51 protein-coding genes and 5 tRNA genes (1 of these 56 running past the window's edge) are annotated in these 57,014 nt (G+C 59.2%); 19 read left to right on the forward strand and 37 right to left on the reverse strand.

Features of this window, described 5'->3' with window-relative positions; translation table 11 throughout:
• Positions 1-88 precede the first annotated feature (88 nt).
• Together murA and ramA are read right to left on the reverse strand one after the other, a co-directional pair.
• Positions 89-1,357, reverse strand: a complete 1,269-nt coding sequence (murA, locus tag HMPREF2935_RS00060; protein ID WP_070731501.1) for a UDP-N-acetylglucosamine 1-carboxyvinyltransferase — start codon at positions 1,355-1,357, stop codon at positions 89-91.
• Positions 1,358-1,433: 76 nt separating this feature from the next.
• Positions 1,434-2,273, reverse strand: coding sequence for an acetate metabolism transcriptional regulator RamA (ramA, locus tag HMPREF2935_RS00065; protein ID WP_061924468.1), 840 nt, complete (start codon positions 2,271-2,273; stop codon positions 1,434-1,436).
• Positions 2,274-2,530: 257 nt separating this feature from the next.
• On the opposite strand from ramA, the gene cysK reads away from it, so the two are divergent.
• Positions 2,531-3,466, forward strand: coding sequence for a cysteine synthase A (gene cysK, locus HMPREF2935_RS00070; protein ID WP_061924471.1), 936 nt, complete (start codon positions 2,531-2,533; stop codon positions 3,464-3,466).
• 73 nt (positions 3,467-3,539) lie between these two features.
• The gene (gene epsC, locus HMPREF2935_RS00075) at positions 3,540-4,103 is read left to right on the forward strand and encodes a serine O-acetyltransferase EpsC (protein ID WP_096337004.1); all 564 of its coding nucleotides are present in this window, start codon (positions 3,540-3,542) and stop codon (positions 4,101-4,103) included.
• A 90-nt stretch (positions 4,104-4,193) separates the two neighbouring features.
• On the opposite strand, the gene HMPREF2935_RS00080 is transcribed toward epsC, so the two are convergent.
• The 5 genes from HMPREF2935_RS00080 to HMPREF2935_RS00100 form a co-directional block, all read right to left on the reverse strand.
• A complete protein-coding gene (locus tag HMPREF2935_RS00080) occupies positions 4,194-4,493 on the reverse strand; it encodes a GNAT family N-acetyltransferase (RefSeq protein ID WP_070731502.1) in 300 nt (99 codons plus the stop codon).
• 56 nt (positions 4,494-4,549) lie between these two features.
• Positions 4,550-4,622 (reverse strand) — tRNA-Phe (locus HMPREF2935_RS00085).
• A 21-nt stretch (positions 4,623-4,643) separates the two neighbouring features.
• A tRNA-Asp gene (locus tag HMPREF2935_RS00090) sits at positions 4,644-4,717 on the reverse strand.
• 441 nt (positions 4,718-5,158) lie between these two features.
• A tRNA-Asp gene (locus HMPREF2935_RS00095) sits at positions 5,159-5,235 on the reverse strand.
• Positions 5,236-5,283: 48 nt separating this feature from the next.
• Positions 5,284-5,356, reverse strand: a tRNA-Glu gene (locus tag HMPREF2935_RS00100).
• Positions 5,357-5,450: 94 nt separating this feature from the next.
• Between HMPREF2935_RS00100 and HMPREF2935_RS00105 the strand changes: the two genes are divergently transcribed.
• Complete coding sequence (locus HMPREF2935_RS00105; RefSeq protein WP_070731503.1) at positions 5,451-5,783, forward strand: metal-sensitive transcriptional regulator; 333 nt, start codon at positions 5,451-5,453, stop codon at positions 5,781-5,783.
• A gap of 118 nt (positions 5,784-5,901) precedes the next feature.
• Here HMPREF2935_RS00105 and HMPREF2935_RS12890 read toward each other — a convergent pair whose 3' ends face one another.
• The 5 genes from HMPREF2935_RS12890 to HMPREF2935_RS00125 all read right to left on the reverse strand — a co-directional run bounded on the left by HMPREF2935_RS12890 (position 5,902) and on the right by HMPREF2935_RS00125 (position 10,387).
• Positions 5,902-6,480: a hypothetical protein gene (locus HMPREF2935_RS12890; RefSeq protein WP_141755977.1), complete on the reverse strand. Its 579-nt coding sequence runs from the start codon at positions 6,478-6,480 to the stop codon at positions 5,902-5,904.
• Positions 6,481-6,483: 3 nt separating this feature from the next.
• Positions 6,484-7,626: a hypothetical protein gene (locus tag HMPREF2935_RS00110; protein ID WP_141755978.1), complete on the reverse strand. Its 1,143-nt coding sequence runs from the start codon at positions 7,624-7,626 to the stop codon at positions 6,484-6,486.
• Positions 7,613-8,326, reverse strand: a complete 714-nt coding sequence (locus tag HMPREF2935_RS00115; protein WP_062037347.1) for an ATP-binding cassette domain-containing protein — start codon at positions 8,324-8,326, stop codon at positions 7,613-7,615. The genes HMPREF2935_RS00110 and HMPREF2935_RS00115 overlap by 14 nt, the downstream gene beginning before the upstream one ends.
• Positions 8,327-8,700: 374 nt before the next feature.
• A tRNA-Lys gene (locus tag HMPREF2935_RS00120) sits at positions 8,701-8,773 on the reverse strand.
• A 111-nt stretch (positions 8,774-8,884) separates the two neighbouring features.
• A complete protein-coding gene (locus HMPREF2935_RS00125) occupies positions 8,885-10,387 on the reverse strand; it encodes an acetyl-CoA hydrolase/transferase family protein (RefSeq protein ID WP_070731504.1) in 1,503 nt (500 codons plus the stop codon).
• Between the two features lie 179 nt (positions 10,388-10,566).
• On the opposite strand from HMPREF2935_RS00125, the gene dusB reads away from it, so the two are divergent.
• Together dusB and phoU are read left to right on the forward strand one after the other, a co-directional pair.
• Entirely contained in the window at positions 10,567-11,712 is a 1,146-nt protein-coding gene (dusB, locus tag HMPREF2935_RS00130; protein WP_070731505.1) for a tRNA dihydrouridine synthase DusB, read from the forward strand.
• A gap of 49 nt (positions 11,713-11,761) precedes the next feature.
• Positions 11,762-12,490: a phosphate signaling complex protein PhoU gene (gene phoU, locus HMPREF2935_RS00135; RefSeq protein ID WP_070731506.1), complete on the forward strand. Its 729-nt coding sequence runs from the start codon at positions 11,762-11,764 to the stop codon at positions 12,488-12,490.
• A 182-nt stretch (positions 12,491-12,672) separates the two neighbouring features.
• Here the strand turns inward: phoU and pstB are convergent, their stop codons facing one another.
• From pstB to mshD, 5 genes are all read right to left on the reverse strand, one after another.
• The gene (gene pstB, locus HMPREF2935_RS00140) at positions 12,673-13,446 is read right to left on the reverse strand and encodes a phosphate ABC transporter ATP-binding protein PstB (RefSeq protein ID WP_061924498.1); all 774 of its coding nucleotides are present in this window, start codon (positions 13,444-13,446) and stop codon (positions 12,673-12,675) included.
• 49 nt (positions 13,447-13,495) lie between these two features.
• Positions 13,496-14,407, reverse strand: coding sequence for a phosphate ABC transporter permease PstA (pstA, locus tag HMPREF2935_RS00145; RefSeq protein WP_062043418.1), 912 nt, complete (start codon positions 14,405-14,407; stop codon positions 13,496-13,498).
• 16 nt (positions 14,408-14,423) lie between these two features.
• Positions 14,424-15,467: a phosphate ABC transporter permease subunit PstC gene (gene pstC / locus HMPREF2935_RS00150; RefSeq protein ID WP_061924504.1), complete on the reverse strand. Its 1,044-nt coding sequence runs from the start codon at positions 15,465-15,467 to the stop codon at positions 14,424-14,426.
• Positions 15,468-15,594: 127 nt separating this feature from the next.
• Positions 15,595-16,689: a phosphate ABC transporter substrate-binding protein PstS gene (pstS, locus tag HMPREF2935_RS00155; protein WP_061924506.1), complete on the reverse strand. Its 1,095-nt coding sequence runs from the start codon at positions 16,687-16,689 to the stop codon at positions 15,595-15,597.
• Between the two features lie 194 nt (positions 16,690-16,883).
• The gene (gene mshD, locus HMPREF2935_RS00160) at positions 16,884-17,804 is read right to left on the reverse strand and encodes a mycothiol synthase (RefSeq protein ID WP_070731507.1); all 921 of its coding nucleotides are present in this window, start codon (positions 17,802-17,804) and stop codon (positions 16,884-16,886) included.
• Positions 17,805-17,837: 33 nt separating this feature from the next.
• Between mshD and HMPREF2935_RS00165 the strand changes: the two genes are divergently transcribed.
• Complete coding sequence (locus tag HMPREF2935_RS00165) at positions 17,838-18,647, forward strand: LmeA family phospholipid-binding protein (RefSeq protein WP_070731508.1); 810 nt, start codon at positions 17,838-17,840, stop codon at positions 18,645-18,647.
• A gap of 2 nt (positions 18,648-18,649) precedes the next feature.
• On the opposite strand, the gene HMPREF2935_RS00170 is transcribed toward HMPREF2935_RS00165, so the two are convergent.
• Entirely contained in the window at positions 18,650-19,678 is a 1,029-nt protein-coding gene (locus tag HMPREF2935_RS00170) for a diacylglycerol/lipid kinase family protein (protein WP_246817742.1), read from the reverse strand.
• Positions 19,679-19,743: 65 nt separating this feature from the next.
• Here HMPREF2935_RS00170 and HMPREF2935_RS00175 point away from each other — a divergent pair, with 65 nt between their 5' ends.
• On the forward strand, positions 19,744-20,382 hold the full coding sequence (locus HMPREF2935_RS00175) for a heme-binding beta-barrel domain-containing protein (RefSeq protein ID WP_062037318.1): 639 nt from the start codon (positions 19,744-19,746) through the stop codon (positions 20,380-20,382).
• An 8-nt stretch (positions 20,383-20,390) separates the two neighbouring features.
• Here HMPREF2935_RS00175 and HMPREF2935_RS00180 read toward each other — a convergent pair whose 3' ends face one another.
• Positions 20,391-21,257, reverse strand: a complete 867-nt coding sequence (locus HMPREF2935_RS00180) for an aminodeoxychorismate lyase (protein ID WP_070731510.1) — start codon at positions 21,255-21,257, stop codon at positions 20,391-20,393.
• Between the two features lie 30 nt (positions 21,258-21,287).
• Here HMPREF2935_RS00180 and HMPREF2935_RS00185 point away from each other — a divergent pair, with 30 nt between their 5' ends.
• Both HMPREF2935_RS00185 and HMPREF2935_RS00190 read left to right on the forward strand, forming a co-directional pair.
• Complete coding sequence (locus HMPREF2935_RS00185) at positions 21,288-22,346, forward strand: CAF17-like 4Fe-4S cluster assembly/insertion protein YgfZ (protein ID WP_070731511.1); 1,059 nt, start codon at positions 21,288-21,290, stop codon at positions 22,344-22,346.
• A 178-nt stretch (positions 22,347-22,524) separates the two neighbouring features.
• The gene (locus tag HMPREF2935_RS00190) at positions 22,525-22,725 is read left to right on the forward strand and encodes a DUF3073 domain-containing protein (RefSeq protein WP_179294342.1); all 201 of its coding nucleotides are present in this window, start codon (positions 22,525-22,527) and stop codon (positions 22,723-22,725) included.
• Positions 22,726-23,218: 493 nt separating this feature from the next.
• Here HMPREF2935_RS00190 and purM read toward each other — a convergent pair whose 3' ends face one another.
• The 3 genes from purM to HMPREF2935_RS00205 are packed head-to-tail and all read right to left on the reverse strand — an operon-like array spanning position 23,219 to position 26,207.
• Positions 23,219-24,271, reverse strand: coding sequence for a phosphoribosylformylglycinamidine cyclo-ligase (purM, locus tag HMPREF2935_RS00195; RefSeq protein WP_061924525.1), 1,053 nt, complete (start codon positions 24,269-24,271; stop codon positions 23,219-23,221).
• 21 nt (positions 24,272-24,292) lie between these two features.
• Complete coding sequence (gene purF / locus HMPREF2935_RS00200; protein ID WP_070731512.1) at positions 24,293-25,792, reverse strand: amidophosphoribosyltransferase; 1,500 nt, start codon at positions 25,790-25,792, stop codon at positions 24,293-24,295.
• Between the two features lie 10 nt (positions 25,793-25,802).
• Positions 25,803-26,207, reverse strand: coding sequence for a sterol carrier family protein (locus HMPREF2935_RS00205; protein WP_070731513.1), 405 nt, complete (start codon positions 26,205-26,207; stop codon positions 25,803-25,805).
• A gap of 34 nt (positions 26,208-26,241) precedes the next feature.
• On the opposite strand from HMPREF2935_RS00205, the gene HMPREF2935_RS00210 reads away from it, so the two are divergent.
• Positions 26,242-27,261: an acyl-CoA thioesterase gene (locus HMPREF2935_RS00210; protein WP_070731514.1), complete on the forward strand. Its 1,020-nt coding sequence runs from the start codon at positions 26,242-26,244 to the stop codon at positions 27,259-27,261.
• Here HMPREF2935_RS00210 and HMPREF2935_RS00215 read toward each other — a convergent pair.
• Entirely contained in the window at positions 27,258-28,175 is a 918-nt protein-coding gene (locus tag HMPREF2935_RS00215; RefSeq protein WP_062037299.1) for a MaoC/PaaZ C-terminal domain-containing protein, read from the reverse strand. The genes HMPREF2935_RS00210 and HMPREF2935_RS00215 overlap by 4 nt on opposite strands.
• Positions 28,176-29,504, reverse strand: coding sequence for a 3-oxoacyl-ACP reductase (locus HMPREF2935_RS00220; RefSeq protein ID WP_070731515.1), 1,329 nt, complete (start codon positions 29,502-29,504; stop codon positions 28,176-28,178).
• Between the two features lie 154 nt (positions 29,505-29,658).
• Here HMPREF2935_RS00220 and HMPREF2935_RS00225 point away from each other — a divergent pair, with 154 nt between their 5' ends.
• Together HMPREF2935_RS00225 and HMPREF2935_RS00230 are read left to right on the forward strand one after the other, a co-directional pair.
• Positions 29,659-30,957, forward strand: coding sequence for an acetyl-CoA C-acetyltransferase (locus tag HMPREF2935_RS00225; RefSeq protein ID WP_070731516.1), 1,299 nt, complete (start codon positions 29,659-29,661; stop codon positions 30,955-30,957).
• A 56-nt stretch (positions 30,958-31,013) separates the two neighbouring features.
• Positions 31,014-33,107, forward strand: a complete 2,094-nt coding sequence (locus HMPREF2935_RS00230) for an acyl-CoA dehydrogenase family protein (protein ID WP_070731517.1) — start codon at positions 31,014-31,016, stop codon at positions 33,105-33,107.
• Positions 33,108-33,130: 23 nt separating this feature from the next.
• Here HMPREF2935_RS00230 and HMPREF2935_RS00235 read toward each other — a convergent pair whose 3' ends face one another.
• Positions 33,131-33,865 (reverse strand): PAQR family membrane homeostasis protein TrhA, encoded by a 735-nt coding sequence (locus HMPREF2935_RS00235; RefSeq protein ID WP_070731518.1) that lies wholly within the window; start codon positions 33,863-33,865, stop codon positions 33,131-33,133.
• 94 nt (positions 33,866-33,959) lie between these two features.
• Between HMPREF2935_RS00235 and HMPREF2935_RS13665 the strand changes: the two genes are divergently transcribed.
• On the forward strand, positions 33,960-34,091 hold the full coding sequence (locus HMPREF2935_RS13665; RefSeq protein WP_256380761.1) for a hypothetical protein: 132 nt from the start codon (positions 33,960-33,962) through the stop codon (positions 34,089-34,091).
• Between the two features lie 96 nt (positions 34,092-34,187).
• The gene (locus tag HMPREF2935_RS00240; protein ID WP_070731519.1) at positions 34,188-35,225 is read left to right on the forward strand and encodes an alpha/beta hydrolase; all 1,038 of its coding nucleotides are present in this window, start codon (positions 34,188-34,190) and stop codon (positions 35,223-35,225) included.
• Positions 35,226-35,436: 211 nt separating this feature from the next.
• On the opposite strand, the gene HMPREF2935_RS00245 is transcribed toward HMPREF2935_RS00240, so the two are convergent.
• Both HMPREF2935_RS00245 and HMPREF2935_RS13310 read right to left on the reverse strand, forming a co-directional pair.
• Positions 35,437-37,986 carry a phosphoribosylformylglycinamidine synthase gene (locus tag HMPREF2935_RS00245; RefSeq protein WP_210400704.1) on the reverse strand — a complete coding sequence of 850 codons (2,550 nt, stop codon included), beginning with the start codon at positions 37,984-37,986 and terminating at the stop codon, positions 35,437-35,439.
• The gene (locus tag HMPREF2935_RS13310) at positions 37,914-39,116 is read right to left on the reverse strand and encodes a phosphoribosylformylglycinamidine synthase (protein ID WP_210400705.1); all 1,203 of its coding nucleotides are present in this window, start codon (positions 39,114-39,116) and stop codon (positions 37,914-37,916) included. The genes HMPREF2935_RS00245 and HMPREF2935_RS13310 overlap by 73 nt, the downstream gene beginning before the upstream one ends.
• 389 nt (positions 39,117-39,505) lie before the next feature.
• On the opposite strand from HMPREF2935_RS13310, the gene HMPREF2935_RS00250 reads away from it, so the two are divergent.
• Positions 39,506-42,187: an ExeM/NucH family extracellular endonuclease gene (locus HMPREF2935_RS00250; protein ID WP_070731520.1), complete on the forward strand. Its 2,682-nt coding sequence runs from the start codon at positions 39,506-39,508 to the stop codon at positions 42,185-42,187.
• Positions 42,188-42,377: 190 nt separating this feature from the next.
• On the opposite strand, the gene HMPREF2935_RS00255 is transcribed toward HMPREF2935_RS00250, so the two are convergent.
• The 5 genes from HMPREF2935_RS00255 to purD all read right to left on the reverse strand — a co-directional run bounded on the left by HMPREF2935_RS00255 (position 42,378) and on the right by purD (position 49,014).
• Positions 42,378-43,064, reverse strand: a complete 687-nt coding sequence (locus HMPREF2935_RS00255; RefSeq protein WP_061924562.1) for a DUF2334 domain-containing protein — start codon at positions 43,062-43,064, stop codon at positions 42,378-42,380.
• 48 nt (positions 43,065-43,112) lie between these two features.
• Positions 43,113-45,236, reverse strand: coding sequence for a S9 family peptidase (locus tag HMPREF2935_RS00260; protein WP_070731521.1), 2,124 nt, complete (start codon positions 45,234-45,236; stop codon positions 43,113-43,115).
• A gap of 77 nt (positions 45,237-45,313) precedes the next feature.
• Complete coding sequence (locus HMPREF2935_RS00265) at positions 45,314-46,183, reverse strand: phosphoribosylaminoimidazolesuccinocarboxamide synthase (protein WP_070731522.1); 870 nt, start codon at positions 46,181-46,183, stop codon at positions 45,314-45,316.
• A 21-nt stretch (positions 46,184-46,204) separates the two neighbouring features.
• The gene (purB, locus tag HMPREF2935_RS00270; protein ID WP_061924572.1) at positions 46,205-47,644 is read right to left on the reverse strand and encodes an adenylosuccinate lyase; all 1,440 of its coding nucleotides are present in this window, start codon (positions 47,642-47,644) and stop codon (positions 46,205-46,207) included.
• Between the two features lie 71 nt (positions 47,645-47,715).
• The gene (purD, locus tag HMPREF2935_RS00275) at positions 47,716-49,014 is read right to left on the reverse strand and encodes a phosphoribosylamine--glycine ligase (RefSeq protein ID WP_070731528.1); all 1,299 of its coding nucleotides are present in this window, start codon (positions 49,012-49,014) and stop codon (positions 47,716-47,718) included.
• A 34-nt stretch (positions 49,015-49,048) separates the two neighbouring features.
• Here purD and HMPREF2935_RS00280 point away from each other — a divergent pair, with 34 nt between their 5' ends.
• Complete coding sequence (locus HMPREF2935_RS00280; RefSeq protein WP_061924576.1) at positions 49,049-49,471, forward strand: HIT family protein; 423 nt, start codon at positions 49,049-49,051, stop codon at positions 49,469-49,471.
• A 43-nt stretch (positions 49,472-49,514) separates the two neighbouring features.
• Here HMPREF2935_RS00280 and HMPREF2935_RS00285 read toward each other — a convergent pair whose 3' ends face one another.
• Both HMPREF2935_RS00285 and HMPREF2935_RS00290 read right to left on the reverse strand, forming a co-directional pair.
• Positions 49,515-50,975: a sensor histidine kinase gene (locus tag HMPREF2935_RS00285; RefSeq protein WP_082778650.1), complete on the reverse strand. Its 1,461-nt coding sequence runs from the start codon at positions 50,973-50,975 to the stop codon at positions 49,515-49,517.
• 34 nt (positions 50,976-51,009) lie between these two features.
• Positions 51,010-51,714: a response regulator transcription factor gene (locus tag HMPREF2935_RS00290; protein ID WP_061924579.1), complete on the reverse strand. Its 705-nt coding sequence runs from the start codon at positions 51,712-51,714 to the stop codon at positions 51,010-51,012.
• A 210-nt stretch (positions 51,715-51,924) separates the two neighbouring features.
• Between HMPREF2935_RS00290 and HMPREF2935_RS00295 the strand changes: the two genes are divergently transcribed.
• Positions 51,925-52,281, forward strand: a complete 357-nt coding sequence (locus HMPREF2935_RS00295; RefSeq protein WP_062043352.1) for a hypothetical protein — start codon at positions 51,925-51,927, stop codon at positions 52,279-52,281.
• Positions 52,282-52,292: 11 nt separating this feature from the next.
• Here HMPREF2935_RS00295 and HMPREF2935_RS00300 read toward each other — a convergent pair whose 3' ends face one another.
• Positions 52,293-54,029 carry a pyruvate dehydrogenase gene (locus tag HMPREF2935_RS00300; RefSeq protein ID WP_070731523.1) on the reverse strand — a complete coding sequence of 579 codons (1,737 nt, stop codon included), beginning with the start codon at positions 54,027-54,029 and terminating at the stop codon, positions 52,293-52,295.
• Positions 54,030-54,203: 174 nt separating this feature from the next.
• Between HMPREF2935_RS00300 and HMPREF2935_RS00305 the strand changes: the two genes are divergently transcribed.
• Together HMPREF2935_RS00305 and HMPREF2935_RS00310 are read left to right on the forward strand one after the other, a co-directional pair.
• Complete coding sequence (locus tag HMPREF2935_RS00305; RefSeq protein WP_070731524.1) at positions 54,204-55,703, forward strand: MFS transporter; 1,500 nt, start codon at positions 54,204-54,206, stop codon at positions 55,701-55,703.
• Positions 55,687-56,244, forward strand: coding sequence for a TetR/AcrR family transcriptional regulator (locus tag HMPREF2935_RS00310; RefSeq protein ID WP_070731525.1), 558 nt, complete (start codon positions 55,687-55,689; stop codon positions 56,242-56,244). Before HMPREF2935_RS00305 ends, HMPREF2935_RS00310 begins: the two co-directional genes overlap by 17 nt.
• Before the next feature lie 6 nt (positions 56,245-56,250).
• Here the strand turns inward: HMPREF2935_RS00310 and HMPREF2935_RS00315 are convergent, their stop codons facing one another.
• Complete coding sequence (locus tag HMPREF2935_RS00315) at positions 56,251-56,862, reverse strand: response regulator transcription factor (RefSeq protein WP_061924591.1); 612 nt, start codon at positions 56,860-56,862, stop codon at positions 56,251-56,253.
• A protein-coding gene (locus HMPREF2935_RS00320) for a sensor histidine kinase (protein ID WP_082785835.1) crosses the window boundary here: on the reverse strand, positions 56,862-57,014 show its 3' portion. It continues 924 nt past the right edge of the window; the window shows 153 of its 1,077 coding nt (coding positions 925-1,077); the start codon falls outside the window, past its right edge — the gene reads right to left on this strand; it ends in the stop codon at positions 56,862-56,864. Before HMPREF2935_RS00320 ends, HMPREF2935_RS00315 begins: the two co-directional genes overlap by 1 nt.

Consider the following 57,014-nt stretch of genomic DNA (forward strand, 5'->3'; position numbering starts at 1 on the left):
TAGCCCCCACCCCACAAACAACACAAATCCCCAGTACACACCGCATTTTTAGGTGCATACTGGGGATAAACAGGGCGTCGTAAAGCGCTTAGTACGTCTCCGGCTCCTGCGTGCGCTTGATGTCAGCGCCCAAACGCGAGAGATTCTCAACGAAGTTCGGGTAGCCACGATCGATGTGGAAGACATCGTGAACGGTGGTTACTTCATCTGCGCACAATGCGGAGAGCACCAACCCAGCGCCGGCACGAATATCGGAGCTCCAAACATGGGTGGAAGAAAGTCTCTGCTGACCACGAATAACAACGTGGTGGCCATCCACCTGCGCATCGGCGCCGAGACGGAGCATCTCATCCACGAAACGGAAGCGGGATTCGAAGACGTTCTCCGTGATGACCGTGGTGCCTTCGGCAACGGCGGAAAGGCCAATCGCCATCGGCTGCAAGTCAGTTGGGAAACCCGGGAATGGAAGCGTTTGGTAATCCACCGCAGTTGGTCGGCCGTTCATGCGAACGCGAAAGCCGTTGTCATAATCTTCGATTTCGGCGCCAGCGGACTTCAGCTTCTCCAGCGGCAGGTGCAGGTGACGCGGCGCGATACCGCCGACGGGGATATCCCCCTGCGTCATCGCTGCAGCATAGGCCCAGGTGCCGGCAACAATGCGGTCACCGATTACCCTGTGTTCGGTGGGATGCAGCTTTTCTACGCCGCGGATCGTGATGGTGGAGGTGCCTTCGCCCTCGATATCTGCGCCCATCTCCTTGAGCATCATGCACAGATCAACGATCTCTGGCTCTCGGGCTGCATTACGCAAGACGGTCTCACCGTCTGCGAGGACAGCGGCGGTAAGAATGTTTTCGGTTGCACCGACGGATGGGAAGTCCAAGCGAATGTTGGCGCCGTGGAGCTCATCGGCCACAGCTACTACCGCGCCATGCTCAATATGGGTACGTGCACCCATCTTCTCCAGACCCGATTGGTGCATATCCAGCGGGCGCGAACCGATGGCATCGCCACCGGGGAGGGCAATCTTCGCATGACCGCAGCGAGAGGTCAGCGGACCCAGCACGCAAACAGAAGCGCGGAACTGACGTACAGCATCGAAGTCCGCGTTTGAGTGGAGCTTTTCGGGGACGGTAATCGTAACGACGTCGCCGTCGATAGTTACTTCGCAGCCTAGGCCTTCTAGAACCTTGCGCATCAACGGGACGTCGAGAATCTGCGGGCAGTTGGTCAACGTCGTGGTGCCTTCCGCCAAAAGCGAGGCGGCCATGAGCTTCAGGACGCTGTTTTTCGCGCCATCAACCACAACCGTGCCTTCGAGCCGTGCACCACCAGAGACAATAAATTGGTCTTTCACATCTTCCTAAACTACCGGATGCCCCTGAAAAACTTCTGCAAGTTTCAGGGGCATCCGGGTAGAAGAACCATGTATATCAGGGCAATGCGCCGATACGGCGAGCGGCATTGACCGCTTCATAACGGGTATGCGCACCGAGTTTGCGCATCACGGAGCGCAGATAGGACTTCACGGTCTCTGCACCGATGCCCATTTCCTCAGCCGCCTCGACGTTGGTGTGGCCAAGCGCCACGCAAGACAGGACATCAAGCTCACGGGCGGAAAGCTTCGTAGACTGCTTAACGCGGACCGGAGAAACCATCTGATCGCACAAAGCCTCAAGTTCCTTGCGCAGATCCTCGTCGTCTACGCGGTTAGCCAACATTCGCAGCTTGGAGTGCGTGGAGCGCACCTGCTCCCACTCCGCGCCATTCATGACGTGGCCGCGGGCAGCGCCGCCCTTACCGCCATCGGCGCGGCGCATCGCGGAATTAACCGCCAAATCCTGCTCCAGACAACGGGCGGTCATGGTTACTTCCTCAATAACCTTGTCTCCCAAACGCACTGGAGAGTGAACGCCGACGTAAAGGACACCGCGGATCTCACGCTGCACCGTGACCGGAACAGCCACGATGGAGTGCAGACCTTCGTCCTGGATGTAGCGGTCATTTTCATGCGAAATGGTGGTCGCACGAGCGTAGTCCGAAACACCTACTGCACGGCGCGTGCTGACAACACGGCCGCCCACTCCGACTCCGGCGTCACTGATCAGGTTTTGCAAAGCCGGCGTGCGCAGGCCGACCCACTGGGTGATCTGCAGACGATTATCGGGAAGCAGGGTTCCGTACATCGTGACGGGAATGCCGGTTGCGGTCTTCAGGGAAGACAGTGCGGCGCGTACGGCTTCGTCGTCATCTTTGAGGCGATGCGGCTCCATGAGAATCTCTCTCCTAGTTGGGGGTAACCAGTAGGTGCACCCATACCCACCATGCGATTCGGGGGTAAAAGAACACGTTCCCCGCAGTATAACCGGCCAATGGGGGTAAGAATAAATCGCCTTACTGCCAAAGCGCGATCCAAATCCCACAGCCAGTGCCCGAATGATCGGTTCAGAAGTTATGTACCGCTTTGTCTAGTAGCGTGGTGTACAGTAGCTAGGGTACGCACGAAGATATTTTCCAAGGAGTCCTCAAAGTGGCTGTCTACAACAACATTCTGGAAACCATCGGCAATACCCCACTGGTTCGCCTGAACCGCCTGACGGAGGGCCTCGGCGCAGAGGTGCTAGTGAAGGTCGAATCCTTCAACCCTGCTAACTCCGTTAAGGACCGCATTGGCAAGGCTATTATCGACGCCGCGGTAGAAGCCGGCGAGCTCAAGCCGGGCGGCACCATCGTCGAGGCCACCTCCGGCAACACCGGCATCGCGCTCGCCTTCGCTGGCGCCACCCTTGGCTACAAGGTCATCCTCACCATGCCGGAGACCATGTCCAACGAGCGCAAGGTGCTGCTGCGTGCTTATGGCGCAGAGATCGTCCTGACCCCAGGTGCAGCCGGCATGAAGGGCGCCGTCGACAAGGCGAATGAGATCATCGCCAACAACGACAACGCCATCCTGGCTTCCCAGTTCGCCAACGAGGCAAACCCGAAGATCCACGAGGCAACCACCGGCCCAGAGATCTGGAACGACGCCGAAGGCAAGGTTGATGCTTTCGTCGCCGGCGTCGGCACCGGCGGCACCGTCACCGGTGTTGGTCGCTACCTGAAGTCCAAGAATGCCGACCTCCACCTAGTTGCCGTCGAGCCGGCTGACTCCCCTGTTTTGTCTGAAGGCCACGCTGGCCCGCACAAGATTCAGGGCATCGGCGCAAACTTCGTCCCAGAGGTACTAGACCGCGAGCTGCTCGACGAGGTCATGACCGCCACCAACGAAGAGGCAATTGAGACCTCCCGCAAGCTAGCTACCGAGGAAGGCCTACTGGTGGGCATTTCCGCCGGCGCAAACATCTCCGCAGCACTCAAGCTGGCTGCTCGCCCAGAGTTTGAGGGCAAGACCATCGTTGCGGTTCTGCCGGACTTTGGTGAGCGTTATGTCTCCACCGTCCTGTTTGAGGACATCCGCGAGGCATAATTTTCCTGTCGTTTGAATGAAAAGCACCCATCTTGTTGGTGGGTGCTTTTTCTTTGCCAGTAGTATGTACCACATGAACGTCCTAAAGATGATTCGCGAGGATTTGGCGAATGCCCGTGACCATGATCCCGCGGCCCGAGGAGATGTGGAGAACGCCATAGTCTACTCTGGCCTGCATGCCATCTGGGTGCACCGCATCTGTCATTGGATGTGGAAGCGCGGTTGGCGCGGCCCTGCGCGCATCCTTGCGCAAATCAATCGCTTCTGGACCGGAATCGAAATCCACCCTGGAGCCACCATTGGACGTCGGTTCTTCATCGACCATGGCATGGGAATCGTCATTGGTGAGACCGCCGAAATCGGCGAGGGCGTGATGATCTATCACGGCGTCACGTTGGGCGGCCAGGTGCTCACCCAAACCAAGCGCCACCCCACTGTCCAAGACAACGTCACGATTGGCGCTGGCGCCAAGGTGTTAGGCCCCATCACCATCGGTGAAGGCTCTGCTATTGGCGCAAACGCAGTTGTCACCAAGGATGTGCCAGCAGAGCACATTGCTATTGGTATTCCAGCAAAGAACCGTCCGCGTAAGAAGGAAGAGCGCATCAAGCTCGTCGACCCTGACTACTACATCTAGGTCCACACACATCGAGGCCGGGCTGCCTGCTCCGCATTTGCGTACAAGACGCGGAGCAGGCAGCCCAGCCTTTTGTCATTTTCGGTGCGCTTAGTGCGCCAGCAACTCCTTATAAGTTTCGTTCTTCTCAATAAAGCGTGCGACGGCAGAGCAAGTAGCAAGTACGCGCTTGTTGGACGAGGCGGCGTCGTCAAGCGCGGCTTTGATGAGAGGCTTCGACAACCCTTGACCTTGGAAGCGCTCGTGCACAACGGTGTGCTGGAAATCGCGAACGTCACCCGAATCGGCGTACTCGGCGTAACCTGCTTCCTCACCCTCCACGGCGATGACGTAGCGGGCATTGTCTGGCTCGTGGTTGATTACTGGTTTCTGGACAGTCATAGACCCCATTAAACCATCACCGAAAACCAAAAAGGTCCCCTTCCAAAAGAAGGAGACCTATTTTGTGGCCAGAGCCAGGATCGAACTGGCGACCCCACACTTTTCAGGCGTGTGCTCTACCGACTGAGCTATCTGGCCAGAAGCCACAAGTGACTTCGGCGACCCTGACGGGACTTGAACCCGCGACCTCCGCCGTGACAGGGCGGCGCGCTAACCAACTGCGCCACAGGGCCATTTTCAATTTTTGTACCTCATTGGGCACGGATAGTTACTTTACACAACGTTGCCGAATTCAAACAAATCTGCAGTTTAACTACGGTTTTCGTTAATTTTGCGCGCCGATTTTTCCAAAGGCCGCATGAGGCAACGTGAAATATAAGCGGGAGCATACATGCAAAGATTTCAGGCCAAGCCATATAAGGCGCTGTAAAGGCGCGTGCGCTTGCCGACGCCGCCTCTTCGAGCCCGAGCCACACCTCACGGCTTCAGCGGCCCCATACGTCGCCATAAAGACGTTTTTGAAGAACGCGCCGCGCCTCTAAGCCCCACCCCGGTGAAACAGCTCCCCGCCCCAACTCACCCCTACACAGTGGTGGCCCCAGTGGATCTCGAGCGGGGACTTAAACGAAAGAAAGCAAAAAGCCAGCTCCATCACTGGAACCGGCTTATCAATATGGCGACCCTGACGGGACTTGAACCCGCGACCTCCGCCGTGACAGGGCGGCGCGCTAACCAACTGCGCCACAGGGCCATATTGAATTTTGACCTTTAAAAGGTCGGCATGAAGCAAGAAGCTTCGTACCCCCAACGGGATTCGAACCCGTGCCGCCGCCGTGAAAGGGCGGTGTCCTAGGCCGCTAGACGATGGGGGCCCATTGCATTGGAGCAACGTCTTAGAAATATACTGGAGTAATCGCGCGTTACAAAATCGCCCCGAAAGGAACCCTTAGATGAACGCAGAAAAACATGTCTGACCAGCAGCAAACCTGCGCCTGCCATGAGCCCCACGTGCACGGGTATAACGCGGATAGCAAAAACAAAGCGAGGTATTTGGCGCGTTTGAAGCGCATCGAGGGCCAAACGCGCGGGATCCACCGCATGATCGAAGAAGACAAATACTGCATTGACATCATCACGCAGATCTCTGCGGTAACCTCCGCGCTGGAAAATGCCTCTTTGGCCTTACTCGAAGACCATATTGAACACTGCGTAGCCGGTGCCGCCGCCGAAGACGGTGAACTGGCCAAGGAGAAGCTCGAGGAAGCCATGACGGCTATTCGCAAGCTGGTTAAGAGCTAACCCCAACCAACACATCAAGCGAATCTTCAGCGACACTTCAAAAGTCTGATTAGATTAAGCATGAGCTCCCCCTAGCCCCTAGACGGGGAAAGGAGGAGCTCTAGCCTGCCGGCACTGACTAAGCTCCAGCCCGTTTGAATTTGTGCAAAGAAGGAATACTCACAAGGAGCGAAAGGCCACTTATTAAAAGTGGGACATGGCCTGGCGGGACAGCAAGGGCAAAAAGAACAAAACGCCATTTCGTTTCGGATGTCGATAGCCAAAGAGCCGTTTGCAAGACGAGTTGCGCTATAAGCAACAATGCGAGTGTATCCACGTTCAAATATTTGCCTGCGAAAAATGTTATTCCCATAAGGACGGTGGATACATAAGCAAACCTGACGCTTCCTACGCCGGTCAGGGAAAATACCCAAGGGACGCTCCACAAGACAACGAGAAGCGTGCTGTCTACGACTAACCACTTCCTTGGAGAACGAGCTTCTAACTCCGAAATCTGATTACGGAACAAAGTTACTGGCAACGCCGCATAAGCAAATGAACATATGGTACCGACATTCACCCCTGCAGTGCCGCTAAGCCAGGGAATTCGTAGCAGCCAGCCTTCAGAGAAGGCTAGAGCTAAACCAATAAACAACATCATCAGCAAGACCACAAAAACTCTGTGACCATGGAAGTACAAGAACGCAAATGATTTCACAGGCTAACCGCTAACTCCACAGGTCGACTGCTCGATACGTTGAACAACATCGCTTACGTCAACTTGTCGGTTAGGATCCCAAGGGAGGCCACTAACCGAAATTCCCAAATCTTTCGCCGGAATTCCACAAATTTGCACATTTGCACGAATCAATTCCGCAGTTCCGACTTGATCCACAAACTCTCCAACGACTCCTTCCAGAGTTGGTTGGCCACTTAGGCTTAAGTGATCTTCTGAAAAATCTCCCCACATCACCGGTCGATTTGAGAAATCTCCCCACTCAGCTGGCACTATTTTAGAGAAGGCTTCCCGCGCCTGGATGTTCAGTAATATGTTTTCTTTTGGAACCTCCGGCCACGCGCAGACATCCGAAACACAGACAATCTGCGCAGAGTCCCTTTGTACAAGGCCAAATTCTGTAAGTTTCTGAGCCCAAAACGTAGAACCTACGATAGCCAGAAGTCCTAAAAGCAAAGCTGCCATGTACAGCTTTCTTCGGTGCCTAAGCAAAGCCGCAGCCGAAACTACAAGCAGCGTCACTCCCACAATCCCTGCAACCGCTATGCCGATTGCTTTCACATCTAGCGTTGTATCCAGAGAACAGCACGCCAAGAAATCGCCAGCTAAATGCCTCAAAACCCCCGGAGAAGTGGCTGGAACGATCGCATACCAAGTATATGCAAGCGCAACCGCAGCACAGACAGAAATAAGAGGCTTAAGTGAAAAGCCAAGTGCGCTTCCAATCAACACCCAGCAAATACCTACGACGCATGAGTACGCCAGCATCATCCAAAAGAATTTGGACGCGAACGATAACGATTCAGCACTTTGGGCTAGGTTAGCCATTACGTAGCCAACGGGAAAAACTAGCGACCATAAAAGCATTCGGTCTCTAAAGATACGAACTACAGAGCTTCGCCCCAATTGCGCAATTTCGCGAAAACGTGATGCTTCCCAAGCCATTCCGGCAGAAACCGCTGGAGCAATAACAACGAACACTAAAGTAGATTGGGCAGCGTTTGACTGGAAATAGGCTGTTTTCCCAAGCTCTGATATAGGAACTGCACTGAGAACAATTCCAGCAAGACAAATCCACAATGACGGGCGTCGAAACCAATGCCTGAATCCGAATCTAGGAACCATCATCGTTCCTCCTCCGCACAAAAGAGCGTGCGAGATTGTGCACTGGATTGTCGTCTAATTCTGATGCTAAATGTATGAATTCTGACCTTGAACCATCGAATCGCAACTTGCCTTTGTCAAGGACAAGAACGCGCTCAAATGGTTTCTGCAGTTCACCTGCATCATGGGTGGAGACAACTAAATTATGCCCCATTTCCACGATCTTTTGATAAATCTTTGTAATGAGCTCCTTGCTAAGGGGATCAAGCGCCGCACTAGGCTCATCAAGAAGTAGAGTTTTCGCCCCAGAATTCAATGCTGTAGCGATTGCCAATCTAGAGCGTTCCCCTCCGCTAAGACTTTCGCATCTCTGATCGGCAACCCTCGACAGATCAACAAAGTTTAGCCACTCCAAGCTATGTTTCTTTGCGATTTTCCTATCCTGACCAAACAACCACGCAACATAAGCGCAGTATTCTCCAGAAGTGAAACCCACAATCGGCATGAATTTCTGCTCGAGTAACGATATAGAGCCCACCCTTAAGACGACCCCGTTGTGCCGAGAAGAATCTGATGCCAGGGCGGAAAAAAGAGTCGACTTTCCCGCACCGTTTGCCCCAAGAAGAAGCGTCGGACGTTCATCTATCGTCAACTGCGGTATATCCAGAATTGTTTTGTTTGAACGTCTTATCTTTAAAGCATCAACTCGAATCGTATCTACCATACGACTTTCCTCCAACTGATGGTCAAACGGTTCCAATCAAACGTATGAATATCGGCATGATAGTTGCCTGCAGCCTGACGCCCCCCAGCCGCCTCGATCCCAACCCCCATAGCACCTGTTGAGAGAACGTGAACCCAGGTCCGGATCCGGCTGCCCTGCTACGACTATCTTCTTCACCGGATTTCACATCTCTTTCTGAGAACTAGGCAAGAGAGACTTGCCTTACCTGAACAAAAGTTTGCTTTCAGCACCGAACAGGGAGAGATGATATTAATACCTAAAGCTTGGCTATTCTTACATAAATAAATGAGATATATCAAGGCACAAGGTGGGCATAAAAAATTCCCCTTGGCTTTACCAAGGGGAATCAAATGTGGGCCCTCCGGGGCTCGAACCCGGGACCTGCGGATTAAAAGTCCGTAGCTCTACCAGCTGAGCTAAAGGCCCATCGCGAAACCATTTTAGTAGGCCCCGCTAAAGAAACGAAACTGGCCCCCACTTTATTGCGGGGAGCCAGTCATGTTTGCTCGTCAGGGGGCTAAATGCCGCTGAGTTTGCTTAGCCGCGCATATCGCCCTTTTCGGCGAAGTTGATCTGGAAGTCGAAGGCAGTCTTCAGATCGTGCGGGGTGTGGACGAACTTGTTGGCGGAAGCACGCTCGTAGTACTCCTCCAGCAGCGGACGGTAATCCGGGTGCGCCACAGCGATGACCTTTTCCACGCGCTCACGCGGTGCGAGACCACGCAGGTCAGCGACACCGTACTCGGTGATGATGACCATGGTGTCGTGCTCGGTGTGGTCAGTGTGGGAAACGAAAGGAACAATCGCGGAGATTGCGCCGCCCTTTGCCACAGACGGGGAAACGAACGTGGAGATGTAACCGTTGCGGGTGAAGTCACCGGAGCCGCCGGTGCCGTTCATAATGCGGGAGCCGCCAACGTTGGTGGAGTTGATGTTGCCGTAAATATCGGCCTCAATCATGCCGTTGGAGGAGATAAGACCCACGCGGCGGATGACCTCAGGGTGGTTGGAGACCTGCTGCGGACGCAGGATGATGTGCTTGCGGTAGCGCTCTGCCTCAGCGTTCATCTTCTCTGCGTACTCCGGGGAAAGTGCAAAGGAGGTAGCGGAAGCGACAGACATCTTGCCGGCGTCGATAAGGTCGAGCATGCCGTCCTGGATGACCTCGGTGTAGGCCTGAATGTTTTCAAACTTGGACTCCAGCAGGCCTGCCATCACGGCGTTAGGGACATTACCCACGCCGGACTGCATGATGAACTTGTCATACTCTAGGCGGCCAGCAGCAACCTCGCCTTCGAGGAACTCGATGAAGTTAGCAGCGATCTTCTCGGACACCTCATCCGGAGCCTTAAATGGCGCGTTGCGGTCCGGAGCATTGGTCTCAACGACTGCGACAACCTTTTCGGTCGGCAGCTCGATGTACGGGGTACCGATGCGGTCATCAACCTTGGTGATCGGGATTGGCTGGCGGTTAGGCAGCTTCTCGATCTTGTAAATGTCGTGCATGCCCTCGAGGTTCTCGGACTGCCAGGTGTTTACCTCGAGAATAATCTTGTCTGCAGCTTCGATGTATTCCAGGTTATTGCCCACTGCAGAAGACGGGATGATGTTGCCGTCTTCCAGGATGCGGACAACCTCGATGATTGCGACCTGGAAATCGCCGTAGAAGCCCTCCTCTACCTGCTGGCCGGAGTGGGAAAGGTGAATGTCCTGGTAAAGAATCTCGCCTGCGTTGGCCTTGTTACGCAGAGTCGGATCGGAGTTGTACGGAGAGCGGAAGCGCAGTGCGTCCGCCTCTGCCAGCACACCGTCACAATCCGGTGCGGTGGAAGCGCCGGAGAAGACATCGATCTTGAATTCCTCACCAGCAGCGTGTGCAGCCTTTGCCTTTTCAGCGATGGCGGTAGGCAGCGCCTTTGGGTAGCCCGCACCGGTAAAGCCTGAGATACCGACGCGGTCACCGTGATTGACAAACTTTGCAGCTTCTTCAGCAGAAACGACAAGTTCCTTAAACGGCACGTATCCGATCCTATCGGTCAAAGTAAATCCTCCTTTATATATAGGGCCGACCGTACGACACGATCAGCCCCTTTAAGTTACATGCACCACATTAGCGAACTTGTTGAGGTTTTACCGAAAACTTCGCAAACTTACACACCCCCGTCACAACGACGCGCCAAACTTGCCACGCCACCTGCCCAAAGAGCACAATTGGCTGCGTGAATCTTGCAATCGGAAAAATCGAGCTCAACTCCCCCGTTGTCCTAGCCCCTATGGCGGGCGTAACCAACGTGGCCTTCCGCACGCTCTGCCGGGAACAAGAAATTGCGAAGACCGGAACGGTCTCCGGACTATATGTATGCGAGATGGTCACCGCTCGCGCGTTGGTCGAGCGCAATGAAAAGACCATGCACATGACCACGTTCGGGCCAGACGAAAATCCACGCTCGCTACAGCTGTACACCGTCGATCCGGAGTACACCTACAAGGCAGCAAAGATGATCGTTGATGAAAACCTGGCCGATCACATCGACATGAATTTCGGCTGCCCCGTGCCCAAGGTAACTCGTCGCGGTGGCGGCTCAGCTCTGCCCTATAAGCGCCGTCTCTTCGGCAACATCGTCGCCGCCGCAGTTAAGGCCACAGAGGGCACCGACATTCCGGTTACCGTGAAGATGCGCGTGGGCATCGACGACGAGCACCACACGCACTTGGACGCAGGACGCATCGCAGTGGAGGAGGGTGCCACGGCCGTCGCCTTGCATGGGCGCACAGCCGCGCAGCGCTACTCCGGCCATGCCGATTGGAATGAGATCGCACGGCTCAAGGAGCATCTAGCCGATACCGGCATCCCGGTGCTGGGCAACGGAGATATCTTCAAGGCCACCGATGCCCGCGCCATGATGGAGCAGACGGGCTGCGACGGCGTCGTCGTCGGGCGCGGCTGCCTCGGCCGCCCCTGGCTCTTCGCAGAACTGTCGGCGGAGCTGCGTGGCGAGCCAATTCCTTCCGAGCCAACCTTGGGCGAAGTGACGCAGATTATGATTAGGCATGCGGAGCTGCTGGCGCAGCACGATGGCGAGCGCCAGGCCAGCCGCGATATCCGCAAGCACGTGGGTTGGTACCTGCGCGGATTCCCCGTGGGAGGCGAGGTACGCTCGGGCCTTTCGCGCGTGGATTCGGTAAATAACCTGCGCGAATTGCTGGCACCGTGGGCCGATTCGCAGGCGCTTGCCGACGACGCGGATGGCGCACGTGGGCGTCAAGGCTCACCCGCCAAGGTGGTTCTACCCGAGGGTTGGCTGGACGATCCAGAGGACGCAACAGTGCCCGAAGGTGCAGAAATTATGCATTCGGGCGGATAGACAAAGCCATAACGAGCATTAGACCAAAAAGTGGTCTATCATTTCCGACATGCGCACCGCATATCGCGAACATCTAGATAGCTTCTCGCACGACCTCATTATCATGTGCGACATCGTCCATAACACCTTAAGGCTCGCCTCTGAAGCACTGATTGACTCCGAACTCCACGCCGCTGAAGAGGCCATGTCTTTGCGCGAGGAACTGGACGAAGTCCGCAACCGCTGCGAGGAGCGCGCTGTCTTGCTGCTCGCGCTCGAAAATCCCATGGCCAAAGATCTCCGCCAGGTCGTCTCCTCCATCTACATCGTGGAAGACCTCCACCGCATGGGCCGTCTGGCCCAACACGTGGTATCGGCTGCCCGCCGACGCCACCCAGAAAAGGTGGTGCCCGCAGAGTACATCGGCTATTTTGAGGAGCTCGCACGCTTAAACGACGACATGATTAGGATGTTGCGCGAAATCTTAGTGACCCCGGACCCCGATACCGCCCTGCGGATGGCCTCTGAAGATGATGCGGTAGATGACATCAACCACTACCTTTTGTCCATCCTGACGAATCGAGAGTGGGAAGCAAGCGTGCGCGAGGCCGTGGAAACTGCCCAAATGACCCGCTACTACGAGCGTTTCGCCGATCACTGCGTCAGCGTGGCCGGCCGCATCATTTACCTGTCCACCGGGCTCGCTCCGGAGGCCTATATGGCCAAATTAAGCGAGGAAGAAAGGGACAAAGAGTTCGAGTCCCGCATGGCCGAGCTCGAACGCCAGTTCCGCCATTAATCCTCACTAGGTAGCTAGACCTTTAAGGCAACGCTGAAGCACATTCAATCCAACTACAGGCGTTTCACGAAAACTATCTATCTAGATCAATCTTCACTGTCTCTAATAACGCTAAACCCCGCTTCCCTCTTGTTTCAAAGGAAGCGGGGTTTATCCGTCTGCTACATGGAAGCTACTAAGGCTTAGCCGAAGCGGCCGGAGATGTAGTCCTCAGTGTCCTTCTTAGACGGGTTCTTGAAAATGGTGGTGGTGTCATCGAACTCCACCAGGTGGCCCGGCTTGCCGGTGGCCTCGAGGGAGAAGAAACCGGTCTTGTCGGACACACGCGCTGCCTGCTGCATGTTGTGGGTCACGATAACGATGGTGAAGTTTTCCTTCAGCTCGTGGATAAGGTCCTCAACGGCCAAGGTGGAAATTGGGTCCAGTGCAGAGCAAGGCTCGTCCATGAGGAGAACCTCTGGCTCCACGGCAATCGCGCGAGCGATGCACAGACGCTGCTGCTGACCACCGGACAGGCCGCCGCCCGGCTTGTCCAGACGGTCCTTAACCTCATCCCATAGGTTTGCGCCACGCAGGGACTTCTCGGCGACTTCCTTCAGCTTCTTCTTGTTCTTCTCACCGGACAGACGCAGGCCGGCGACAACGTTGTCCTCGATGGACATGGTTGGGAACGGGTTTGCCTTCTGGAAGACCATGCCGATGGTGTTACGGACGGAGACTGGGTCAACCTTTGGGCCGTAGATGTTCTGGCCGTCGAGCAGGATCTCACCCTTGACGGAAGCGCCAGGGATGACCTCGTGCATGCGGTTGATGGTGCGCAGAACGGTGGACTTACCGCAGCCGGAAGGGCCGATGAACGCAGTAACTGCCTGTGCTGGGATCTGCATGTTGACGTTCTGTACGGCGTGGAAATCACCGTAGTAGATGTTCACGTCATTGAGCTCAAGCTTTGACATTTTTTGAATTACTCCTGTTGAGGGGCTTTAGGTGTGGCGGGCGGGCGTGTTACTTCTTGACGGAGAACTTCGCAGAAACGAAGCGCGCCGCAATGTTGAGGATTGCAATCAGCAGGACCAGCGTCAGTGCCGCGCCCCACAGCTTGTCCAGAACGGCCGGCTGGGCGCCGGACTTGTACATATCAAGCATCATCAGCGGCAAGGAAGACATTGCGCCATCCATTGCGTCCCAGTTGATGGAAGAGGTCGAGCCGACCAAGACCAGAACCGGAGCGGACTCACCCATGACGCGGGCAACGGCCAGCATGATGCCGGTGACGATGCCGGACAGAGCGGTTGGCAGAACGATGCGGGCGATGGTCTTCCACTTCGGCACTCCCAGCGCATAGGAAGCCTCACGCAGGTCCATCGGGACGACGCGCAGCATCTCCTCCGTGTTACGAACGACGATTGGAATCATCAGCAGCACCAGAGAAAGCGCCACTGCCATGCCGGAACGGTCGAAGCCGAAGAGCGTGATCCACATTGCGAAGACGAACAACGCAGCGACGATGGAAGGAACACCAGAAAGGATGTCGACCATGAAGGTGGTCAGGCGGCTCAGCAGACCGCCGCGGGAATACTCCACCAAGTAGATAGCGGTGAAGATGCCAATCGGGACGGAAATGATGGTTGCCAGGAGGGTCTGGACGAAGGTACCGATAATCGCGTGCAATGCACCGCCGCCAGCCTCGGTATCAAGGATTCCGCGCTGCGAGGTAGTCCACCATTCAGGGGTGAAAATGGCGCCGGCACCGCGAGCAAAAAGCTCCCAGAGCACCCAGACGAGTGGAATCATCGCGATGATCATCGTGGCCCACACGACGAAGGTGGCGATGTTGTTGGCGGTCTTGCGGCCGCCGGAAATATCAAGGAACGCCGATCCGGAGTTCTGCGGAAGGGTCTTTACTGGGGTAGACATTCAGGTTTACCTCTTCCTACTTCTTCTTCACGATGGAACGGGCAATGGCATTGACCACGAAGGTCAGCAGGAACAGCATGAGGCCGGCTGCGATATAAGCACCCGCACGCATCTCGTTACCGAACTCGGAAGCTGCCAGAGCGATCGCAGTAGCGAAGGTAGTACCGCCGTCGAAAAGCGAGAAGCGGAAATCAATCAGCGGCGAGACAACCATGTACAGCGCCATGGTCTCACCCAGCGCACGGCCCAGGCCCAGCATGGAACCGGCGATGTAACCGGACATACCAAAAGGCAGGACGGTCATGCGGATAACTTCCCAGCGGGTAGCGCCCAGCGCCAACGCGGACTCAATCTGGCCCGGAGGGGTCTGCACAAAGACCTCACGCGCGGTGGCGGCGATGATGGGCAGAATCATCACTGCCAGCACGATGCCACCGGTGAAGATGTTGCGGCCGGTCTCGAAGGAAGGCGAGTTGTCGTAGGTGGTGAACAGGAAGAAGCCGCCAGCCCACGAATGAATCCACTTATAAAAGCCTGAAAGAGCCGGGCCAAGAACCTGCCAGCCCCACAGACCGTAAACGATGGACGGAACGGCAGCGAGCATGTCGACCAAGAAGCCAAGCGGCTTCACTGCGCGGGCCGGAGCATAGTTGGAAAGGAAGATAGCAATGCCAAGCGCAACCGGCATCGCAATCAGCAAGGCAACGACGGAGATAAGCACCGTGGAGCCGAACATGGTCGGGATACCGAACTGCATTGCGTCAGTGTTGTTAGTCTCCCAGCGCTGACCGTAGGTGAAAAAGCCTAGGAAGCCGCCCTCGTTGACGTTCAGTGCAGGCACTGCGCGCCAAATCAGGAAGGCTGCAATGGCAGCGATCATCACGGTGATTAAGGTTGCGGAGGCGGTGGAGAGAAACTCGAAAATTCGGTCACCTGGGCGCTTTACACCCGAACCGGACTTCACGATTGCGGCCTCGGAGCTACCAGCAGAAGAAGCAGGCCGCGAGGCGGCTTCTGTCTGCTCATTTGGTGGCGCCGTGGTGAGATTGTTGTCTGCCATGAGACTACGAAATCCTTTTCAACGGAAACTGTGGGAATTAATGTGCAACACACCGCAGCCCCCAAAGGCGCTCTAATGAACGGATTTGGGGGCGGACGGTGCTGTCTTTTATTGCGTATCCAGCAAATTACTGGATTGCGTCAACAGCAGACTTCAGACGCTCGAGGTGGTCACCGGTAACAGGGATGAATCCAGCAGACTCGAGGTCGGAGCTCTGGTTATCCAGAACGGTCTTGAAGAAAGCCTTGACCAGTGCGGAGGTCTCCTCATCGTAACCAGCGGAGCAAACGATGTTGTAGGTGGTCAGGATGAGCGGGTAGGAACCCTTGGTGTCGGAACCGAAGAGCGCCTCGGAGTCAACAACCATGTTGTGCTCGGAGCCGGTCTCCTTGAACTTCAGGTTGTCGAGTGCAACGCCGACGGTCTCGTTGGACAGCTCAACCGGGCCGTTGCCGAAGTCGATCTTGGCAATCTTGACGCCGTCAGACTCCTTCTGGTGTGCGTAGCCAGCCTCAACGTAGGTGATTGCACCGTCGATGGAAGCAACCTGGTCAGCAACGCCGGAGGAACCGTTTGCGCCCTCGCCGACAGCGTCCGGGAACTGCTTGCCCTCGTTGTCCCAGTTGCCGGTGGCGGTCTTCAGGAACTTCTGGAAGTTGTCGGAGGTACCGGACTCGTCAGAACGGAAGATGACGGTGATGTCGGTGTCTGGGAGGTCAACGCCCTCGTTGGAAGCCTTGATCTCTTCGTCGTTCCACTTGGTGATCTCGCCCTTGAAGATCTTTGCCAGGGTCTCGGTCTTCAGGTTTACTTCCTTGTCACCCAGGTTGTATGCGATTGCAACCGGGCCGATGGTGGTTGGCAGGTGCCATGCGTCGTTACCCTCGCAACGCTCCTTGGCAGCCTCAACCTCACCCTTGTCCTCCTTCAGAGCGGAGTCGGAACCAGCGAAGTCAACGGTGCCGTTGGTGAAAGCCTCAACGCCAGCGCCGGAGCCGGAGGAGGTGTAGGAGAAGTTAGCGTCTGGGTGCTCGTCCAGGAAGGCCTTCTCAAAGACGGACATTGCGCTCTTCTGGGAGGATGCGCCCTCACCGGTGAGGTCACCGGAGACCTCAGAGCCACCCTCAGAGCCCGAACCGGATTCAGAGCAGGCAACAAGGCCGGTGGAGGTTGCGGCAACAATGCCGAAGATTGCAGCGGTGCGCTTGAAGTTGCGGATCACAGGAAACCTTTCCAAAGCAGAACAGAGATTGTTATCCGAGCAAACCGCACATCGCATTGGTAAAAGCGAAAGAGTTGAAAGAGAACTACCAACACCGCGGTTAACTCACAAAACGTAAAGCTATCCGCGGCGGGTTAACCACAGAGGTGATTTCAGGTGAACAACAAGTGAACATGTCGCCAAAGCCGGTGAGACTAATCACGCCCTGAGTAGACAGAGTGGTCTTCAATGACGCTAAATCCGAGGCGTTCATAAAGCTTTACAGCCGGTTCATTGTCCGCCTCGACATAGAGAATTACCCGGTCAGCCCCCTTTTCCATCATTCGATTCAGACCATAGCGCAGCAAAGGATTTCCCAAACCTTGACCGCGATAAGCCTTCGAAATGCCGATCACATAAACCTCACCAAACTCATCAGTTTCCTCCTTGTGCCATTTGGTCCAGTGGAATCCGGCCAGCACGGGGGCTGCCCCATCATCGTCTTTCTTGGTGTCCCAATAGAAAAGGACATCTGCCGGATCGAACCATTCCGCTTCCATCCCGCGGTGCAAACGCTCTATATCCCATCCACCTTGCTCCGGGTGCCAGGAAAAGGCTTCGTTGTTGGCACGCACCCATTCCTGCTCGACCAAATCCGTGCCCCACCGCTCTACCGAATCGGTGAAGTTGGCGGGAGTATACGGGGCGTCGCCAAGCGTGGAGTGCTCCACCAAATCCTTACCGGCAACCTTCATGACCAGAAGCTGACGCACCTTTTCCATGTGGTTATTCTGTGCCACAGCCTGGGCTGCCGGCAGATTGCCGTGGGCCCAGACATTTGCTGCAGGCTTTATCGCCCGCACGGCGTTAAGAAGCTCGTTGCCCCAGCCACGGCCACGATAATCGGGGTGGATAAACATCTCGGCGTCGTCTCCGGCGACAGCTGCAAGGCCTACCGGCTCCGCGGCGTCGCTGAGCACCAAGTGCGTGTGTTCCAAGCGCGCGTCATCCAGGCCCAAGATGAATTGCTCCGACAGGGGCGCAATACCGTCGACGCCCCGTGCTAAATCAGCGATTTTCTTGAGCTTGCCTGCGAGTTCTGGGCACTCTGGAAGTTGATAGGTTTCGATATTCATACCCACCAGCGTACGTGCGGTAAGAATAGAAGAGTGACTGTTCTGCAAATCAACCGCAACGTTGTCCGCCTCGGCATCGTCGCCGTCGTGGGCACCCTCGCCTGGCTTTCGGATTCTGCCGTGGCCATGCACGCAGAGCACACCGTGGCCCAAGAATCGAAGGCGGTCTCGCGCCTCGAAAATACTCCCGACGTCTACATCGGCGGCTTTCCTTATACGCTCGCCACGCTGACCAAAGAGATTCCTTATCTCGAGGTGCAATCTCTCGACGTCGAGGTGCCAAAGCTAGGCATGGTCAATGCTTCGACCACCATGCGCGATATCACCATTACCCCGCAACAGGTCTTTAGCGGAAAATTCGAAGGCGCCCCCGTCTCGACCTATACCCGCAGCATCAGCCTGGATGGCGTGGCGCTGGGCAGGCTGATGGGCATTACTGATCTTTCGATTGCAAACCCCGACAACATCTCCCCTATCGGCGGCACCGCAGCCGAAGCAGAGCTGACGGGTACGCTGCCAGGAGATAAAAAGAAGTCAACGGCAAAGGTCGCGTTGCGCCTGGTTGGCGAGCAATTCCACATGAATGTCTACGACACCGAGGATCCGCGCCTGAAGAAGGCCTTCTCGATGCAATTCGACACCCGCGACCTACCGCTGCCTGCACAGGCGACGTCCGTGAAACTGCATGGTGGCTCCATCACCTTTGAGGTGCAGCGCCGCAACATCAAGTTGAAGTCCACCCAGCTGTCCCCTCTCGAAATCGAGGGTTCGGAGGAAAAGGCAGTGAAGGACGCGGAAAAGCGCGCCGTGGACACCGCCCAGCGCGTTGGTCAGGCCAGTTAGCGCTACTTAATCCGCACCAGATCGCGAAGAATCTCGCGCACGCTGCGCTCATGCGGCGGGCGTGGCTGCGAAGGCGCAAAGACTTCGATGGCATCTGCCACCGACTCCAAATGCACCTTGGTGAACTTGCCTTCGGACTCACCATCGGCCTGGAAGCGCTTCGGGGTCGGCGTTTCCAGTTCGACCACCTGCGCATCGTCGAATTGCAATGCGCGGGCCTGGGTAATCTTGCTCAACACGCGCTTGCGATCAACGCCCATCAGGTGCAGCATGCCCACCAAACCGTGAATGCCGCCCAAGTCAGAAACACCGAAGAGCCCCAGACCCTTGTCAAAGGAATTGCGCGGGTTAGTAACCACCGGCAGCGGGCCCAAGAAGGTCCACGGGTTGGTATTGGAGGTAAACATCAAAGGCACCTTGTGCGCGGTAAATTCCTTGCCCTCGCTATTGACCGCATGGACGGAAATCTCCGGCGGAATGACGCGTGCACGCAGGTAAGCCTGCGCGGAGACCGCCAGATAACGCAACGGGGTGGCTGCAAAGCCCATCTCGCGGGCACGATCGACGCGCGCCAAGACATCCGCATCGAGGCCGAAGCCGGCGTTGACCGCGAACCAGCGCTCGTTCCAGGTGCCAAGGCGAATGGTGCGGCGGGTATCGCGCTCCAGCAGGCGTGCCAGTACGTGGGCAGCCTCCACAGGAGTATTCGGAATGCCTAAAGCACGGACGAAGACGTTGGCGGAACCAGTCGGAATAACGCCGAGCACCGGCAGCTCCTCCGGAGCCGGGCGCTGGTCATTATCTGCCGGACCGAGCAATCCGTTGACAACTTCATTGACCGTGCCGTCGCCGCCAAAGACGACAATGGCGTCATAATCCGCACGCCGAAGACCGCGCACGATCTCTTCTGCATGCCCCGCATAATGGGTAAATTGCATGCGCAGGTGGGCGCCTTCGACATCGCGCAGCAGCGGGATGACCTGCCTGAATAATGCATCGCTCTGCGAAGTCGAGTTCGGATTTGAAATCATTAATACTCGCACAGCGAACCAGCCTAGTGGTTTATATCCCTTTAAGACGACTAGGCTGGTGCGTCATGAGCGAAAATAGCAACGAAAAGCTAAATGGCAACGACGCTGTCAACAATGCCGCCGAAGCATGGAAGGACGCAGCGAACCGCAACATCCCGGCCATGGAAGTCGGCAACAACCCTCTGCCGCAGGAAACCGCTAACCTGCGTCAGGGCCCGTCGCTTCACGACGGCCTGCTAGCCCTTCTTCCCCTCGTAGGCGTCTGGCAGGGCGAAGGCCAGGCCCACGATGCTTCCGGCGAGCAGTACACCTTTGGTCAGCAACTTATTGTCAGCCACGACGGCGAGAATTACCTAACTTATAGCTCCCGCACCTGGCGCATCGACACCGAGGGCAAGCCGCAGGGTGCCGATATCCGCGAATCCGGTTACTGGCGAATCTCCTTGAAGGACGAGATCGAGATGACCTACACCTCCTCTAACGGAATCGTGGAGATCTTTTACGGCGAGCCTTTCAACGAGCGTGCATGGCAGCTCGAGTCCGCGTCCACCATGGTTACCGAAACCGGACCGAAGAACTTCGGCCCAGGCAAGCGCATGTACGGCTTGATGCCGAACAACAACCTGGGTTGGGTCGACGAGCGCATGGTCGACGGCGAGATGCGCCCATACATGTCCGCTGAGCTTGAGCGCGTAGCAGGCTAGTTTAAGCCCTACCGCGCAAGCGCGGCATCAAGCAGGCCTCGGATTTCCGCAGCGTTATCCGGGGCCTTTAGCTTTGAGCCATTGAGGTTTGTAACGCGTACGGCGGTGCGCACTGAAGAGACCAGCCACACCGAATCGCAGCGCTCAAGATACTCCGGCGTGATTTCTTTAGCCTTGCAGCGATAGCCCTGCTGCTGCGCGTATTCGAAGAGCGCAGCCTGCGTGGTGCCGGAGAGAATCCCCTTCGCTGCCGGGGTGCGCAGCTTGTTTCCACGCACTGCCACGACGGTGGAGGTGGCGCCTTCCAAAACGATGCCACTGTCTGGGTCGACGAAGATGACGTCGTCAAATCCCTTCCCCTTTGCCAGGCGCAAGGTAGCCATGGTGGCAGCGTAGTTCAGCGTCTTGGCGGGCAATTCCTCGGCCACGTGCCACAGGCGCGGGGTGGTCATTACCTTGACGCCCTTCTCGCGCTGCTCAAGTAGCTTTTTATCGATTGCCTGCACCACAACCCAGGCGCTCGGGTGGCCCGTCGATGCACGCCCGCGGGTATAAGTCCACGTGCACTTGGCCTCGCCTATCTCATCACCGCCGAAGTAATCCGCGATGGCGAGTTCGGTGGCTTCCTTCCACTTTTCAATCTGCGGTTCCGGCAGCTCGAGGGCCCGCGCTGAGTTCACAAAGCGCGCGCTATGCCGGGCAAGGTTGGCCACCTTGCCATCACGCACCAGCAGCGACTCAAAGATGCCGTCACCGCGAGTGACAGCGGCGTCATCCCAATAGATAAGTGGCAGCGACGGAAGTTGCTTGCGCACAGAACCACCATAGGGCTCTACAACGTAGATGACCGGCTCTTTTCGAGGCGTGAACTCCATAATTTTTATTATGCCCTACCATCGGATCTCGTGAGTTATTCTTCGCCACTTTTAGCGCGCACAGGCGCCGCTGAGTTCCAAGACACCACTGCAATCGACGCCGCGGGCGTCGCCTGGCACTACGGTAACCCGCTCAAGGAGCAAAGGATCATCGAAACCGGCTCCGGGATCGTGGACCGCTCCCAGCGCCGCGTCATCAAGGTCGAGGGCCCAGAGGCTGCGACCTTCCTCAACAACTTGTTATCGCAAAAGCTTGACGACGCCCCCTCTGGCTTCAGCGCCGGCGCCCTCGACCTAGACATACAGGGCCACGTGCTCCACCACATGGATCTCACCCGAGTTGGTGAGGCCTTTTACCTAGATGTTCCAGAAGCCCAGTTTTCTTCGCTGATGGATTTTTTGACCAAGATGATCTTCTGGTCCCAGGTGACGGTGGAAGAAGCGCCCTTGGCGGTTATCACCGTGCTGGGTTCTGCCCTGCCGGCGCCAGCGAGCGCGGTAGTATCGCGCGACGTCGCCTGGCGCGGCCCACAGCGCACGGACTATCTCGTCCCGCGTGAAGACCTAGAGGCAGCCGTGGCGGAACTGGAATCGGCTGGCGGAACCTTGGTGGGACTGATGGCCTACACCGCCGAGCGTGTAAAGGCGTTGGAGCCAGAGCTTGCCGCAGACCTAGATGCGAAGGCGATTGCCCATGAGGTCCCGCACTGGATTTCACGCGGGGATGCGCCGGCATTCGTGCATCTGAATAAGGGCTGCTACCGCGGCCAGGAGACCGTCGCCCGGGTGGAGAATCTCGGCCGCTCGCCGCGGCTTTTGGTGATGCTTTATCTTGATGGCTCGGCACCTACCCGTCCGGAGATTGGTGCGGACGTTACCCTCGGCGGGCGCCGCGTGGGACGTCTCGGAACAGTGGTCGATGACTGCGACTTTGGCCCCATCGCACTCGCGCTGGTCAAGCGCTCGGCTTTGGGCGGCCAGCAACTAGTCATTGGGGATGTCGCTGCATCCGTGGAAAATGACTCAATCCCCGTCGATGAGGGCCCGAAGGCGGGACGAGCTGCGGTAGAAAAGTTGCGTGGCCGATAACTCATTTAGCCCTCTGCGCGAGTTATCCCACTCGTTTTGGCATATGTAGGGGGGTGGTGCGGAATTTTTTCGTCACACAGGCTATTGTGTCTAACAGGAAGATACACTTTTAGATTTAAGCCGATGGGGCGTCCAAGAATCCCTGGAACGCCCTACTCACCTCAAGGGGGTCATGCACATGGGACGCGGACGCGCAAAGGCAAAGCAGACCAAAGTTGCACGCCAGCTGAAGTACAATTCGCCTGAAATGGATCTGGATTCGCTCCAGCGGGAGCTTGCCTCCCAAAACCCGAACAACTCCCACGATTACGAGGACGAGGATCCTTACGCCGACTACGTCGACGAGTGGGACGAAGACGACGAGGAGGACCAGCGCTAAGGCGCTTTCCTTTTCGCCGCTGGGACTCCAGCTGTAGGCCGCGGCCGCTTCGCGTGGTTGCGGCCTTTTGCTTTTGGCCGCTGCCCGGCTCTTTCCCGCGGTCCCCTGCTCTTCACGGCCTCTTCCCTGGTCTGCCTGGGCTGCCCCTACTCTTCCCTCGGCCTTCCTTCAGCCTTCCCTCGGCCGGCATTTCCAAATGGTGAGGAACAAATGGTGAGGTGAGGAGTCACCCGCCCCAGGAGCCCACTGTAGTCACAGCGGTTACGGTGCGACCTCACCATTTGAAAACCACACTAGGCTTCGACTGCATTTGGCGGCCGCGGAACAGACGGCCCTAAATGGTGCGGTTTTACCATCCGCGCGAAACACCGAGGAGCCGAGCGGAAGCGCAGGAAAACCGGCACCGGAAGAGGAAAACCACAAACGACCTCCCCTCCTCCACCGCGATGTGGCAGAGAACGGAAGGCCGAAAGCAGAAGTGGTTGGGCGGGGCTTAGTAGTTCGGGTGCTCGCCGTTCATGATGACGCGCTCTTCGCCCTCGCCAGCGGCGCGTATGGTGCCGAGTTCCCACGCATCAACGTGGCGGGCAGCCATCATAGCCAGGGCGCGCTCGCGATCCTCCGGAGCGACGACGGCAATCATGCCAACGCCCATGTTGAAGGTCTTCTCCATCTCCTCCAGGGAAACCTTGCCCACAGAAGCGATGGTCTTGAAGATCTGGCCCGGGGTCCAGGTGGAACGGTTAACTTCAGCGGTCAGGCCCTCCGGAATGACGCGCTCCAGGTTACCGGCCAGGCCACCGCCGGTGACGTGGCAGAAGGTGGAAACGTTGCACTCAGCGGTCAGAGCCAGGCAGTCCTTGGCGTAGATGCGAGTCGGCTCCAGCAGCTCCTCGCCGAGGGTGCGGCCAAGCTCCTCGATGTGTCCATCGAGCGGTAGACCTGCCTGCTCCAGCAGGACGTAGCGAGCCAGGGAGTAGCCGTTGGAGTGCAGGCCGGAAGAGGCCATCGCGATGAGGACATCGCCGTCACGGACCTTGTCCGGGCCCAGGATGGAATCTGCCTCGACTACACCCACGGCGGTTGCGGAGACGTCGTATTCTTCTGGGTCCATAACACCTGGGTGCTCAGCGGTCTCGCCGCCGAGGAGCGCAGCGCCTGCCTGCACGCAGCCCTCAGCGATACCCTTCACAATCTCTGCGACCTTCTCCGGCACGACCTTGCCCACGGCGATGTAGTCCTGCAGGAATAGCGGCTCCGCGCCGCACACCACGAGGTCATCGACGCACATTGCAACCAGGTCGATACCGATGGTGTCGTGGACGTCCATCGCCTGCGCAACGGCCAGCTTGGTGCCAACGCCATCGGAGCCTGCAGCCAGGACCGGCTCTTTGTATTCGCCCAGCTTGAACAGGCCCGCGAAGCCGCCCAGGCCGCCCATGACCTCCGGGCGGGTTGCACGCTTTGCGTGCGGCGCAAACAGGGTGACGGCACGGTCGCCTTCTTCGATGCTGACGCCAGCTGCTGCGTAAGTATTCTCGCTCATTTTTGTTCCTTGCCTTGTGTTTTAGGATTCTTCGCCGAGCAGGGAGCGCACGGCCTCAGCGTTCGGGTTGCCGGCCGGGAGGCCGAGTGGGTAGACACCGTCAAAGCAGGCGATGCACAGCTCATGGTGAGGCTGCTGGGTCGCGGCAACCATCTCATCGATGGAGACGAAACCGAGGGTGTCGGCGCCAATGGCGTCACAGATGGTCTTGCAGACTACCTCTGGGTCATCCGACGGATTCGCATTCGCAATGAGCTCGCCCGGGGAGGCGAAGTCAATGCCATAGAAACATGGCCACTTCACTGGCGGCGATGCAATGCGAACGTGCACCTCCGCCGCGCCCGCCTCGCGCAGCATACGAATCAGCGCGCGCTGGGTGTTGCCACGCACGATAGAGTCATCCACGACCACCAGGGACTTGCCCTCAATGACCTCGCGCAGCGGGTTCAGCTTCAGGCGAATGCCCAGCTGGCGCAGCGTCTGGGTGGGCTGAATGAAGGTACGTCCCACGTAAGCATTCTTCACCAACCCATGGCCGAAGGTGATGCCGGACTCCCGGGCATAGCCCACCGCCGCCGGGTTACCGGACTCAGGCACTGGAATGACTAGGTCCGCGTTCGGCGCCGGGTATTGCCGCGCTAGGCGACGCCCGATTTCCACGCGGGTCGCATTCACCGAACGGCCCTTGATGTTGGTGTCAGGACGCGCCAAGTACACATACTCGAAAATGCAGCCGTGGCGGGTTGGCTCCGCAAACTTTTCGGAGCGGATGCCGGCTTCGTCGATGGAGATGAGCTCGCCCGGCTCGATCTCGCGGATGAACTGCGCGCCGACGATGTCGAGCGCACAAGTCTCCGAAGCCACGACCCAGCCCTTTGGCAAACGGCCCAGCACCAGCGGGCGCACGCCGTGCGGGTCGCGCGCAGCGTAGAGGGTGTGGCCATCAGTAAAGGTCAGGCAGAATGCACCTTTAACGCGAGGGAGCAGCGCACGAGCGGATTCGAAAACGCTGACGGTATCACTCACGCCGTCGGCAAGCAGCATGGACAGGCACATGGAATCGGAAACCGACTCCTGTTGCGGTGCGATCAGCCCGCGCTCTACTGCTTCCTCGCGCAGCTCCAAGTAGTTAACAAGGTTGCCGTTATGGCCCAAGGCAATGTCGGTGCCGTTGGAGGTGGTGGCAAACATGGGCTGCACATTGGCCCATTCCTTGCCGCCTGCGGTGGAGTACCGGGTATGCCCGACGGCGACATTGCCCTGGAGAGAGGCCAGGATGGATTCATCGAAGATATTGGACACTAGGCCCATATCCTTGAATACGACAAGGCTGTTATCGTCACCGACTGCGATACCGGCGGCCTCCTGGCCACGGTGCTGCAAGGCGAAGAGACCGAAGTAGGTCAGCTTCGAGACCTCTTCACCCGGAGCCCAGACGCCAAAGACGCCGCATTCCTCGCGAGGTTCGGTCTCGTTGTGATCATCGAGATTGGTGATATGGGGAGTTCTTTCAGCTACCACGGCGCTAATCCTAGTCGTTGTGGGCAGTAGAAACTAACGGAATGACTGGCAGCCACCCTGCGATTTCGCCAGAGCGGGAGCCGGAAGCTTCGAGGCGAGCGGCGGAAACGGCCTCTTCCCAGCGGAGCAGGCCCGTGGCCAGCTGCAACCACGTCAATGGGTCCATCTCCACCACATTGGGTGGGGTACCCCTGGTATGGCGAGGACCTTCGATGCATTGGACTGCCACGAATGGGGGCACCCGCAGCTCTACGGAATGGCCCGGCGCGTCGGCTTCGAGGGTGCGGGCGGTGCGACGGACGGCATCGGCAAGCATTGCCCTACCTGGTTTTTCCACCTCATCGGGGCGTTTTATCCAGTCTTGGACCGCCACAACGGCAGCGCGCGCGGCCGCTGGGTCTACCTTATTTTTCATGCGCTAATTCGGCCTCCCTGATAACTTTCTATGCATGTCACTAACCCTTCCGGAACAAGAGAATACTGAAACCGCGAAGTCGCCATCGATCACCCTCCGATTCATGGCGGCGCCCACGGATATGACCATCGCTGGTGCGCAGGGCATTGGCGGCGGCCGCGTCTTGGAGTGGATCGACAAGGCAGCGTATGCGTGCGCGGTCCAGTGGTCCGGCACTTACTGCGTTACCGCCTATGTGGGCCACATCCATTTCACTCGCCCGATTCCTTCCGGGCACTTGGTGGAGGTGCGCTCGCGAATCGCCATGACAGGCCGTTCTTCGATGCACATCGTCAACGAAGTCCTTTCCGCAGACCCACGCGATGGCATCTTCACACGCGCTTGCGATTGCTTGGTTATTTTCGTGGCAAAGGATCCGGAAACGGGTAAATCCACCCCTGTGCCACCGTTTGAGCCGACTTCCGACGACCATCGTCGTGTCTGGGAGGCGGCCGAGTCCCGCATCGAGCTGCGCCGCGCCATCGAGGATGAGATGGAAAAGCAGACTTATGACGGGCCTTCCGACGCCCCGCGCATGATCAACCGCTTCCTGGCAAAGCCGACCGACGTCAATTGGGGCGGCAAGGTCCACGGCGGCACCGCCATGGAGTGGATCGATGAGGCGGGCGCGGCCTGCACCATGGGGGGGTCGGGCGAGCACACCGTGGCCGTTTATGCCGGTGGTATTCGCTTCTACCAGCCGATTGCCATCGGTGACCTCATCGAGGTGGATGCCCGCATGATGCGCACCGATGCGCGCTCCATGCAGATGTCCATCCACGTCCGCTCTGGCAACCCGCGCGGTGGACGCCAGAATCTGGAGACCGCCATCCACGCCACGGTTTCTTATATGGCGATGGACGCCGACTGGCAGCCGATGGCAGCCCGTCAGTTCACGCCGAAGACGGCAGAGGACAAGGCGCTGTGGGAGCACGCCGGCATCCTGCGCGAGCTACGCGGAAAGTACTCCCCGAAGCCACTGGTTGTGGCTCCGCAGCACCAGCACTTGGATTAGTGCGCTGGCTCCACGTTGACGGCAACGTGGAGCTTTTCTACGTTTTTGGCCTGGCGCAGCTGCGCGTTCCAACCGGAGCCTTCTTTTTGTTTAAAAAGCGCCGTGGTGGCGGGCAATATGACCGGCTTGTAGAAGTCTGCCTGCACGCGCACTGCATCGGGCAGGCGCCCCTCAAACGCAGTGAGCATCTTGGCGTGGGTGAACATGCCATGGGCAATCGTGTTCGGAAAACCAAAGGCCTTCGCGCCCAGCCGGGAGGTGTGAATGGGGTTCTTATCCCCGGAAGCGGCCGCGTAGGTCTTTACGGCTTCCGGGTTAAAACGCAGCGTTGCCATGGCCGTTACCTCCGGCGCGGGCTTTTCCGGCTGCGGCAGGAAGCGGGCAGCTTCTGGCCTTACCTGCACATCTGCCGGGGTGGAGGAAGAAAAGTGCGCTTTGGGCCCTAAGAATGCGGAGGTTTGCTGCCAGACCAAGATGCCTTCTACATAAATGGAGGTAATCATGTCGAGCACCAGCCCCTTGCGGTGGCTGCGCAGGTTCTCCGCGTGGACGTCGATGGTAAAAGTATCTTCCACGTGCAAAGGGCGGAATTGTTCAATCTTGTTTGAAAGATGAACGATGCCCATGGCGGGGAAAGGAAAACCCGGCGAGTCCATGACTTTGACCGCTAGCGGGAAGGCCAGCGCATAAGGGTAGGTAACCGGAACCTCGTTGCCCAGGCGGAAACCCACTGCTTGGCAGTAAGCAGCAAGATGCTCCGGATCAATGTGTACGCCTTCTACCCGGTAGGCAATTGGTGGGTCATCGATAACGCGTTTTCCCGCAACACCGGGCAGCGCCTTTATCACCTGCTTGCGGTAAAGCGTGGAAAGCTGCGGAATCTCTTTCAGGTTCTGCACATTGCGGTCTAGCATTTACGCTCCCATCATGTTCTGGCCGCACACGCGCACGGTGTTACCCGTGACCGCCGCGGAGGCCGGGGCAGCGAAGTAGGCGACGGTCTCGGCGACGTCAACTGGCAAGCCGCCCTGCTGCAGGGAATTGATGCGGCGGCCAATCTCACGTGGGCCAGTGGGCATGGCTGCGGTCATGGCAGTTTCGATAAATCCCGGCGCCACCGCGTTGATGGTCGAACCGTTGTCTGCCAGTACCGGGGTGAGGGCATCAACCAGCCCAATGATGCCGGCCTTGGTGGTGGCGTAATTGGTCTGACCGCGGTTGCCGGAGATTCCCGCCATGGAAGACACGCCCACCACCGCTGCCCCGGTTGCAAGATCTCCGCTATCCAGCAGCGCCTCGGTGATACGCACTGGAGCTATGAGGTTAACGGCGAGGACGGCGTCCCACTGCCCCTCGTTCATATTGGCCAGCAGCTTGTCACGGGTAATGCCGGCATTGTGGACGATGACGTCGATGGGGCGGCCATAGTGGCGCTGCGCATGCTTTGCGATGGTCGCGGCAGCACCCGGGTCAGTAACGTCCAGCGGTAGCGCGGTGCCCTTGACCTTGTTTGCCGTTTTGCTGAGGTGCTCGCTCGCGGCGGGGACGTCGATGCAGATGACTTGCGCGCCATCGCGCGCCAGCACCTCCGCGATAGTGGCGCCGATGCCCCGGGCTGCGCCGGTGACCACGGCAAGACGGTCTTGAGAAGGCGCCTGCCAGTCTGCGTCCGCCGCGGCGGTAGCGGCCTTCACGCGCACCACCTGGCCGTCTACGAACGCTGACTTACCGGAGAGGAAGAAGCGCACCGTGGATTCGATTTCCGCCGTGGCGCCGGGTTCGACCCAAATGAGGTTCACGGTACCGCCTTTGCGCATCTCCTTAGCCAGCGAACGCGTGAAACCCTCGAGGGCGCGGGCGGCAATGCGGGCATCGATGGTCGCGGTTTTCTCCGGGGTAGTGCCGATGACCAGCAAGCGTGCATTCGGTGCGAGGTTGCGCAGCTGCGGATGGAAGAAATCGTAGAGCTCCCGCAGCTGCTCTGGCTCCTCGATTCCGGTGGCGTCGAATACCAGCGCACCCCGGGCAGTTTCCGCCTCCACCGAAAGCAGCTGATAGTCCACTGCGAGCGCAGTGGAAAGGAAGTGGGCGATGCGGCCCGCTCCTGCAGAACCAATGACCACTGGGGCGTCTAAAGCCGGCTCCCCGGAGGTGAAGCGGCGCAGCGGATAGCCCTGCGGCACGCCCACCTTCGCGGCTACTGGAGAGTTGATTAGTTTCTCAGCGAAATTGAGTTTGGGCATTCGAAATCCTTCCTTTAACAAGGTTGCAAGCCTTTTTGCAAGAGGTTGCAGGGTTAGTTAATTGAGTGATACAACTAACATTATCATTCGGAGTGTGATTTAGAACATTCCAGTGAAAACTTTTCTACCTCTGGTTTCCCAGCAAGGAGTCGCAATGACCAGCAGTTCGCCCCGCGTCGCAATCCTGGGCGGCAACCGCATTCCGTTTGCCCGTTCCAACAAGGAATACGCGCACGCCTCCAATCAAGACATGCTCACCAGCGCCCTCGACGGACTCGTCGCGCGCTTCGGCCTGCACGAGGAACGGTTAGGGCTCGTAGCAGCAGGCGCGGTACTCAAGCACTCGCGAGACTTCAACCTCACCCGCGAGGTAGTCCTTGGCTCGGCGCTTACTTCTACTACCCCGGCACTCGACATGCAGCAGGCCTGCTGCACCTCATTGGCCGCCGCCATCCATGTTGGTGACGCCATTGCCCGCGGCCGCATCGAATCCGGCATCGCTGGCGGCACCGATACCATCTCGGACGCCCCGCTCGCCGTCAACGATTCCCTGCGACGCACCCTCATCAGACTCAGCCGCGCAAAGACTTTTTCCCAACGCGCAAAGCTCATCGGCTCAATTCGCCCCGCCCAGCTCGCGCCCGAGCAGCCCCAAAACGGCGAGCCGCGCACGGGGCTTTCCATGGGCGACCACGCGGCTATCACGGCCCGCGAAATGGGCATAAGCCGCGCTGACCAGGACAAGCTCGCGCTCGCTTCTCACCAGAAGCTCCATCAGGCCTGGGAGGAAGGTTTCTTTAACGACCTCAGCACCGGCTTCATGGGTGTTAACCGCGATACCAACCTCCGTCCTGACTCCACGCCAGAAAAGCTCGGCCAGCTAAAGCCGGTCTTTGGAAAGCGCGATGCCGAGCAGCACGGCACCCAGGCCACAATGACCGCCGGCAATTCGACGCCGCTTACCGACGGCGCGGCAGTCACCCTCCTAGGCAGCGAATCCTGGGCCGCAAACCATAACCTCGAGCCGCTTGCCTACCTAGTTGATTCCGAGACCGCCGCAGTGGACTTCCTACACGGCGGAGACGGCCTTCTCATGGCGCCGACCTATGCGGTGCCGCGCCTCCTCGAGCGCAACAACCTCACCCTGCAAGATTTCGACTTCTACGAAATCCACGAAGCCTTCGCCTCACAAGTCCTTGCCACCCTGAATGCGTGGGAGGACGAGACTTACTGCCGCGAGCGCCTCGGCCTGCCCGGCGCACTCGGCCCCATCGACCGCAGCAAGCTCAACGTCAAGGGTTCTTCGCTGGCTGCCGGCCACCCCTTCGCGGCCACCGGGGCGCGCATCCTCGCCACCGCCGCGAAGGTCCTGCAGGAAGCAGGCGGTGGCCGCGCTCTTATCTCCATCTGCGCCGCCGGCGGCCAAGGCGTGGCCGCCATCATCGAACGCTAACCCGCACCCCAAAAATCCCCGGCTACCAAAAGCAGCCGCCCAAAGAAGGAAAAACCATGGCACTCCTCAAGACTCAAAGCAAGGATTCCAGCGCCACTTCCTCCACCGAGGCAAACCGCGCAAATCTTCGTTCCACCACCGCCCAAGCAGAGCCGCGCAGCCCGCGCCGCCTGCCCAAGACACCGCAGCCATCCGTAGCTACCGAGCTGGGCAACCTACTCGATGGCCCACACGCCGCCTTCCGCCAGGAGCTACGCAAGTTCATCAATGACCCGGAGCTCTTCCCGCATCCAGATCTCTCCGTCGCCGAGCAGCGCGCGCATACCTTCAACAATCTCGCTAAGGTGCTTGACTTCGGCGGTTTCCAAAAGGGTCTGCGCCGCGACAATGGCGGGCCTGGCAAACCGATTCTTTCCACTTTCACACTCGAAGGCCTGGCTTGGGTCGACGGCTCGCTCGCCATCAAGTCCGGCGTGCAGTGGGGACTGTGGGGCGGCGCCCTCGACCAGCTCGGTACCGAACGCCACATCGAGTGGGTTCAAAAGGCCGCATCCCTGGAACTACCTGGTTGTTTCGCCATGACCGAGCGCGGCCACGGCTCCGACGTGCAATCCCTTGAGACCACGGCGAACTACGACCCTGAAACCGATGAATTCATCATCAATACCCCGAGCGATACCGCGGTGAAGAACTACATCGGCAACGCCGCCCAGGACGGCCGTGCCGCCGTCGTGTTCACGCAGCTTATGACCCCGGAAAGCGATGGTCGTACCCACGGCGTGCACGCCATCATCGTCCCGATTCGTGACGAGCAAGGCAACGCGCTGCCGGGCATCACCTTGGGCGATCACGGCCACAAGGGCGGACTCGTGGGCGTCGATAATGGCACGCTCCGCTTCGACAACGTGCGCGTACCACGTGTGAATCTGCTCAACCGCTTCGCAGACGTCGATGAAAAGGGCAGGTATTCCTCGCCGATTGAAAACCCCAACGCCCGCTTCTTCACCATGCTCGGCACGCTGATCCGCGGGCGCATGGGCGTGGCTGGTGCCGCGGGCGCCGCAACGGAGGCCTCGCTGGACATTGCGGTGCGCTACGCCAACCGACGCCGCCAATTCGAAGGCGCAACCGGCGCCGAAAAGCGCCTTATCGATCACCGCCAGCACCGTCGCCGCCTGCTCATCCCGTTGGCCCGCTCTTATGCGTTGCACCTGCTGCACAACCAAATTCTCGAGCGCTACCAGGAGATGAATGACAGCCAGGAGGCAGGCTCGTGGTCCGTGACCACGCCCACCGAGGAGCAAAAGTATGCCTCCCGCGAGATGGAGTCTTTGGCCGGCGCGATTAAAGCCGCACAGACCCAGCACGCCATCCGCACGATTCAGGAATGCCGTGAGGCCTGCGGTGGCGCAGGTTATATGTCAGAAAACCGCCTGACCACCTACCGCGCCGACTCCGATGTCTTCGCCACCTTTGAGGGCGATAACACCGTGCTGATTCAGATGGTGGGCAAGAACTTGCTCACCGCTTACGGTCGTGCGATGAATGACATGTCTCCATGGGATACCGTGCGCTATGCCGCTACGACCGCCACTGAAGTGGTCCGCCGCCGCACTGGTTTCACCACGCGTCTGCAGGGGCTGGTGGACCTGGTCAATCCGAACGAGGCATCGCTTTTCGACGCCGTCTACCAAGCCAAGCTCATCGACGACCGTGCCCAGTCCGTCCTGCTTTCTCTCGTTCGTCGCATCCAGCCGGCCCGCAAGGCCGACAAGGTGCAGGCAGCCGCCATCGTGGACCAGTGCCAGGATCACCTCATCGCGGCAGGCTGGGCCCGTGTAGATACGCTGCTGGTCCAAGCGATGATTGAGGCGGAAGACCGCCTGGAGGTAGGTTCCCTCGCACGCCAGGTCTTTGAGCAGCTACGTCACCTATTCGTTCTGTCCACGCTGGTCGAGCACGCCGGCTGGTATCAGGAGCACCACTTGCTTCCGGCCGGCCGTATGAAGGCCGCCCGCGCTGCAATCAATGATCTGGTGGATTCTTTGGCACCGTGGTCCGTGGTTCTTGTTGACGCGTTCGGCCTGCCTTCCGAGGTATCCAACATTCCGATGCTCACCGAAGCCGGTGTGGACCCGCTGCGCGATTAGGTGCCTGCCCCCCAATTGAACGCCTAGGCCGCCACGACCATCCAAATGGCCACCATGTGCACAACCGCAGCCGCGATAGTCGCGCTGTGGAAGTGCTCGTGGTAGCCATACCACCGGGCGTTGCGGCCCGGCCATTTGAAGCCATAAGCCAAAGCGCCGAGCGAATAGATCACTCCGCCGGCAAAAAGCAGCCACACAACTGCGGCGCCAGCGGCACCCCACAGGGTGGGAATGAGTGGGACCACCAACCATCCCAATGCCAGATAGACCACCACATCGAGCCAGCGTGGATGGTCTATCCACAACAGATTCAGGATGACACCCAAGATTGCCCCGGCCCAAGCAATAGCCAACATGAGCGATGCCTGCTTCACGTCTAAGACGATGGCACACAGCGGCGTATACGTCGCCGCAATAAAGACAGCGATGGTTGCGTGATCCGCCCGACGCCACCAACGCACTGCCCGCAAGCTCGGCCATGGCCAACGGTGATAAAGGGCAGACACGCCAAACAAGCCCACTACGCCGACGCCGTAGACGGTAACGGCTAGCGCGTGCCACCAGGGCAGCGTCATCCAGGAATAGGTAATCAGCACAGTAGATGCGATCACCGAGCAAATCGCGGCAAAGAAGTGACCCCAGCCGCGAGTGAGGGGGCGTGGGCCACGGTCAGCGATGAAATAACGCCGCTCAACGAGCCCCTCAGGTGGCGCCTGCCCCACCTCTTCTAATAGCACAGTGTTTTCCTTGTTAGCCATCAATGGGTAGCCGCCTCACTTCGGAGAAAACTTACGTTGCCGTAACTATACGGCGCCCGTCCGACGCTTTCAAGGAAATGCCCACTATTTTGTTATGCGTATTAAATTTTGCACCGGCGCCAAAATCGGCGAGGCCTGGCCAGGTTCGACCGACTACGACTTCTTCGGAGCGCAGCTGTACACGGCCTGGGAGAAGACGCTCGGGCCAGCGCCCGGCGTCGAATAGCGCGTGCCACTTTAGTCACAGTAGTTGAATCTCCTTTTAACTTTCCCTGGGAAATACTTATACAAGCTAAAAAATCCTTGTACACTTGCTCCCACTATGACTTCCTCACGCTCCATTGGAACCCTGCTCAAGTCCGTCGCCGCCGCCGGCGCCCTCGCGCTGGCTGTCGGCTCAACCACCACCCCTGCCATGGCTCAGTCGAGCCACCTAGAGAAGGTCTCCTCGCGCGTGACCAACCCGCAGCCTTGGCTGGGTGACCAGGCCAAGATCGTGGGCAAACGCCACATCAACGGCAACCACTGGGTCGTCGACGTGTGGTCTCCTGCCAACCGCGAAATCATCACCAACAACGTGCTGCTGCCGGGCGGCGACCAACCGCGCCCGAGCTTCTATCTCCTGCCTGGCATCCAGGGCGGCCAGGAGGGCATGAACTGGATGACGCATACCGACGTCGGACCATGGTTCGCGGATAAAAACGTCAACGTAGTCATGCCGCTTGGCGGCCCATACTCGCTGTACACGGACTGGAACCAGGCCGACCCAATCCTGGGCGTAAACAAGTGGAACACCTACATGACCCAGGAGCTTCCGCCGCTTATCGACGCCGAATTCCACGGCACCGGCCGCGATGCCATCGGCGGCCTCTCCTCCACCGGTGCGGCGGCGCTCGATATCGCGGCGCATGCGCCACAGCGTTTCAAGGCGGCCGCTTCCTACTCTGGCTGCCCAGTGCGCTCTGATCCGACGGGCGTTCTGACCTCGACGGCAATGATGGCTTACGGCGGCGGCTCCTCTTTCAACGCGTGGGGCCTGCCGGGCTCGCCGCAGTGGGCGGACCATGACCCGAACTTCAATCCGGGTCGCCTGCGCGGTGTAGATGTCTTCGTGGCTTCTGCATCCGGAAACCCAGGTCCGATTGATGGCAACAACATCAACCCGGTGACCAGCGTTGGCCCGCGTGCAGTTGAGGTGGTTGCCAACCAGTGCACCGAGACCTTCACGCACAACGCGCGCCGCGCCGGCGTGAACGTTAACCGCTACTACAGCGAGCAGGGTTCGCACTCCTTCGGGCTCTTTACACACGAGATGAAGGTCAGCTGGGCGCAGACCATCGCGCGCGCAATCGGCGCTTAAGTCGCGGCGCTCACGCGATTTCTCCTGGGCATCACGAACTCCATTCGCTCTGAGGCTTCCACCCCGGTTGGGTCCCCGTCTTTGGGTCCCATTGGTTGGGTCCTATTGCGAGTGGAGTTTTGTGTTTTGGGGTAAAAAAGGCTCCCTTTGCTAGCAAAGGGAGCCAAGGAATGGGACCCAACCAGGGGGACCCAACCAGCCGGGCTCGGAACTACTTGCGGAAGTACTCTGCCGCAGACTCGAAGAGCTTCATATCGTACTCGCCCGGCACGTTCTTGTAGGTAGATGCCGAGATGCGTTCAGAGTGGCCCATCTTGCCCAGGACGCGGCCGTCCTCGGACATGATGCCCTCAAGGGCGAAGAGGCCGCCGTTCGGGTTAACGGAGATATCCATCAGCGGGTTGCCAGCAACGTCGACGTACTGGGTAACGGCAGCTGCCTTTAGACGCTCCCACTCGGACTCACCAGCAGTGATGCGGCCCTCGCCGTGAGAAATCGGGACGGTGAAGACGTCGCCCTCGTTAATCTTGGACAGCCACGGCGATGCGTTATTGACCACGCTCACACGCGAAATACGCGACTGGTGGCGACCAATCGTGTTGAAGGTCAGCGTCGGGGTCTCAGTGCCCGGCTCAGAAATCTTGCCGAACGGCACCAAGCCCAGCTTGATCAGCGCCTGGAAGCCATTGCAGATGCCGAGGACCAGGCCACCGCGCTCGTCGAGAAGCCCCTGCACACCCGCGGTGAGCGACGGGTTACGCAGGAAAGACGTGATGAACTTCGCGGAACCGTCAGGCTCGTCGCCGCCAGAGAAGCCGCCCGGCAGGAAGAGCATCTGGGAGCGATCCAAAGCCGCGGCCATGCGGTCGACGGACTCAGCAATGTCTTCCGGGGTGCGGTTGCGCACCACGAGGATCTCCGGCTCGATGCCAGCGCGACGCAGCGCGCGGGCGGAGTCGTACTCGCAGTTGGTACCCGGGAAGACCGGGATGAGAGCGGAAGCCTTGGCGCCGCCGTGGGCCGGAGTGATGGTCGGTGCCTCAGATGCGGAGACCGGAGAAGTGGCGTCCGCCAGGGAGACCGAACCAGTCTGCTCAACGAAGCTCGGGTAGATCTCTTCGAGAGTGCCCAGGTAGGCGGCCTCGGCGTCGGCAAAGGAAACCTCGGTGCCGCGGTAGGTGAAGCCGCCCTCAGCGGTCTCACCAATAACCGAGCCCGCGGTTGGCTCCTCGCCGTCTGCCCACTCCAGGACGAAGGCGCCGTAGGCGTAGTCGTAGAGCGGGGCGTCGTCAGTAAAGGCGAAGCCGATGCCCTCGCCCAAGCCCATCTTCAGCACGGACTCGGCAGGGCCGCCGAAGCCCGGGGTGTAAGCGGAGATGACCTTGCCGGAGCGCAGCAGCTCCGTCACGGTGCGGAAGTTGGCAACCAGGGAATCTGGGGTGGGCAGGCCGGCCAGCGCAGTATCCTCTGCGCCAGCGATCTCCGGCCGGAAGAGCGTGACCTTGTGGCCCGCTGCCTTGAAGTGGTTCGGCACCATGTGAGTGGCATCGTCGTGGCTGACGGCAACCGAGATGACCGTCGGCGGGACGCTGAGCTCTTCGAAGGTGCCGGACATGGAGTCCTTGCCGCCAATCGCGGCGACGCCGAGGCCAAGCTGGGCCTTGATGGTGCCCAGCAGCGCGGCAGCCGGCTTGCCCCACGCCGCAGCGGAGTCCATGCGCTCGAAGTACTCCTGGAAGGACAGGTAGGTCTCGTCGAAGGAGGAACCGGTGGCGATCAGCTTGGACACCGACTCGACCACCGCGAGGTAAGCCCCGTGGAACGGGCTGGCCTCAGTGACGTATGGGTTGTAACCCCAGGACATCACAGAGCAGTTGGTGGTCTCTCCCAGCGCCGGCAAGGTGTGTGCCGTGGCCTGGATCGGGGTGGCCTGGCGGGTGCCGCCGAAAGGCATCAGCACGGTGCCGGCACCGACGGTGGAGTCGAAGCGCTCAGACAGGCCCTGCTTGGAGGCAACGTTGAGGTCGGAGGCCATGCCGAGGAAGGACGCGTTGAAGTCCTCCTGGCGTGCCCACTCGCGGGCCGCGCCGCGCCAATCAGCGGTGGGGGCAACCTCGACGTCGACGTGCTTGTCGGCGCCGTTGGTGTTTAGGAATTCGCGGGAAAGGTCAACGATGGTGTTGCCGCGCCAATGCATGCGCATGCGGCCCGAGTCAGTGACCTCCGCAACGACCACGGCGTTGAGGTTCTCCTCGTTAGCCAGCGCGATCAGCTTGTCGAGGTCGCCTGCCTCAACGACGGTGGCCATGCGCTCCTGGGACTCGGACAGAGCCAGCTCGGTGCCATTCAGGCCCTCGTACTTCTTCGGGACCGCATCGAGGTTGATCTCCAGCGAATCCGCCAGCTCGCCCACTGCGACGGCGACGCCGCCGGCGCCGAAGTCATTACAGCGCTTGATGAGCTTGGAAAACTCCGGGTTGCGGAACAGGCGCTGGAGCTTGCGCTCCTCCGGCGCGTTACCCTTCTGCACCTCCGCGCCCGCGGTGGTCAGCGACTCCACGGTGTGCGACTTGGAGGAACCAGTAGCGCCACCGATACCGTCACGGCCCGTTGCACCGCCGACGAGCACCACGAGGTCACCCGCCGCCGGAACTTCGCGACGCACGTTCGCCGCCGGTGCGCCCGCCACTACCGCACCCATTTCGAGGTGCTTGGCGACGTATCCTGGGTGATAGACCTCATCAACCAGGCCGGTAGCCAAGCCAATCTGGTTGCCGTAGGAGAATTGCCGGCAGCTGCCACGCGGGCAATGGTCTTCTGCGGCAGCTTGCCTGCGCGAGTGGTGGTCTCCAGCGGGTTACCGGAGCCGGAGATGCGCATCGCGCCGTAGACATAACCGCGGCCAGACAGCGGGTCACGGATTGCGCCACCGATGCAGGTAGCAGCGCCGCCAAAAGGCTCGATTTCGGTTGGGTGGTTGTGGGTCTCGTTCTTAAACAGCAGCAGCCACGGCTCTTCCTTGCCATCCACGGTGATGGTGACATGAACGGTGCAGGCGTTGATCTCCTCGGAGACGTCCATGGCGTCGAGCTTGCCCGTGGCACGCAGCACCTTGCCAGCGATGGTGCCCATGTCCATCAAGGTCACCGGCTTAGCGCGGCCGATGGACTCGCGGGCTGCGAGGTAGTCCTGGTAAGCGGCCTCAACGGCCGGCTCATTGAAGGTAATGGAATCGAGGACGGTCTCGAAGGTGGTGTGGCGGCAGTGGTCGGACCAGTAGGTATCAATCACCTTGAGCTCGGTGATGGTCGGCTCGCGGTCTTCGGAGGCAAAGTACTCGCGGATTAGAGTAGCGTCGTCCACGTCCATGGCTAGGCCGTGGGAGGCAACGAACTCGGGAAGGGCGGCGTCGGAAAGCGCAGTGAAACCCTCAAGGGTCTCTACGTCTGCGGGGGTATCGACGTGCAATGCCAAAGTCTCCGGCAGCTCCAGCGCTGCTTCACGGGACTCGACGGGGTTAATCAGATCCTTGCGCATGGCGGCAGGAATCTCACCATCTACCGCATAGACCACCGCGGTGCGTACGCGGGGGCGCTCCTTTTCAAAGAGGAACTGAATGCACTGTGCCGCGGAATCGGCGCGCTGATCAAACTGGCCTGGAAGCGGTTCAACGGCGAGAACCCCGCCTGTAACTCCAGCCTCGTCCAGCGTGGAAAAAGTAGTGTCTACCTGCGGTTCTGAAAGAACCAACTTGACCGCGGTAGCAAATTCGGAATCGGTGGTGCCCTCTACGTCGTAGCGATTGAGCACGCGCACGTTGACGCCGTACTCCTTCGACAATGCAGCGGCATGCCCGCCCTCGCGATTTTCCACATACACGCGCTGAACCATCGTGCCTCCAGTTTCATTCAGCTCAAGTTTTAACTCGGTAGTCGACTTAGTGCCCACAGTATTTCCCGCGGGGAACGAAAACCAATTCTATAGGGCGGCGGGTTGGGGGTGGTTTGGTTCGGGGGATTACTGGCGCCGACGCCTCGCGTGGGCACAATTTGCCAAATAGTGCGCCCAAATTTGCTGATTTTCCGGGCTTGCTTGGCAAATTGTGCGCAGTTCGCACGCCCCTGCCCCGCGAAGCCCACGTAAACACCCGATGAACCGCAAGACAAGCTTTTTGGGCATGCATGTAAACCCCCAAGACATCTGGGGGGATGAACGCTTGGCAAGCCCGACGCGGTGCCTTAGAAACAAATGGTCATATATCTCCTATTGCAAGGTTTCTCATGCGCTCTCGTTCTCTCCACGCGCTTTCTTTGACCGCGCTCATCTCCACTTTCTCCACTCTCACCGTCCCCGCCCATGCAGCCCCCGCAGGTGATGCCGTGGTCCTTTCTGAGGTTTACGGCGGCGGCGGAAACTCTGGTGCGACCTTTACCCACGACTTCATCGAGCTCTTCAACCCCACCGAAGCCGCGGTCTCGCTGGATGGTTGGTCCGTCGAGTACTTTTCCGCCGGTGGCAACTCGGGCGGCAAGGCTGCTCTCAGCGGCGCGATTCCGGCTGGCAAGCACTACCTGATTCAGGCTGGCCAGGGCAACGGCGGCTCCACGCCACTGCCTACCCCAGACGCGGAGTCCTCCCTGAACCTGTCCGGTTCGAAGGGATCGGTCAAGCTTTACGACGCCTCCGGCAACGAGGTTGACCTCGCCGGTTACGGTTCCGCCCAGCTGGCAGAAGGCACCCCTGCCCCAAGCACCTCCAATGCAGAGTCAGTCTCTCGCGATGAGGCGGGCACCGATACCGACGACAACGCTGCCGATTTCCATGTCGGCACGCCAACTCCTACGCCTTCCGGAAACGAACCAACCACGCCCGCTGAGCCAGAGGAACCAACGCAGCCTGCAGACCCCGGCCGCGAGCTAAGCATCGAAGAAATCCAGGGAACCGGCGCTCAGTCTCCGGTTAAAGACCAGAACGTCACGACCAAGGGCGTCGTCACTGGCGTGTGGTCCGAGGGCGGCATCAACGGCTTCACTATCCAGACCGGCGGCACCGGAAACGAGGCTCCTGCTGCTTCCCCGGCGCTGTTTATTTACATGGGCAACAAGGAAGCCTCTGCTTATCCGCAGCTCGGGGATTCCGTGCAGGTTTCTGGCAAGGTCTCGGAGTTCTTTGACGCCACCCAGCTAACCGCAGATGCCGTCGAGAAGCTCGATGCTCCCCTGCCGGAGGTCACCGCGCTCGAACTGGAGGCCCTGCCGGAAGGCGACGTCGCCCGTGAGGCCTACGAGCACATGCTGGTGCTGCCTGGCACACACACCGTGACCAACAACTACGCGCTCAACCAGTATGGCGAGGTAGGCCTGGCGCCGGGCACTGAGGCACTCCGCCAGCCGTCGGACCTTTATGACCCGTCGACAGACCCAGACTCCGACCTACAGAAACTCGCCGCTTCCAACGCCGCCAAGCTGGTCACGCTGGACGATGGCCGCACGAAAAACTACCTCGAGTCTGACCAATCCACCCCGCTGCCATATATCGCGCAGGACAACGCACAGACCATCAAGTCCCTGCGCACCACTGACCAGGTAACTTTCCAGCACCCGGTCATCGTGGGTTACTCCCATGAACAGTGGCGCTACCAGCCCACCGCACCGGTAACGGGCAATACGGCAGGCAGCGATTTGCCGATTACCTGGGAAGACTCCCGCGAAAAGGAACTGCACGCACTCGACGTCGAAGGCGAATACACCATTGGTGCCTTCAACGTATTGAACTACTTCACCTCCCTTGGCGAGGAGTACGGCGGCAGCTCCTACGATGACATGAACGGCAACCCGGTCACCGTCAAGCGCGGCACGACCCGCGGTGCTTATACCGCGGAGGCCTTCGAGAACCAGCAGCGCAAGATTGTCGCGGCCGTAAACGGTCTTGATGCCGACGTCATCGCCCTTTCTGAAATCGAAGACGGCTACGGCGTCACCGGCGACAAGTCCAAGCGCGACCAAGCCTTGGCGCACCTGACCGACGAGCTCAACGCGGCCGCTGGTTCCGAGAAGTGGGCCTACGTGGCCTCCCCGGAGAAGCTGCCGGACACCGTGGACGTCATTCGCACCGCGTTTATCTACAAAAAGGATCGCGTCAAACCGGTTGGTGAATCCCGCATCTTCGTCGACGACCGCTTCACTGGAACGGCCCGTGAGCCGCTAGCGCAGGAGTTCGCGCCAGTCGACGCCGCGGATGACGAGACCTTCGTGGCCGTGGCCAATCATTTCAAGTCCAAGGGTTCCGTTGTTAAGGGCGACGCCGACACCGGCGACGGCCAGGGCAACAACCCCAACGTGCGCAAAGCACAAGCCGAAGCCGTTCTTGAGCACCTGGCTAAGCAACCAGATTGGCAGGACAAGGCCACCTTCGTAATGGGTGACCTCAACACCTATACCCACGGCGATGCCATCGATGTCTTCCGCGACAGCGGCTACACCGTTCCCGCTGAGGACTTCCACGCGGATGCCTCCTACCAGTTCTCTGGCCTGTTGGGTTCCCTCGACCACGTCCTGGCAAACGAGGTTGCATCCGGCAAGGTAACCGACGCCCAGGTGTGGAACATCAATGCCGACGAGCCTGTGGCCTTTGAGTACTCTCGCCGCAAGTACAACATCGTGGACTTCTACGACGATTCCCCGTTCCGTGCCTCTGACCACGACCCGGTCAAGGTCGGCTTCAGTCTGGGTGAGGCGGCCACTACCCCAGACGAAGAACCAGACAGCAAGCCCGGCACCAACAAGGGCTCCAGCTCCAGCAACGGCTCTAGCTCTGGTTCGAGCACCGGCAGCATCATCGCATTGATCCTTGCGGTTGCCGTCCCCGGCATCGCAATGTTGCTCGGCGGTTCGCTGAAGTTCCTGACACCCCAGCTCATCGACGCCCTGCCACCGCAGGTCCGGGATTTCCTCAAGCTCTAGGCTCCCGCGAGCGTCTCCTCCGGGGCGTCTTCCCCCGGAGCATCTCCTCCCCCTACGCACAATTTGCCAAATAGTGCCCTGAATTAGCGCGGATTCGGCAGTCTAATTGGCAAATTGTGCACTTTTGCACGCTTTTGCACGCGTGCCGTGCGTACGGTGCACGCTTGGCGTGCACTTCCGCGGGAGGCTTTTAGCGCTTCGTCAAAAAGACGCCGTAGTCCGCGGGCTGCGCGCCGGCGCTCGCGGCGCGGTCAACCGCCTTGATGAAGTCAGAGACCACTTTCCTGTCATTAAGGTTGCGGCCAGAGATGGAAAGACGCACGGTGTTGCCACGCAGCGCGGAGCGCTCAGCTGCGCGAATAATGTTGCGGCGCCACCACTTCGCCGCGCCGAAGCCCTCGCCGAAGGACAGGTTGCGGGTCTGGTGGAACTTGCCGGAACGCAGCTCGTGAATGCCACGCGTGGAGACCGCGACGTCGAAAGCAAAGTTCGGTAGGACCTCCAAGGTGCCAGGCGACATACGCCAGCGTGGAGGTGCGAAGATGCTCGACTCGAAGCCCAACTTGGCCATCTGCCGCGTGGCGCCCTTCAAACGGAGATTGGCCTCGTGCGAGTCGAGGTTAGCGAACTCAGCGCGACGACCTTGCACCGCTTGGTCGAAGCCATTCAGAATAAGCAACCTACCCGCGGATTCCTGCTCTTTGAGAAAGCCTAAGGTCTTGTCATCCTTGGCCAGGTGCCAATTGCCATCAATGTGTGGGGCAACCAGCAAAGAGACCGGGATTTCTTCCCGGTCTAGTTCTTTGAGGAGGTTACTAGTTTGCTTCCGCGTGTCAGAAAAGATGCTGGAAATCGAAACTAGAAGGTGGCCATGCATAAGTGCAATTATCGCACAGCCACCGCGAGTCCGCGCGGCGAGGAGCGTCTAAGCTTTCAACCCCGTGGCCTTGTTAATGGTCCACGCGTATTCGAAGGCATTCTGGCGCCACTTGTCATAGCGTCCAGAAACGCCACCGTGGCCAGCAACCATCTCCGTCTTGAGCAGGAACTGCCCGCCCGCTGCGGTATCACGCAGCTTGGCAATCCACTTCGCCGGTTCCACGTAGAGCACGCGAGTGTCGTTTAGCGAGGTAATCGCCAAAATGTCCGGGTAGTTCTGCGCAGTGACGTTCTCGTAAGGCGCATAGGACTTCATATAGTCATAGACCTCTGGGTCGTGGTACGGGTCGCCCCACTCTTCCCACTCGATGACCGTCAGCGGTAGCTCCGGCTTCAGGATGGAAGTCAGCGGGTCCACGAAGGGCACAGAGGCCTGGATGGCCGTGAAGCGGTCCGGGGCCATGTTCGCCACCGCGCCCATCAGCAGGCCACCGGCGGAGCCGCCTTCCGCCACCATCTGATCTGCGGTGGTGACACCGCGCGCAATGAGGTCATCGGCCACCGCGATGAAGTCTGTGAAGGTGTTCTTTTTCTGCAGAAGCTTGCCGTCGTCGTACCAGGTACGACCCATCTCGCCGCCGCCGCGGACGTGCGCCATGGCGAAGATCATGCCGCGATCCATCAAGGACAGACGGAAGACGGAGAAGTACGGGTCCATGCTGGCCTCATAAGAGCCGTATCCGTAGAGAAGCGTCGGGTTAACTTTGGTGCGGTCAAGATCAGCGCGGTGCACGATGGAGACCGGAATCTGCGTGCCGTCGGAAGCCTGCGTCCACATGCGGTAGGCAACGTAGTCATCCTTGTTGTAACCGCCCGGGACTTCTTGTTCCTTGAGCAAGGTGTACTCGCCAGTCTCAACGCGGTAATCGAAAAGCTGCGAAGGCTGGATGAAGGAGGTGTAGCTCACCCGCAGTACCGGTGCATCCCATTCCGGGTTGCCGCCAACGCTCACGGTGTAGAGCTCTTCGTTGAAGTTTAATTCCTTAAATTCGGACCAACCATGGCGTACATCCATGATTGCGGCACGCCCGATGCCGGCGCGGCGGTAGCCTACGACGACCTGGTCGCGATAGGTATCCACGCCTTCCAGGCGCACATCCTCGCGATGCGGAATCAGCACATCGAGCTCGCGGAGCGGTGCGAGGTCCTCCCCTACGGCCAGCGGCGTGGTGGCCAGGGTGAAGTTCGGACCTGATGCGTTGTGGGTGACAAACCAATAGGCCTGGCCGTCAATCTCGGCATAGTCGACGTCGTAGTCAACACCTGCTTCGCGCTGCCACAGAACCTGGAATTCGCCTTCCGGGTCCGTGCGATCCAGCACCCAGGTCTCTGAGGTCAGCTTCGAGCCGATGACGATGAACAGGTACTTCTCGCTGCGAATACTGCCGACGCCGATATTAAAGTGCTCGTCGGCTTCATACATGACCTGCACGTCTTCGGACTGCTCGGTTCCCACCTTGTGGCGCCAGACGGTATCTGGGCGCCAGGCATCATCGACCGTGGTGTAAAAGATGTAGTCATCGCCCACCCAGGTCGCACCGTAGAAGATGCCTTCGAGGCGGTCGGAGAGCAGCTCACCGGTACGCAAGTCCTTGATGACCAGAGAAAAACGCTCGTCGCCAGCGGTATCCACGGAATAAGCCAGCAGGTTGCCGGAGTCAGAGACGGTGGAGGCACCCATCGCGAAGAATTCGGTGCCTTCTGCTAGCTCGTTGGCATCTAGGAGGATTTCCTCGCCCTCAGGCGCGCCTTCTTCTGGAATAACGGGAGCGGTCCACGGGTCAGTACCTTCGGCCACCGGAACGCGGCAGCTAATGCCATAGTTCTTGCCCTCGACAGAGCGGCCGTAATACCAGTACTGGCCCCTGCGCGAAGGCACGGACATGTCCGTTTCCTTCACACGCGACTTTACTTCCTGGAAGATGTTCTCAGTCAGCTCTTTAAGGTGCGCAGTCTCCTGCTCAGTATAAGCATTCTCCGCGCGCAGATAATCGAGCGTTTCTGCAGATTCTTTATCCCGCATCCACTCGTAATCATCCACGAAGCTGCGTCCATGAAACTCGCGGGTGATGGGGTGTTTTGCGGCAATCGGCGGGGTCAATTCAGTCATGTTCTCCTCGCTAGATTAGGGGGGGCTTATTTGTAGTGAGATTTCTCGAAACCCTACCGTAACGAAGGCTTTAGGCCTTAGAAGGAGTTTCCCGAAAGACGCTCGTAAGCCTCGACGTAGCGCGCACGGGTGGCCTCGACGACGTCGTCAGGCAGGCGCGGCGGCTTGGTATCAGAGGCCTGGTCCCAGCCGGATTCCTGGGAGGTCAGCCAGTTGCGCACGTACTGCTTGTCGAAGGAAGGCTGAACCTTGCCCTCCTCATACGTATCGGCCGGCCAGTAGCGGGAGGAATCCGGGGTTAGGACCTCATCTGCGAGGATGAGGGTGCCATTTTCATCGAGGCCAAACTCGAACTTGGTATCGGCCAGGATGATGCCCTTCTCCTCCGCGATGCGGGCGGCCTCGGAGTAGATGCGCAGGGTGGCAGCGCGCAGCTCTTCCGCACGCTCTTTGCCCAGCTTGGCGACGACCGCGTCAAAAGACACGTTCTCATCATGCTCGCCCTGCTCCGCCTTGGTGGCCGGCGTGAAGATCGGCTCTGGCAAGCGGGAGGCTTCGGTAAAGCCTTCAGGCAGCTCGATGCCGCAAACGGTGCCGCTTTCCTTATATTCCTTTAGGCCGGAACCGGTGAGGTAGCCGCGCGCGACGCACTCGAAAGGCAGCATGTCGAGCTTTTTGACCACCATGGCGCGGCCCAGCACCTCCTCCGGGATGCGCTCGTCATCAAGCGGGCCGGCGAGGTGATTCGGAAAATCGATGACGTCGAAGAAGAACTTAGAGGTCGCGGTCAGAACACGCCCCTTGTCCGGGATAGCCGGGTCCAGGGAGTGGTCGTAGGCCGAGATGCGGTCGGAGACGACCATCAACAAGGTGTTCTCGTCAACGTCATAAATGTCACGGACCTTGCCGGAAGCAAGGTGCTTATAAGAAGAAAGTTCTGGGCGCATGAGTCCTATCCTAATTCGCTTTTAGAGAATCTCGCCTGGGGTATAAGCGGCGGCCTTCGGGTGCTCGCTGACCAGGTTGTTGATGCGGGTAAGAACCTGATTGACCTGGGATTCCGCGGCGCCGATGAAGGCGTGCTTATCGGCCAGGGCAGCTTCTAGGTCCTCGGCGGACATTGGCAGGCGCTCGTCGGCGGCAAGGCGCTCGACCAAGTCCTGATCGCCGCCGTTTTCGCGCATGTTCAGCGCCACTGCGACGGCGTTTTCCTTGATGACCTCGTGCGCGGTCTCGCGGCCGACACCGGCGCGCACGGCCGCCATCAGGATGCGGGTGGTGGCAAGGAAAGGCAGGTAGCGCTCGAGCTCGCGGTCGATCATCGCAGGGAAGGCACCGAACTCGTCCAGCACGGTCAGGAAGGTTTCGAACTGGCCGTCGAGGGCAAAGAAGGCGTCGGGAAGCGCAACGCGGCGCACCACGGAGCAGAATACGTCGCCCTCGTTCCACTGCTGACCGGAGAGATCCGCAACCATGGTGAGGTAGCCGCGCAGGATGACCTGGAAGCCACACACGCGCTCGCAGGAACGGGCGTTCATCTTGTGTGGCATCGCGGAAGAGCCAACCTGGCCTTCCTTGAAGCCCTCGGTGACGGTCTCATTGCCAGCCATCAAGCGGATGGTGGTGGCCAAGGAAGACGGGCCGGCGCCCAGCTCAACCAGCGCGGAAACGGCGTCGAAATCGAGGGAGCGTGGGTAAACCTGACCAACGGAGTTGAAGATGCGGTGGAAGCCCAGGTGATCAGCAATCGCAGTCTCCAGGGAGGCCAGCTTGTCCTCGGAGCCGCCCATCAGGTCGAGCATGTCCTGGGAGGTGCCCATCGGGCCCTTGATGCCGCGCAGCGGATAGGCAGCCAGGAGCGATTCGACGCGCTCGATGCCCAGCAGCATCTCATCGGCTGCGGAAGCAAAGCGTTTGCCCAGGGTGGTGGCCTGAGCAGCAACGTTGTGGGAACGGCCGGCCATGACCTGAGACTGGTAAGCAGCCGCATGCTTGCCGATGCGCGCGACGACCGCGATGGCCTTGTCACGGATGAGGCGCAGCGAGGAATGAATCTGCAGCTGCTCGACGTTCTCGGTGAGATCTCGGCTGGTCATGCCCTTGTGGATGTGCTCAAAGCCAGCGAGGGCGTTGAACTCCTCGATGCGGGCCTTGACGTCGTGGCGCGTTACGCGCTCACGGGCAGCGATGGACTCGAGGTCCACCTGCTCAACCACGGACTCGTAGGCCGCAATGGCCTCTGCTGGAATATCGACTCCCAAATCCTTTTGCGCGCGCATGACGGCGATCCACAGCTGGCGCTCCAGGATGATCTTGTACTCCGGGCTCCAAATATTGGAAAGCTCTGCGGAGGCATAGCGGGAGGATAGGACGTTGGAAATGTTCTTCTTTTCAGCCACGGGAAACATTATTCCATGTACAAAGCCCAGCCTGTACCTTTTGGTAGCAAGCTGGGCTATACGGGGGTGCGAGAGAAAAGCTAGATGGAAATCTCGCCGTCTTCGGCACGCTTTCCGATGTCGCGACGGTAGAAGCTGCCGTCCAACTTAAGGCCTTCTAGCACCTCGTAGGCGGCGGCGCGGGCCTCGGCGAGTGTGGCGCCCTGGCCCAGGACGTTGAGCACGCGGCCGCCGTTGGAGATGACATCGACTTCCTCTTCAACACCGCGCGAGCCTTCGGCTTGCGAGGTACCGGCGTGGAGGACCTTGTTCGGATCATCCAGGCCCGGGCCGGTGATGACGTCGCCCTTACGCGGGGAGGCTGGGTAGCCCTCAGCGGCCAGGACGACGGTAACGGCGTAGCCGTCCTTCCACTTCAGCTCGTCCAGCTCGGCAAGCTTGCCGGTGGCGGTGGCGTTAAGCGCCTCAGCCAGCGGGGACTCGAGCATGGAAAGAACTGCCTGGGTTTCTGGGTCACCGAAGCGGCAGTTGAACTCAACAACGGCGATGCCTTCCTTGCCCCAAGCAAGGCCGGCATAAAGCAGGCCGGAGTACGGGGTGCCGCGGCGCACCATTTCGGCGGCAACTGGCTTGCAGACTTCGTCGACGATGCGCTGCACGCCGTCGGCAGGCAGCCACGGCAGCGGCGTATAGGCGCCCATGCCGCCGGTGTTGGGGCCTTCGTCATTGTCGTAGGCGCGCTTGTGGTCCTGTGCTGGGAGCAGCGGGACGACGGTCTCGCCGTCGACCAAGCAGAACAGGGAAACTTCTGGGCCATCGAGGAAGGACTCGAGCAGGACCGGGTTTCCTGCCGCGTGAACCTCGTTTACATGTTCCTTCGCGGCAGCGCGGTCGTCGGTGACAACGACGCCCTTGCCGCCGGCGAGGCCGTCATCTTTCACCACGAAGTGCGGGCCGAAACGGTCGAGGGCGGACTCAATGTCGGCGTCGGAAGCCCCCGGCACCAGCTGCTCCGCGCGAGCGGTGCGAACGCCAGCAACATTCATGACGTCCTTGGCAAAGGCCTTAGACCCCTCGATCTGCGCGGCATCCTTGGAAGGGCCGAAAACGGCGATGCCGTTGGCGCGCAGCTCATCTGCGACGCCGGCAACCAGCGGCACCTCGGGGCCAACGACGACGAGCTCGGCGTCAATTTTCTGCGCCAGCTCCAGCATCTGTGCTGGGTCATCAACCTTGGAGTACTCAGGATGCACCGTGGCCAGGGAATCGAAGTTCGGCGAGCCTGGGGCAACGTGGAGTTCAGTGGTCAGTGGATCTGCCTTGAGACCTTTGAGCAGGGCGTGTTCGCGGCCGCCCGAGCCAATTACGAGAATGCGCATGCCGTCCATCTTAACTGGAGGTAGCCTAGTCACCATGTCTTCTGTATTTACCAAGATTATTAATGGTGAACTGCCTGCACGCTTTGTCTACCGCGACGAGACCTGCGTGGCCTTTTTATCCATCGAGCCCCTCAACTACGGCCACACTCTGGTGGTTCCGATTGAGGAGATAGATAAGTGGACCGACCTCGACCCACAGACCTGGGCACACCTCAACGAGGTGGCACTGGAGATTGGCGCCGCTATCAAGACGGCGTTTAACTCGCCACGCACTGGCTACATCATCGCCGGCTTCGACGTGCCACATACCCACATCCACCTCTTCCCCACCGAGAAGATGGAAGAGTATGACTTCGCCAAGGCATTTGCTGCCGACGCCACCGATCCTGCCGCCATGGATGAGGCAGCGACGCGTATTCGCCAGCACTTGGGCACCGACGAAGAAGGACGCCGCTAACTAGCAGCGTCCTCGTGAGAAGGCCTCGTTAGCGGCCGATTAATTATGAAGCTGGGAGGCGCACCGTAAAGGTGGAGCCCTCCCCCAGCTGGGAGCTCACGGCAATGCTGCCGCCGTGCTGCTCCACCAAAGATTTCACGATGGCCAGGCCCAAGCCCGAGCCGCCGGTATCGCGGGTGCGGGAAGAATCCGCGCGATAGAAACGCTCAAAGATGTGGCTGGTGTCCTCGGGGGACATGCCCTTGCCGTCATCGGCGACGTCGATAAGCACTGCCTTGTCTGTGCCCTCGCCCTCTTCGCGGATGGTGAGTTTGACCTTGGCTTCCTCGCCACCGTGGCGAATGCCGTTGGAGACGAGGTTGAGCAGCACCTGGTGCAGGCGATCAGGGTCGCCTTTGACCACCGGAATATCGTGGGTCTCGTTAACCACGTCGATCTGGCGGCCGGCAAACGCGGCACGCGCGGAGGAACCGACGGAAAGCACCAGCTCCAGCATGTCCACAGTGCGCATGTCCAGGCGCGAGCCCTCGGCGCGGGTCAGAGAAAGCAGGTCCTCCACCAATAGCGACATTCGCTTGGACTCGTCATCGATCTTGGAAAAGACGAGATCCACATCCTTGGTGGCGCCGGAGCGATAAAGCTCGGTGTAGCCACGCAAACTGGTCAGCGGGGTGCGTAGCTCGTGGGAAGCATCGCCGACGAAACGGCGCATCTGCTCCTCTTTATCTTGAGCTTGGACAACTGAGCGCTGCAGCTGACCCAGCATCACGTTGAGTGCAGCCGAGAGCTGACCAACCTCGGTGTGCTTCGGCCACTCCGGCACACGCTTGTCCAAGTCACCCGCGGCAATCTCGGAGGCGGTCTTTTCAACGACGCGCAGCGGGCGCAGCGCGCGACGGATAAACCACATGCCTACCACGGCGATAATGCCCATGACCACGGCGGTGATGATTATTTGCACGATGGCAAGGCCGCGGAGAATAAGCCGCTCGTGGGTGAGATCCTTGGCCACTACGGTCACGGTGCCATCGACCTTGATGGCCACGGCGCGCCATTTGGTTTCGTCGTTTCCAACGGAACCGACGGTGGCAGGCTCGTCACCGATGTAGAGGTTCTTCGCGTCCGGCATGCTGGTCTTGGGGCCGGTGTATAAAACGGTGCCATTCGGCAGGTAACTAAGCGCCACGTATTCCGTAGGCGGGCGCCTAGAGTAGTCCCCCAAATAGTAGTCGTTGCTCATATTGCGCGCCCAGCCGTTGGTGGCATCCTTTAGCTGATCATCGACGTTGCCATACATGACGTCGGACATAATCGAGGACACCGCCAAAGAGGCACCCGCCAGGCCGAGGCCAGAGACCAAGACCATGAGCACCAAAAGCCACGTGCGCAGCGGCATCGCTTTGGGGCGCTGCACGCGGCGTCGCTTAGCGCGCTCCCCGGAGGGAACCGCAACAGACGGGGTTTCAGGCAGCGTGGATTCCGCCGCCGAGTGGGTAGTGCTCATGTATTAGTACTCGAAAAAGGACTGAGGCGAACTACTAGTTACGCGGCATGCGCAGAACATAGCCGACGCCGCGAACAGTATGAATAAGCTGCGTATCGCCGGTGTCGATCTTGCGGCGCAGGTAGGAGATATAGGACTCGACTACGTTGCCATCGCCGCCGAAGTCGTAGTGCCAGACGTTGTCCAAGATCTTGGACTTGGACAGCACCACTTCCTTGTTCTGCATGAGGTAGCGCAGAAGGTTGAACTCGGTTGGGGACAGCTCGATGATTTCGCCTCCCTTGGTGACCTCGTGGGTGTCATCATTCAAGGTGAGGTCAGCATAGGAAATGGTGGCGTCACTGTTTGCGTCATCGACGTTCGCGCCGCGGCGCAGGATAACGCGCAGGCGGGTGATAACCTCTTCCAGGCTGAACGGCTTAGTCACGTAATCATCGGCACCGATGGTCAGGCCATGGATGCGCTGATCGACGCTGTCCTTTGCGGTCAAGTAAAGCACCGGGCCGTCGAGGCCTTCCTGACGCAGCTTGCCAAGCAGCTCGAAGCCGTCCATGCCCGGCATCATGACGTCCATGATGTAGGCATCAGGATTAACCTCGCGGGCCACCCGCAGCGCCTCAGTGCCGGAGTTTGCGCTGAATACCTCGAAACCCTGGAACTTCAGGGAAACGGTGAGTAACTCCACGATGTTGGGCTCATCATCAACGACGAGGACTTTTACTTCTTTATTGTCGTCCATTAGCTCTTGTTACTTCCTTCAGCGAGTGCTTATTGCTATTTCGCAATGATGACACCCAGGCTTCCAAGGGCACTGAAGGGAGTCTGGACATCACCTGTGAACTCCCATCCTAGCCAACGGCGCCGACAACCAGGCCGGAATACGTAAGGTGAACACCAAGTCGACTTCACCGATGGCAATCACGGCAACCAATCTGAAGGAGGATTCCAAGTGCGCAAGAAACTCACGTTGTCCGAAGAACAGTTCCGATTCATCGACCAGCTCACCAACGAGGTTTTTGAAGGCGACATGCTGCCCGAAGGAACCGTTCTCACCGGAGTCGGAATTCAATCCCGCAGGAGCATAGACCCTTCTGGAGAGAGCACGTGGTACCACTTGGATTTGTGGAACCGGCAGCTCCATGACGGACGGACGGTCAGACTGTGGGGCGCGTTTCCTGATCTCAGCGAAAAGGAAGACGCGCTTTCCTTCCACACCATGGTGCAGTCTTCAGGCCTTGCCGAAATGTTCTTGACGGCTACACCCGAAACTGCACGGTTCGAAACGATGGAGTACGTAGCGGACTAGCGGCTAGCCGCCTACGGGCGCGGAATGTTGCGCAGGTTGGACTGCGCGAGCTGCAGCATCTGACCAACGCCGCCGCCAAAGACGGTGCGGGTGGCGGCCTTGGAGAAGCCCAGCAGCTGCTCGAAGGTCAGTGTCGGCGGGATGGAAAGAGCGTTCGGGTCGGTGATCATGTCAACCAGAACCGGGCCATCGAAGTCCATGGCCTCGCGAATCTGCTTGCGGGCCTTCTTTGGGTCCTCGATGCGGATGTGCTTGATGCCGGCAGCCTCTGCGATCGCGGCATAATCCACGTGGTCATGGTCGGTCTCGTGCTCTGGCAGGCCCTGGACCAGCATCTCCAGCTTGACCATGCCCAGCGAGGAGTTGTTGAAGACGAAGGTCTTCACCGGCAGGTTGTGCAGCTTCACGGTCAGCAACTCACCCATCAGCATGGACAGTCCTCCATCACCAGAGAAGGAGATGACCTGGCGGCCTTCGTTAGCGGCCTGTGCGCCGATTGCCATCGGCAGTGCGTTAGCCATGGTGCCGTGGCGGAAGGAACCGATCTGCTCACGCTTGCCATTCGGGGTGATGTAGCGAGCGCCCCAGACGTTGCACATACCGGTGTCGACGGTGAAGACGGCGTCGTCAGCTGCTTCTTCATCGATGATGTTGGCCACGAACTCTGGGTGGATAGGCTTCATCTTCTCAGCCTTCTTGGTGTATGCCTCCACCACGTGGTTGAGCTTGTTGTAGTGTTCCTTGAGCATCTTGTCGAGAAAGCGGCGGTCCTTCTTCTCATCGATGTGCGGAAGAATGTTCTCGATGGTGGCAGCCACGTCACCGGTAACCGGGTACTTAATCTTGGTGCGGCGGCCGATGTGGGAGCCGTCAATGTCGACCTGTGCGACGTTGCCCTTGGGCAAGAAGTCGTTGTACGGGAAGTCGGTGCCCAGAAGGATAAGCAGGTCGGCCTCGTGGGTGGCGTCGTGTGCCGCGCCGTAGCCCAGCAGGCCGGACATGCCGACGTCGAACGGGTTGTCGTACTGGATGTACATCTTGCCGCCCAGCGCGTGGCCGATTGGCGCCTTAATCTTTTCCGCCAGCGCCAGCACCTGCTCGCGGGCATCCTTGACGCCAGCACCGACGAAGAGCGCGACGGTCTTAGCCTCATTAATAGCCTGGGTTAGCGCGGCTGCTTCAGCCGGATCCGGGAAGACAACTGGACGTCCAGCGGAGATGGTGGAGGTGGTGAAGGTATCATCTTCAGCCTCCTGCGTGGAAACGTCGCCTGGGATAACGAGCACGGAAACGCCCTTGCCAGCCATGGTGGACTGGATAGCGTGGTGCAAAATGACACCGCCCTGGTCAGCGGAGTTGACCATCTCGCAGTAAGCGGAGCACTCGGTGAAGAGCATCTCCGGGTGGGTCTCCTGGAAGAACTTGGAGCCAATCTGGCGAGATGGAATATGTGATGCGAGGGCCAGAACCTTGGCGCCGTTGCGGTGGGCGTCGTAAAGCCCCTGTACCAAGTGGGTATTGCCCGGGCCGCAGGAAGCCGCACAGACTGCGAGCTTGCCGGTGGTCAGAGAGTCTGCCTCAGCAGCAAAAGCAGCAGCTTCCTCGTTGCGGACGTGGACCCATTCGATGGAGGAACGGCGCACCGCATCAACGATTGGGTTCAGGGAGTCACCAACCAGACCATAAATGCGCTCGACGCCTTGCGCCTCGAGAGTTTCTACGAGCTGTTCTGCGTAATTCTTCGACATATCACTACTTCTTTCAGGAATAGTAAAAAGTTTTCTCCATCCAGTGTCCTTATTAATTCCCCTTTGTGCCAGCTTTTTACTCAAGACTCACCAAACCCCCTGCCTGGTGATACGAAACACAGACCGCGTTCAAGCGTTTGAAACTATAATGAACGTTCGGTACATTTTCATACGATGTCCGCCACCGATTTAGTCCATTCCAATAGCACCGCCACTACCACCGAGTCCACCGCCGTACAGCGCTGGACTTTCTTTACCGTGGTCTCACTCGGCCTACTCATGGTCGGCCTCGATAACTCAATCCTTTACACCGCCCTCCCGGCACTGACGGATCAGCTGCACACCACATCTACCCAGCAGCTATGGATCATCAACGCCTATGCGTTAGTGCTGGCCGGCTTATTGCTGGGCACGGGCACCCTGGGAGATCGCATTGGGCATCGCCGCATGTTCGTCATCGGCCTTGTGCTTTTCGGCAGCGCATCCCTCGCCGCCGCGCTCGCCCCCGGCGCGTGGTTCTTGGTGGCTGCACGCGCATTCTTGGGCCTCGGCGCTGCCGTGATGATGCCCGCTACTTTGGCACTGATTCGCCTGACCTTCGACGATGAAATCGAGCGCAACACCGCGATCGGCATCTGGGCCTCCGTTGCGGTCGTGGGCGCTGCAGCCGGCCCTACCGTCGGCGGATTCCTCCTCGAGCACTTCTGGTGGGGCTCGGTCTTTCTCATCAACGTGCCCATCGTGCTCGTCGCGCTCTTGCTGACCTTCCTTTTGGCACCGCCCAACCAACCGAACCCGGACAAGCACTGGGATTTCGCATCCTCGCTCTATGCGCTTATTACGCTTTCTTCCCTGGTGCTGGCCATTAAGTCGGTGGCGGGTTCCCATTATGGGCTGGCCGGCGGCGCGCTGGTGGCCTGCGGCATCGGCAGCTTCGCGTTTGCTCGCCGCCAAAAGCAGCTTTCTGAGCCGATGCTCACCTTCGATGTCTTCCGCTCCCCCGTCTTCACAGGCGGCGTCATTGCTGCGGGCGGCGCGATGTTTGGCATGTCCGGGCTGGAGATGCTCACCACGCAGAAGCTGCAGATGGTCAATGGTTTAAGCCCCCTGCATGCGGGAATCACCATTTCTGCGGTGGCGATTGCGGCACTTCCGATGTCCACCCTAGGCGGCGCCAACCTGCACCGCTGGGGCTTTCTGCCCATCATCGCCGGCGGGTTTGTTTTCATGGCTGCGGGCATCGCCATCGCGATGTGGGCGGGCCACCACGGCATCTTTTGGTGCTTCGTTGCGGGGCTGCTCTGCATGGGCATCGGCGCGGGGCTCACGATGTCCGTGGCCTCAACCGCCATCATCGGCGCGGCGCCGCCCCATCGTTCCGGCATGGCCGCCGGCGTCGAGGAGGTCTCCTACGAGCTCGGCACGCTGCTATCCATCGCGATCACCGGCTCCATTGTGCCTTTGCTTTACTCCCGCAATCTGCCCGCGGATGTCGAGGGCATGCAAGCGCTTTACGACGCCGCGACCCACGACCTCGCCGCAGCCGCCTACGACAACGCTTACCTCACGACCCTCGGCGGCTTGCTCGCGATGATGCTGCTCTTCGCCGCAGTGACCGGCTATTTGTTTAAAAACAACCCGAAGTCGGGAGGCTACGATGCCGCGCATCAGTAAAAAGACCGAAGTGCTAAAAGCCGCCCTCACCATCATCGAGAACAAGGGCGTACATGCCGTGACTTACGACGCCCTGGCCACCGCCACGGGCATGTCAAAGTCCGGGCTCATCTATCACTTTCCTTCCCGCCACGAACTGCTCATCGAGTGCCACCGCTTCTGCGCCGCGCGCTGGGAAGCGGAACTCGAAGAGCTAGCCGGCGGCAAGCAGGCCGCGGAGCTAGACAAAAAGGAGCGCCTGCGCGCACTCGTGCAATCCCTAGGCAAGAACGACCCTCTGATCGAACTGCTGATGAGCATCCACTCCCAGCAACACCCGGACTTCATGGAACAATGGCGCGGCGTCGATAAGCGCTGGCTGCCCGATCCCGCAGCTGATGACCAAACCGCGCTCATCGCCACCATCCTTGGCAATGGCCTCTGGGTCCACGACCACTTGACTGAACGAAAGATACCCACAGCTACTCGCAAAAGGACAGTAGAACTCGTCTTGGAATTCCTAGATTCAGGAAAGCTACAAACCGCACCGCTTAAAGATTAAGCAACTTCAACTGATAATCCAGCCCCGCTCAATGGCAAGATTTACTGCCGCTGCACGAGTGTCAGCACCAGTCTTAGCCATCGCACGCGACAAGTGATTGCGCACCGTGCCCTCCGATAAGTTAACCCGCTTCGCGATTTCCGCGACGACCGCACCATCGGCAGCTGCTTGAAGCACTTCGGATTCTCGAACGGTGAGAGGAGATTCACCGAATAGAAAAGAATCTGCAGCAAGTTTGGGATCAACTACACGCAAGCCGGAGTGAACTCGGCGCACCGCATCAGCGAGCTCTGCGGCAGGCGCGTCTTTAACGATGAAGCCATGTGCTCCCGCGGAAACCGCGCGACGCAAGAAACCCGGGCGCCCGAACGTTGTAACTATCAATATCTTTACCTGCGGTAGCGCTTCTCTAAGGCGTTTCGTAGCAGTCAGACCGTCCACATTCGGCATATCTACATCCATCAAAATAACATCAGGACAAGCCACCGAGGCGACCTCCATGACCTCGCTTCCGTCGCCAACGTCGGCCACTACCTCAATGTCACTTTCCAAGCTAAGCAAGGCGCTTAATGCGCCTCGCACCATAGCCTGATCATCAGCAAGCATCACTTTTATCATTAATGCTCCTTAGCCCATGGCCCGGTTTGAACGGCCTGGGCTGTAAGCTTCAGACCTCCCATGGTGGTTTCACCCAAGCACAATTCGACTCCGTTATTTTGGCATCGCTCCCGCAGCCCTCGCAGACCATTTCCTTCCCTTATCTCTGCTAT

The sequence above is a fragment of the Corynebacterium sp. HMSC076D02 genome (assembly GCF_001813815.1).
GTDB classification, from domain to species: Bacteria; Actinomycetota; Actinomycetes; order Mycobacteriales; family Mycobacteriaceae; genus Corynebacterium; species Corynebacterium simulans.

Coding starts and splice junctions, on each gene's coding strand:
- HMPREF2935_RS00115 (WP_062037347.1), bottom strand. CDS start 8,326: ATGGTAGATACGATTCGAGTTGATGCTTTAAAGATAAGACGTTCAAAC.
- HMPREF2935_RS00180 (WP_070731510.1), bottom strand. CDS start 21,257: ATGGAGTTCACGCCTCGAAAAGAGCCGGTCATCTACGTTGTAGAGCCC.
- HMPREF2935_RS00110 (WP_141755978.1), bottom strand. CDS start 7,626: ATGATGGTTCCTAGATTCGGATTCAGGCATTGGTTTCGACGCCCGTCA.
- HMPREF2935_RS00280 (WP_061924576.1), top strand. CDS start 49,049: ATGTCTTCTGTATTTACCAAGATTATTAATGGTGAACTGCCTGCACGC.
- purM (WP_061924525.1), bottom strand. CDS start 24,271: ATGAGCGAGAATACTTACGCAGCAGCTGGCGTCAGCATCGAAGAAGGC.
- HMPREF2935_RS00305 (WP_070731524.1), top strand. CDS start 54,204: ATGTCCGCCACCGATTTAGTCCATTCCAATAGCACCGCCACTACCACC.
- phoU (WP_070731506.1), top strand. CDS start 11,762: ATGCGCACCGCATATCGCGAACATCTAGATAGCTTCTCGCACGACCTC.
- HMPREF2935_RS00265 (WP_070731522.1), bottom strand. CDS start 46,183: ATGCGCCCAGAACTTTCTTCTTATAAGCACCTTGCTTCCGGCAAGGTC.
- HMPREF2935_RS00310 (WP_070731525.1), top strand. CDS start 55,687: ATGCCGCGCATCAGTAAAAAGACCGAAGTGCTAAAAGCCGCCCTCACC.
- HMPREF2935_RS00215 (WP_062037299.1), bottom strand. CDS start 28,175: ATGCTAGACCGCAATGTGCAGAACCTGAAAGAGATTCCGCAGCTTTCC.
- HMPREF2935_RS00105 (WP_070731503.1), top strand. CDS start 5,451: ATGTCTGACCAGCAGCAAACCTGCGCCTGCCATGAGCCCCACGTGCAC.
- HMPREF2935_RS00225 (WP_070731516.1), top strand. CDS start 29,659: ATGACCAGCAGTTCGCCCCGCGTCGCAATCCTGGGCGGCAACCGCATT.
- HMPREF2935_RS13310 (WP_210400705.1), bottom strand. CDS start 39,116: ATGGTTCAGCGCGTGTATGTGGAAAATCGCGAGGGCGGGCATGCCGCT.
- HMPREF2935_RS00260 (WP_070731521.1), bottom strand. CDS start 45,236: ATGACTGAATTGACCCCGCCGATTGCCGCAAAACACCCCATCACCCGC.
- HMPREF2935_RS00170 (WP_246817742.1), bottom strand. CDS start 19,678: ATGATTTCAAATCCGAACTCGACTTCGCAGAGCGATGCATTATTCAGG.
- purB (WP_061924572.1), bottom strand. CDS start 47,644: ATGTTTCCCGTGGCTGAAAAGAAGAACATTTCCAACGTCCTATCCTCC.
- purD (WP_070731528.1), bottom strand. CDS start 49,014: ATGCGCATTCTCGTAATTGGCTCGGGCGGCCGCGAACACGCCCTGCTC.
- pstC (WP_061924504.1), bottom strand. CDS start 15,467: ATGGCAGACAACAATCTCACCACGGCGCCACCAAATGAGCAGACAGAA.
- HMPREF2935_RS00250 (WP_070731520.1), top strand. CDS start 39,506: ATGCGCTCTCGTTCTCTCCACGCGCTTTCTTTGACCGCGCTCATCTCC.
- HMPREF2935_RS00300 (WP_070731523.1), bottom strand. CDS start 54,029: ATGTCGAAGAATTACGCAGAACAGCTCGTAGAAACTCTCGAGGCGCAA.
- mshD (WP_070731507.1), bottom strand. CDS start 17,804: ATGAATATCGAAACCTATCAACTTCCAGAGTGCCCAGAACTCGCAGGC.
- HMPREF2935_RS00210 (WP_070731514.1), top strand. CDS start 26,242: ATGTCACTAACCCTTCCGGAACAAGAGAATACTGAAACCGCGAAGTCG.
- pstA (WP_062043418.1), bottom strand. CDS start 14,407: ATGTCTACCCCAGTAAAGACCCTTCCGCAGAACTCCGGATCGGCGTTC.
- HMPREF2935_RS00230 (WP_070731517.1), top strand. CDS start 31,014: ATGGCACTCCTCAAGACTCAAAGCAAGGATTCCAGCGCCACTTCCTCC.
- HMPREF2935_RS00190 (WP_179294342.1), top strand. CDS start 22,525: ATGGGACGCGGACGCGCAAAGGCAAAGCAGACCAAAGTTGCACGCCAG.
- HMPREF2935_RS00285 (WP_082778650.1), bottom strand. CDS start 50,975: ATGAGCACTACCCACTCGGCGGCGGAATCCACGCTGCCTGAAACCCCG.
- HMPREF2935_RS00240 (WP_070731519.1), top strand. CDS start 34,188: ATGACTTCCTCACGCTCCATTGGAACCCTGCTCAAGTCCGTCGCCGCC.
- HMPREF2935_RS00205 (WP_070731513.1), bottom strand. CDS start 26,207: ATGAAAAATAAGGTAGACCCAGCGGCCGCGCGCGCTGCCGTTGTGGCG.
- HMPREF2935_RS00255 (WP_061924562.1), bottom strand. CDS start 43,064: ATGCATGGCCACCTTCTAGTTTCGATTTCCAGCATCTTTTCTGACACG.
- ramA (WP_061924468.1), bottom strand. CDS start 2,273: ATGGAGCCGCATCGCCTCAAAGATGACGACGAAGCCGTACGCGCCGCA.
- HMPREF2935_RS00315 (WP_061924591.1), bottom strand. CDS start 56,862: ATGATAAAAGTGATGCTTGCTGATGATCAGGCTATGGTGCGAGGCGCA.
- pstB (WP_061924498.1), bottom strand. CDS start 13,446: ATGTCAAAGCTTGAGCTCAATGACGTGAACATCTACTACGGTGATTTC.
- HMPREF2935_RS00290 (WP_061924579.1), bottom strand. CDS start 51,714: ATGGACGACAATAAAGAAGTAAAAGTCCTCGTCGTTGATGATGAGCCC.
- HMPREF2935_RS00080 (WP_070731502.1), bottom strand. CDS start 4,493: ATGGGGTCTATGACTGTCCAGAAACCAGTAATCAACCACGAGCCAGAC.
- HMPREF2935_RS00175 (WP_062037318.1), top strand. CDS start 19,744: ATGAGCGAAAATAGCAACGAAAAGCTAAATGGCAACGACGCTGTCAAC.
- epsC (WP_096337004.1), top strand. CDS start 3,540: ATGAACGTCCTAAAGATGATTCGCGAGGATTTGGCGAATGCCCGTGAC.
- HMPREF2935_RS00220 (WP_070731515.1), bottom strand. CDS start 29,504: ATGCCCAAACTCAATTTCGCTGAGAAACTAATCAACTCTCCAGTAGCC.
- HMPREF2935_RS13665 (WP_256380761.1), top strand. CDS start 33,960: ATGCGTATTAAATTTTGCACCGGCGCCAAAATCGGCGAGGCCTGGCCA.
- HMPREF2935_RS00235 (WP_070731518.1), bottom strand. CDS start 33,865: ATGGCTAACAAGGAAAACACTGTGCTATTAGAAGAGGTGGGGCAGGCG.